Below are 49,683 nucleotides of genomic sequence, written 5' to 3' on the forward strand. Positions count from 1 at the left end.
GTTGGCGACGACATCGGCGGTCAGGATGTGCGCGCTGGCGCCGTCCGCCGTGGCGAGCGTGACGAACTGCCCTTTGACCAGGGGATGCGCGATAGGCAGGCGGAATATCCTCAGGGACGACCCGGCCTGCCCCTCGCCACGGACGACAGGCGAACCCGGCTCGCCGGTGTCCAGTCCGCGCTGGGGGATCGGCACGCGGATGCGCTCTCCGACGCCGCGCACGATGTCGGCCAACAGCCGTCGCCCGCAGGTGGTGGCCAGGGCGCCCGGCGCGATCTCAATGGCCCAGTGGTCGCCGGGGCGCCGCAGCGAGGTCAGCGACCCGCCGGTGCCCGCCCGCTGCGCTTCGGAGTTGCGAACCGGGCGGATCAGATAGTCGGTGTTGCGTGCGGCCGGCGGCAGGATGATCGTCATGTGCGGCCCCCAAGCCGGTAGCGCGCGCGCTTCTCACGGACTCCGTTGACCCGCTCGGCGAAGTTGGCGCGGTCCTCGTCCATCACCTGACGCAGACGCTCGATGGCGGCGAGGTCCGCCCCGCGCGCGTCGATGGTGGGGGAGTAGGAGAAGCTGGACGATGAGCCTGAGCGGGCGGAACCCAGCGACGCCGCTGCGGCATCAGCGCGACCGACGAGACCGCCGCTCGCCAGGCCGGGGACGCGCTGCCCGTTGTTCATCGCTTCCAACAAACTGCGGTTCTGGGCCGTCGCCTTGGCGTTCACTACGAACTCGCCGTTAGACAGGCGGCGCAGCACCTTGTCCTCGCGCGGGCCGCCGGGGCCGCGCACCAGGCCGCCGTCCGCCATGCCCGCAATCGTCGCGATATTCGCTGCGGTCGCCGCCGTGGTGATGGCCACAGCCGGGAGGTTGAGCGGGAAAGGCGCCGAGCCCCAAGCTTTCTGCACAGCAAGCACGCCGTCGATGGTGGCCTGAGCAAGAGCCGCCGCTTTTCCAAGCGCCGCCAGCTTCTTGTTCGAGCTGTTCTGCAAGGTGGCGAGCGCGCCGAACATCGCCTGGGTTCCGGCCAGCTTCGCATCCCTGAGGTCGGCATCGATCTGGGCTTTGGCGAGGGCCGCTTCTTGGTCGCTGATCAGGTCTTGCTGACGAAGGCGGTCGATCTCTTCATACGCTTCGCGCGCGCGCTCGACGGCGCTCTCCGGCGCGCGCAGATCGGCCACGATGCCCTTCACGTCGCGCGCGCCTTGCGTGGAACCATCTAGGGCGCGGCTCTCGTTCTTCTCCAGCGTCGGCAGATTCGCCAGTGCGCCGCGAGCGGCTGCGCGCTCTGCTTCGGTCGCTTCCTTGTCGGCCGCCGCCGCCTCCAGCGCAGCGCGGCGTTCCGCCTGCCGAATGGCGAGGATCTGGCGTCGTACATCGAGCGCATCGCGGTCAGTCAGGGCCAACTGCTCTTGCGTGTCCAGCATGTCGAGCATGAAGTCATTGGTCAGCCGGCCCGCGCGCGCTTCACCCTCGGCCAGTTTCGCCGCCTCTTCAGCCGCGCGGTTGGCCTCGCGAGCCGTCGCCAGCGCTTTAACGTGGGCCTCAGCCTTCGCCTTGGCGTTGGCGAAACCGGCCTTCTCGTACTGCTCAGTCAGGTTCAGTAGGTCGAGCTGATCCTGCTTGGCGTCGGCCGCAACGCGCTGCCCCTGTGCACGCAGCAGTTCGATTTCGGCCTGCAGGTCCAGCATCTGCCGCTGGGCCGCGAGTTCAGCTGGCGTCGGGCCGCTGGCCTTTTTGGGCTTCTTCGGATCACTGTCGGTCGTTGTCGCGGTCGCCCTTGGGCGGTTGGTCCACTTCGCGCCGTCGGCCAGACCCATCTCGATAGACGCCGCCATCAGACCAGCGTTCTGCTGCTCCAGCGCTTTGATCTGTTCTTCCCGAACATCCTTCGCGTAGCGCCCCTTGTGGGGACCGTCGGTGTATTTCATTCCCGCCGCTTCGCCGACGCGGGTCCACAGGCCGGGGGCTGACCGATCGGCGATCTCAACGCGGTTCTTGGCGATGCGATCGAGGATGGCGGTTCGCGCGGCTTCTGCTTGTGCATCAGCAAGCCGGAAGGTTTCGTCAGCCAGCTTCCCGGTGGCGTCGCAAAGGCCCATGACGCCCGCGACGGCCTGGGCGCTCTTATCCCCGATGCTCTTGGTCGATGCGGCTGCTTTGTCCGTGTGCTCCCTGGCTTCCGCCAGCACCCGGCTGGACTCGGCCATCGCCGCGTCGAAGGTCTCGACGTTGTCCTGAGCCTTGCGCGCCGCCGAGGCCAAGCCCATGATCCCAGCTGACACCGCCATGATGCCGACGAGAGCGGCGCCCACCGGATTAGCGACCAGCGCCGCCGTGAAACCGCGCATCGCCGCTGTCGACAACATCGCCGCGCGCGTGGTGCCGGTCATGCTCGCGGTCATGGCAGTCTGGAACATTATCAGGCGAGCGCTGGCGACGCTGTTGGCGATCATCGCCCCGCTGCTCGCCGTCATGGCCAGGACGAAGCGGACGCCCATGATGGCTGCGAGCGCGCCGGCCAGCTTAGTCACCAGGTCGAGGTTCTGACCAACGGCGGTGATGGCCGCCGCCAGCTTCTGCGAGGCGCCCAGCGATTGATCCGTCTGGCCAATGAACTTCACCAGTTCGGTGCGCAGGTTCTGAAACGCATCTGCCACCGACGCGGGCATCAGCTCGGCCTCAGCGCGCAGCTTCTCCAGGTTGCCCGACAGCGCGTCGTACATGACCCGGCCGGTGATCTTGCCGTCCTTGCCCAGCTTCGCCAGCTGCAGCGTCGTAACGCCCAGCTTCTCGGCGAGCAGTTCTGACACCCGGCCGCCGGACTCGATGACGGTGTTGAGGTTGTCGCCCTCCAGCTTGCCCTTCGCCATCGCCTTCGACACGGCGCTGATGACGCTTTCGGCGCGGGCGCCTTTAGCCCCGGACACGACAAGGGCGTTGTTCAGCGCCTCGATGTAATCCAGCGTCTGGTCGGTGCTGTAGCCCAGCTCCCGCATCATCCCGGCGTTGCGGAAGAAGCCTTCGGACGTGTTCTCCAGCGACGAGTAGGTGCGCACCGCCATGTCGGCGATCCGGCCCATGGCGTCCTCGACGTCGGTGCCGGCGTCGACAGCCAGCCGCATCCGGCCGGTCATGTCTGTCCACTCGTCAGCCATCTTCGTGACTTCAGCCGCGCTGAAGATCGCGGCCAGCGGCCCGGCCATGCCGGCCAGCTCGCGCCTGAAGCTGTCGCCGATCGGTTTGAACATCTGCGGGGCAGCCGACGCCGTGTCGCGTTTGATGCGGTCGAGGGTCTTCCGGGTTTCGGCGGAGGACCCATAGAGCGCCCGGTTCACCCGTTTCATCTGGCCTTCAAAGGCGACCGCGTTGGCTTCGACGCGGACGAGCAGCCGTTCAATTTCGTCGGACATGGCGGCTCCATAGAAAAAGGCCCGCCGAAGCGAGCCTTGTTCGAATTCTGTTCAGGGTGACGGCGTTCGGTAAGCCGGGCAGGCTCTCGCCCCTCATAAGAGGGAGGATCACATGGCCGACGAGTTCGAGGGGAAGCCGGTTTACAAGGCGACCGACGCTAGGTTCGTGTTCGCGGGCGGGGAAGCGGTCGCCGAGTTTCGGGGCGGGGATAGCGATTTCTACGTGTCGTTGTCAGAGGATGCCGCGCTCCAGATGATCTACGCCGGGCTGTTAGGTGGCGGACAGACCGTCGGCGCGAAGTTGGATGGCCTGTTTCTGAGCCGAGATAGCGACAGTCAGCATTTGGTCTTGGGGCTCAAGTTCGAGGGCGGCGGCTCCCTCAATGTGGTGCTGAACGAGAAGCAGGAGCACGACATTCTGAACCCCCCGGCTGTTCCGCCTCGGCGGCCGACGAACCCCCATTGAATCGGAGCGGCATTGATCCTGAAACCCACCGGGTCTTCGGGGCCGCTGCCAACGTCATCAGGGCGGGCGAAGGTCTACAGGGCGCGCTCGAAGTATTCATTCCACCACCCCATTGAAAAAGGGCGGCTCCGAAGAACCGCCCTGCCAGCTATTGCGATGTCGTTATGGCGACGCCGTCAGCCCTGACGCTTTAGCGTCTCGTTGATCAGGATGAGGCGGTGCTCGATGGCACCGAGCATCCACATAAAGACACTTATCCCGAACAGGCTGGAGAACAGAGCCAGCCAGAGCATTCCCTCGCCATCGGTCGCCGCCGTGGCAAGGAAGGCGAACACGCCGAAGAGGAAGAACGCGAACGAGCCCGCCATCCCACACGTTCGCATGAGCGAGGTCGGGGGTTTTGGACCCTCGCGATAAGCCGCTACGCCCTTGTTGCGGCGCCATACGCTCGTGAAGATTGCACGGTCGATCATCGACCCTTCTTCATAGGCGTCCTTCTCCTCAGGCGTGAGGTTCTCTATTTCATCGACCGTCAGCATGTAGCCCCCTTTTGGCGTAAAAAGCCCAGCTAACGGCGTTCAGCCCCGCCCTGCAACCGCCGCCAGGAACTCGGCGTCAGATGGCGCCGCGCCCTTGTCGTCCACACCGTTCGCTTTCCGCCACCCGCGATAAGCCGCCATCAGTTGCCAGATGGAGCATTGGCCCACTTCGCGGGGGGAATATCCGAGGGCGGCGCCGATTTCGTAGTAGGCTGAGAAGCGGAGTTTTCCTCGGGGGAGGGGCCTGAGGCCTCCCCCTTCGTCTCCCCCGGCGGAATGTCCTTGTCCTCCTCGGGGGAGCCGACAAGAGCGGAGCCCAGGATGTTCATGGCGAGGGGCTTGAGGTCGGCCAGATAACCCTCGGCCGCATAGCGTGCGACCAAGGCCAGAGCGCGCATCGGGTCGGTCCCGCCGCGCACCAGGCCGATGCGGATGGGCTCGCGGATGTCCCGTACGCGCCACCGGCCCTCGTTGATGCGATGATACATCTCCTCCGGGCCGGCGTCGCACTTCTCGTCCAGCTCTTCCAGCCCGGCGATGTCGAGCTGGAAGGTGTAGACGCCGTCGCCAAACGGCGCCGTAACCTTGGCGCTGCGGCTCATTACGAACCCGTGTCAGCCGTGATCGTCGGAGCGTCCGCCTGGCTCAGCGACACCGAGGCCGTGGCGAACTCGCGCGCCGTGCCGGTGATCGAGAACTCGGTCAGGATGTAAGCGCCGGCCACCTGCCATACGCCGGCCTGCCGAACCTTGATGTTCACCACCTTGCCGACGCGGTTCAGCCACGCCAGCGTCGAGGACGAGTGCAGCTTGCCGTCGCCGGAGATGGTGCTGTCGGTCGAGTCCACGCGCCGCAGGATCTTGTCGGGCTTCGACGGATCGGTGCAGTTCGGGACGCTCTGTTCACTGACGTTGGCCGTCAGGCTCAGGCCGCGCGAGGCGTTGATCAGACAGTCGTGGGCGAAGACCTCCGGGTCTGCGCCGTCGCCGATCTGAACAAGAATAAGCTCGCCCGAGACGGTCGAGACAAAGGTATCCGACATAGCGGAGCTCCTGTTTTTAGGGAGGCCCTGGTGGGGGCGAGGCACCGCTCAGAGGCGGGATTTCGTCAGGCTTGCGCCTGGATGTCGTAACGCGGGCGGATGATCGCCCGGCTCGTCAGGTTGTCGCGCTCGCGCGCGTAGGACACGCCCACGCGGTGGATGATGATGGCGCCGCCTGTCACGGGCAGCTTGGCGTTCAGGACCCGAACCGCCGCGGCGCCAATGCGCTTAACCTCGGGATAGCCGACCGCCTCGGACCAGCAATCGACCAGGCCCGAATATTCCGCCAGCGACTGGCAGGGGTTGCTGTCGTCCACGACCTGCATGTCGCCGACCGTGATGTAAGGAGCGACGGGGTTATCGGGCACGCGGTCATAGACCCGCCCGCCGATCAGGCCGATCAGTTCAGCGTCTTCCTTCAGCGCCTTCACGATGGCGGCCTGCAGGGGGAGCGACAGATCAATCACAGGCCCGCCTCCTTCCTGATCGCCTTGCGCATCGCGGCGGTGATACGGCGCTTCACCCGCTTCTGGCTGGTCCGCACGACCGGATAGAACGAAGGCTGGGCAGGGACATGGGTGCCGTCCGCCGCCTTGTGCCCCAGCTCGACGCGTGCGGCCTTCGGCCGGCCCTGGCCGTCCTTCGCGTCGCTGTAAACGACATAGGAGACGTCGCCCAGGCGGCCCTCTTCCACATGGATGTGATCGCGGACGTGCTGGCCATCGTCAGGGGTCGGATCGACCGGGGCGATGCGGCGCATCTGAGCCGCCATCTCTTCGGCCTGCATGAAGGCTTCCTGCCCGGCCGCCTTGCGGACTGCCGGCGTCATGCGGCTGATCTTCGCCATGAGGCGATCGACGCCTTCAAGCCCGCCCTTAGCCACTGACGCCCCCGCTTTCCACCTGCATCAGCAGCCACGTCCGGTCGCCGTCCATGTCGCCGATGAAGCGGATGTTGAAAACGCGGCCTGGATCGCGGGCGTCCACCACACGGTCGCCGGTCGTGATTTGACGCGACCCGCTGTCGTTCCGGACCCAGCAGTCCCAGGAGGCCTTGCCCGCGACGCGCCCAGCCTGGATCTCTTCGCCGCCGCGCGTCGGGGTTAAACTGGCGGCGCGCTCGATGCCGAGGTCGGTCCAGCCCTTGACGGGGTTGCCGTACCCGTCATCGCCCTCGGCGCGGCGCTGAAACTTCACCCGATGGCGAAGGTCGCCGGCGCCTTTAGGCTTCGGCACTGGTCTTCTTCGCCTTCGGCAGCGACCCGCCCTTGCGGCCGTCGCCGTCGTGGTCGAGCGGGTCCTGGGCGATCTCGACCGCCTTGCCCGCTTTCACAGCCGCCTCGCCGCATTCCCGGCGGACGGTATAGACGCCGTCCTGCTCGGCTCCGCCATTCGGAGAGAAAGCGATCAGTACGCGCGGCTCTTCGCTCGGCGTGTAGTCGTAGGGTTCGGTAAAGCGAACGCGCATGGCGGGTCTCCTCAGATCAGATGAATGCGATGGTTTTCCAGCAATCCATCGAGATTGACGCTGACCTTGATTTCGCTGCCCGCGGCTCCGACCTGGGCCGTCTCGCGATAGGCGTAGAGGTCGCCGAGGATCAGCTTGGCGGCCGCGACAAGTTCAAACGGCGCGCTGCCGGGCTCATAGCCGACCCGCGCCTCAAGCGTGATTAGCTGCCCGAGCTGAATGGCAGGCCATCCCGCGCGCCCCAGAGGCACAACTTCGGCCTCCAGCCCGTCGACGCGCGCTTCATAGGCTTCAGGAGCCAGCGTCCGTTGAACGCCAGCGCCGTCAATGTATCGGATGGCGACCACCTCAGCGATCGGGGCCACCGGCAGCGCCGCCATGGACGCCCATCCGCTGCAGCGGCACGTCACCGTTTGCATCGCGAGCCGCTGACCCGTCCGGGTCTCGACGTGGGCTAGCGCCGCCGCCAGCATCAGCTCGATCTGAGCGTTGTGGTCGTCGTGCTCAACGCCCAGGTGATCCTTCGCATCTTCGAGCGAAATCACCGGCGTCGTAGGGGCGGCCGTAACGACGGCAGGCCGCCACATCAGCCGCGCGTCTCCGGCGCCGGCTTCTTCACCGCCCGCTCAACTCGTTCCTCCGTCACCGGCACGGCATGGCCGGCCTTGATGAGGTCGAGGGCCTCCGACTTGCTGAACGCCTCGGTGACCTGTCCGGGCTGGACGGAAATCGTCGGGCCTTCAAAGCCCGTGAGCATCTTGATTTTCATGGCAGCAGACGGGGCGAGCCGAAGCCCGCCCCGCTCCCTTCTGAGTTAGGAGGCCTTCATGACCAGGTGCTTCACAGCACCCGGCTGGGCCAGTTCGCCGTCGAAGCGGATCAGGCCGGCGATGCCCAGGTCAGGCCAGAAGCGCTCGCGCAGGACGCCGATGACCGGGGCGCCAACCTTGCGCACCCAGTACTTCTTGAAGTCGCCGAACAGCACGGCTTTGGCGCCGGCGGCGATCTCGGCCATGTCCTGATTGACGTGGTAGGGGCGGCCATTCAGCGTGCCCGGCGCGCCGTTCTTCACGTCGCCCTGCTGCCAGATGTAACGGCCCTCCTGGTCCTTCAGCTTGCGGATCGCCTTGAAGGTCTGGTCGTTCAGCATGTAGCCGACGCCCGGAGCCTTGCGGTAAGCCGGATCGACGGAGTGCTCCAGGTCGATCAACTCGTCGAAGGTGATGGCCGCCGTGGCCACGGCAGTCACGCCCAGCGACGAAGCCGGAACGATGCCGTGTGGCGCCGAGGTGCCGGTGCCGATCGTCAGCTGCTTGTTGGCGATCCGCGCCAGGCGTTCGCCCAGCAGCTCGCCCAGCAGGGCCTCCATGTTGAAGATGCTGTCGGCGTCCAGTTCCCACGACCAGCGCACGAACTCGGTGTCGAAGGCGTAGGCGTCCAGCGACTTCTGGCCGAAGGTCACGTCCTTGCCGCCGTCGTCGGTCAGCGGCGCGTTCTCGGTGTGAGCTTCCGCAGTGCTGGCCGTGTCGTCCACAGTCGGCAGCTTCAGCGGATTGCCGCCCGAGGTGGTGATGACGCGGCAGATGTCGCTGTCGTACATCGGCCCCCAGGCCTTCATGGCCTTCTCGATCTCGGCCAGAAGCTCAGTCGGGACAGTGAAGCCGCCGGCCGTGGTGGTGCCGGCCGATTGGGCGCGGAACTCGGCGGCGCCCTTCTTCAGGACCTGGCGCTCTTCAGAGCTCAGCTCCGAGACTTCGGTGCCGCAGATCACCTTGGCGAACACCTGACGATATTCGACCTGGGCGCCGTCGCCGCGCTGCTCGTCGCCGTCCTTCGGGATCGGGCGGCGCTGCTCGCGAAGCTCGTTCGCGCGCTGCTCGACGCGCTCCATGCGCTCCTCGCGCTCGATCTGCTTGTCGATCCGGTCGTGTTCGGCCATTGCGGCGTCATGTTGCGACTCCAGCTCGGCGGCGCGGCTTTCGTCGGTATTGGCGTTGATCTCGTCGAGACGTTCGCGGGCTTGGGCCACCAGAGCGGCCTGCTTCTCCCGCAGTTCCGTGATGCGCGACATGGCGTTCTCCTATGTTGTCGCTGAGGGGTTCGGACGAGCGCGGGAGCGCTGCCTTACTCTCGGCCCTTGAGGTCGAGGGAAATCTTCATGCGGAGACGGCGCGCCGCATGGCTGAAGTTATGGGCGCGGCGCTCCTTGCGGGCGGCGTCGAGCGAGCGAAGAGCAATCGAGGTGTCGCCGTAGGCCGGGAAGGCCGTGGGCGAGATCTCGAACATCTCCGCTTCATGGATCGTGCGGGTCGGCGGCTCCGTGGTGTCGTCCCAGGTCTCGCGCACCGACCGGAAGCCGAATGACGTGCCGCGGATGTCGCCCCGCGCGACGGAGATCGCCATGTCGCGCCCGTCCGACGTATCCGGCAGGTCGATCTCGTAACGGACGCCGGCAGGCTCTTCTGTGAGGCGTAGCGTTCCAGCCACGGTGCGACCCAGAACGCGGTTGCGGTCGTGGCCAAATAGGGCGCGGACGTCGCCCGTGATCGCCTTGGCGAAGGCGCCGGCTTCGAACACTTCCCTGAAGCTGTCGCCGATCTCCGTGCCGCTGCCGTAAACGACCGCGAAACCGGCCGCGATCTTGCCGCCACCATCGGTCTCTCGAAGCTCAAGCGGCTGGGCCAGGGCCCGCGTTTCGTCAGTCTTCATTCTGGTCTCCCGTCACGGGCGGCGTGTGTTTGGGCGACGTCCCCAGCGGCACGGTGGCGCCCTGGATGTAGAGGACGTCCCCGCCTTCCTTCGGCCCACGATTGTCCAGGGCGCGGCCCTCGTTGGGTGAAATCAGTGCGGTCTGGACGCCCTTGGCCAGCGCCGTCATCCGGCTCAGGAGGTCGCCGCGCATCAGGCCGTCGAGGTTGTGCTCGGCGTAGCGTTTGTTCCGCCGCGCGCCGAACAGCTTCAGGTTCAACTCGTCTTCCAGCGCCTTGGCCCAGCGGCTGATCAGGTGCTTCACCAGGAAGAGGTCTTGCTGCTCGGTGTTGGTGTGGGTGCCGTGCGTCAGGTCCTGCAGGAAGACCGGCGGCAGGCCCCACACGCGCGCAAACTCTTCCACCTGGAACCGGAACGCATCGGTCATCTGGCCCTTATCGGGGTCGAAGCCGACAGGCTTGAGCTCGTAGCCGGCAGGGATCGGGAAGACTGCCTCGCTGTTCGTTTTTGCGGCGGCGATGGCCCGCTTGATGTCGGCCTGTGCGCGCTTCACCGCTTCGGCTCCGGCGGGCATCGGCCCGGTCAGCGCCAGCGGGGGGACGCCTCCACCGGCGAAGAAGCCGGCAGCGTAGCTGCGCATCGCCAACGCCTGCTGGATAGCCGGGGCCGCCATGGTGAAAGCGCTGTGGCTGCTGAGTTGGTCGGATTTCAGCAGGAACGGAACGTCCACCACCTCCGATGCCGCATAGGTCTTGCCGTCATAGCGATAGACCCGGCGCCCCTGTACTCGTTGGACAACAGTGGCGCTGGCGTCCATTGGCCAGAGCCCGTGAACCTTGGGGCCGGTGCGTTCGATCCAGAACAGTCCCCGGCCGGGCGAGCCGAAGACCTGAGACCAGAAATACCGCCGCGCCGCGAAGCTCGACCACTCGTCGTTCGCCGCCTCGTTTAAGACCTTCGACAGGTCTGACCGGTCCCGGTCGACGCCGTCGGCGCCCTTGTCCTTGAACAGGTGCAGGGGCAAGTTAGCAAGCGACCCCGAAAGGAAGGTCACCGCCCCAGCGACGGCGGGCACGGTCATCGCGCTGTCGGGCGTCACGCGCGGGAGGTCCACCGATCCCTGACCGACAAGCGTCAGCATGCCGCCGACGCTCAGGGGGACCGCCGGGTTCTCGATGCTGGCGCGGGTCTCGTCGCGACGGAAGCGGTCGAAGAAGCTCATGTCGTCTCCATCAGTGAGAAGCTCGGGTCGTCCCAAGGGGACGGAGGCGGCGCGTCGTCGCGCTGACTGTAGAGCGCGGCGCCCGTGGCCATCGCCAAGGTGACAAGGCCGTCGATCCGGCCCCGTGAGCGCTTCTTGTCGAAGGCCCGGTTGTTCTGCCCGTCGTGGTCCAGCGCCGCGTTCGCCGCGCACATGTAGGTCACAGGGGATGCGTCCACCATGATGGCCTTGGTCAGGATCGCGTCCTCAAGCCGCTCCACCGAGCGAGGCATGCAGAGTTGTCGATCCTCGAACACGACCCGTTTGCCCTGGCCGTGAGCGATCAGCTTCAGGCCCTCGCCCTCCGGCTCGTCCGGCCCCTTCCAGCGCCACACCGGAAAGCCGATGTCGTCGCAGGCGTCGATAAAGTCCGCGATGCCGGCCGGGTCGAAGGCCAGGAACTGGACGTCGTGCTCGGCGACTAGCTGGGCGACTTCGGCGGCCGCGAAGGTCTTGTCGATCACCGCGCCCGGCACGGCTGTCAGATGGCCAGCCTCAACCCACTCTTCGTAGGGCGCGCCGTCTTCCTTGGCCCGATCCGCCAGTCCGTCCCGCGTCGTCCAGTACCAGGTCTTGGCGTAGAGCTTCCCGTCCTTCAGCCAGATCGCCGTCAGGGCGGTCAGGTCGTTCTTCTTCGACAGGTCCAGCGATAGCCAGCAGGGGCAGCCCCTGAAGTCGTCCGGGTTCACCTCGCCCTGGACCGCCGCCCAGGCCGCCTCATCGATCCAGAAGTCGACGGCGCCGGTCGGGATGCCGAAGTAGAGGCGCCGCACCGACATGGCCGTCGAAAGCCGCACCTTCGCCGTGTTCACTTCGCCGCGGATGTTCTCGACAGGGAAGGTGATGCCGAGGGCGGGCAGGGACTTCACCCACGCCGCCTCGTTGTCGAAGATCGTCTCCCGATCCGCCTTGTCGACCCGAGCGATGAACGCGAACGCCTCGTCGTCCTTGACGTCGCCCTTGAGCACCTTCTGAAAGAACTCGCTGTAGGCCGTGCCCACAATCTGCGTTGTCGCCGGGGTGTTGGTCCCCAGCAGCATCATGGCGTCGCCCGGCATTTTCGCGATGGCGCGCTGCCAGGTCTCGATCGAAGCGCCCGACTTGAACTCGTGGATCTCGTCGGCCAGCACGGCCGTCGGCCTGGGGCCTGAGATCGCCTCGCCGTTCGCCAGCGACTGAAACTTTGATCCGGTCTCCGGGTGCTCGATCTTCCAGGCGTTGTCGCCTTCGCCTCGGATGATCGCCTCGCCCCGGCTGACGAGACTGTCGGTTTCATCCTCCGGCGTGTCCGGGATGTTGGCCCGGCACATGGCCACGCCGTCCTTGAACAGCACGTTGGCCGTCGCCCGATCCTGCCCGATCGCATAGACCTCGGACCGCTTCACTCCGTGCCAGCCCATCAGGTAGAGGCCGATGCCCGCCATGAGCGGCGACTTGGCCTGACCCTTTCCAGTTTCAAGCCAGGCTTGCCGAAACCGAAGCCGGCCGCTCTTCATCTTCCAACCGAACAGCGACCCGACCGTGAACTGGTGCCAAGGCAGCAGCGTGAAGGGCTTGCCCTCCATCGCGCCGGCCGTGATCGACAGCACCGCCGGGAAGAAGCCCAGGGCGCGCGCCGCCGCCGCCTCATCGAAGTAGATCCCCCGCTTCTCCCCGTCCTTCAGGTCGCGGAGGTGACGTTCGGCCGCTTGCTGAGCCAACTCCCCCGAAACGATCCGCCCGGCGACGACATCGGCGGCCCACCGGCTCGTCGGATCACTTGGCGACTGTGAGATACGCGTCGGAGGCACGGGCGGTCCTCGCCTTCTTCTCGACCTTCGCTGCAGCGGCTCGGCGGCGCGGCGATAACCCGAGCTCAGCCTCCAGGCGCTCGGCGTCCGATCCCGCCTCACGCATTGCGGTGTAGTGCGGACTGATCCGGGTGATGGCCCTGGGGTTGCCCCGCTTGGGTTTGGAAACGGCGCCGTGCTCGGCGACCTCCCGCGAACACCGATCGAAGATCACGTAGGCCAAGACCAGACGCTGGATCGCGTGGCCGTTGGCCGGCGAGAGAATGCCGCGCTCGCGCATCTCCGTGGCGATCCGGCGCCAGTGCTCGCCAGCCGCTTCAATCTCCAGGTCGTCCGTCAGGAGCATGCGCCAGTGCGGCTCCGGTACGATGTCGCCCGTCCCCGGCACTACGTTCATGCACACTCACCCCCTACGGGGGTGCTCCCAACTTTTTAGTTCAAAACTGCTTTCAGTGCGAACGCACCTGGGCCGCCGGTGTCCGAGCGACGGGCTCTGGACTTTCGACCTCCCCCCTCCCTCCTGCGAGCGGGTCGCATCAGGCGGGGTTGGGCCGGTTCCACGGGTGGTTCGGGTCGAGGGGTCGCCCATCCAACCCGACCGGGCTGACCTGGCGCTGGCCGAACTGCTCTCTGGTCCTGATGGTGTGGCAGTCCGCGCAGAGGCAGCGGATGTTATCGTCGGTGTCTGGGCCGTTCTGGCTCAGGGGGACGATGTGATCGGGCACCGTCGAGGCGGTGATGATCCCTTTGGCCATGCAGTCCCTGCACAGGGGCTCGGCGGCGAGGCGGCGCTTTCGTTGCTCTACGCCTCTACGGCCTCTTAGGCGCTGGGTGCCTTGGGAGGCGATGTGGTCAGGACGACGGGCCACTGTGATGCCGAACCGTAATCTTGATGTTGAGATCGGCGTCGCCCATGCCGCTCACACTCTGCTCAAGCGAAACGGCTTGACCGTTCTCGAGGGCATGGCGAACAACGTCCATCACGTTCCCGGAGGTAGGCCACAACGGCTTGCGGGCACCGCGTGGTCCGATGCCTCCATTCGCGCCACTCTCTCCTAAAGAGACACCCATGCCGGTCACGGTCAACGATTCAGCCATTGGTTTCGTATGCTCCGAACTACCGGACGGTTGGACCTGGACTCTGACAAGTCGGCTTGGCCACTTGCTGGCGATCGCTGAAGAGCGGTACGGCCCGCGTGACAAGTCGTATACGCCTCTCGGGGTCGAGTTCGGCGGCGATGGGCCCAGCCTCTGGTATCCGGGAAATAGGGGCAATGTGTCGATCCGTCTTGGCCGCTCAGCAGCTGACGACCCATCACAGGCCTTCTTCCAGTTAGCTCACGAGGTCATCCACCTGCTCGCTCCGTCAGGCGGTATGCATGCCCCAGTTTTTGAAGAGGGCCTCGCTACCGCATTCGCGGACGAGCAAGCCGAGGCGCAAGGGCTCAACTGGTTCAGCGGCTCACCCCACTACCTCGTCGCCAAAAAGCTCGCTGTCAGGCTGCTGGCGTTCCGGGCCGATGCGGTGATGAGCATCCGGGCGACGGAGCCAAGCTTCAGGCTGTGGACACCTGACCTGATCGAGCGCGCGGCTCCCGGCCTGTATTCGACAGCCGAACTCCGAATGCTGTGCGAGCCGTTCTCCTCGTTCGCTGCCCGGTTTTAGAAAGCAGACGGCAGGCCCGGCCGGGAACCCCCAACCCTAAGCCTGCCGTCCTCTCGCCCTTAAGGGAGGGGTGATTGGTACGCTGAAACCGTGCTGTGAAACACGGTGCATTGTTGAATGCGGGCGCTCGAGCATCATCGCCGCTCCTCAACGGAGATAGCGATGACCACCCTTATTGAACTGCCCCAGCTCACAGGCCGCACCGTCCTGATCAACCCGGATCATGTGATCCATATTCAAGAGACTAAGCACGGCTGCTGCATAGACATGACCGAAGGTCGCAGCATTGTTGTCGCCATGACCGCCACAGAAACCCGCAGGGCTATCGAGACAGTCCCGCTTTAACGGCCACGGCCTGAAAGCCGGATACAGAAAAGGCCCGGCGGTTTCCCGCTGGGCCTATCTTCAGACGCAAGAAGCGCCGATATCGATTTGTCGCTCAGTTTGGGCCCAAACGCAAGGGGCTATGCCGCCACCCGAACAATCTCATAGCTGACTGCCGCCATATCCAGCGCCACACCTAATTCTGCCTCCATCTGGGCGGCCCTCACCTTGTCACCACCGGCAAGAGCGCGAAGGGAATTTCCCCGTCCACACACGGCGTCCAACAGGTCCGAGAGCCGTTCTGACCCCGTCGTCTGCCGGATGCGGAAACGTGCCGCCATCAGCCGCTGCTGCGCCGCCGCCCTCTTCTCCTCCAGGCGCAAGGCCTCTGTGGCCTGACCACGCACATTGTCGTTCAGGCACGACCGAACCCCATCCGTCCGAACCAGACTGTAGTCGTCCGACCACCGCTGTCCTGCCACCTTCTGCATGGGCGTCAATCGTCCCTTGTGGATCAGCCACAACAAGCCGTGACGGGCGCCAGCGCCTGATGCTGTTCGCACCGTCTCCACGCCCTGGGCATGGAGCAGGTCGTCCTGCTCTTCCCCAGCGCGGCGCGCCTCGTCTCCCTCAGCCTTATGGCGCTGGGCCTCCAGGGCGTCGTCGATCTCATCCAGCATCTGGCGCGCCACCCCGAACTGCAGCAGGCGCATGCGGTTCTCAACCGCACAGACCTTGGGCATCAACCCGCATCCGGGCGACGCCTCGACCCTCCCGCGGATCAGAGCCGCCCGATCGGTAAGGCGACGGCGCTCCAGCGCGACCGCCTGTTCCGCCGTCGCTTTCATTCGGGTCATGCGGCCTCTCCTTGCACTCGTGCTTCACGCTGCGGGCTGGCCAGACCCAGTTTCGCGCGCATCTCAGCGCTCATGTGGCTGCCGGGCGGGAGCGGCGCGGCCGGCGTGCGCGGTAAGGCGGCCTTGCGGGCGGCCATCAACTTTGCCGTCGGCGTCTCCGACAACGCCGCCAGCGTCTCGGACACCATCGCCTTCACCTCCTCCGGCGAATGCTTAGGGCCGGGCAGAGGCTTGGGCGCCGCGGCCTGCTGATGCTGAACCACCGCCGCCTTGGCGCGATTGTAGGCGCGGGCGAAGCGACCCGTTGTCGGCGTCGTCCGGGCGAGGTGCGCCAGCTTGCCCGGCTTCGGCGCCCAGTCGCTGTCCGGCAGGGCGATGTACGCCTTCATGCCCGACTCGATGGCCGAGGCCGTCAGACCGGCCAGCGCTTCGAAGTAGTCCGCGAAGAACGTGGCCCACTCAGCCTCCGTACGGTTGATCCTCAGATCTCCGAACGTCTGCTCCCGGCTGCGGATGATCGCCACGATCTCGGCCTCAGTCGCCGGGCGAAGCGCCTCCTGCCTCAGAACCGGCAGCATCATCGCCGCCTGGCCGCGCAGCAGATCGCTCTTCGCGATCACCTCGACGGCCTTGGCGTCAGAAACTTCCTCGAGCAGCCATGACCTGAGAGGCCCATTCAGCACCGGCATCCGAACGGTCTCGGTTTGCGCTACGGGCAGATTGGCGGTCGGGAATGCGGACGTGGGCTGGGCTTGCATGGCGGGCCTCGGGGATGGTCAGGGCTTGGCGGTTGTCCGCGATGGACTGGGCGATGGCGGCGTCGAAAAACTTCCAGGACGTGATCGGCTGGCCTCGTCTTCGGGCCAGAGTTGTGACCACCGGCACCACGTCGTGCTCCCAGCTCGCCCCATCCCGGCGCCACGCTGCGAGGCGGGCGGCTGTCAGGGTCAGGCCGGGCTGGCGGGTCACGTCGAGCCGAACGGTCTCAGCCATTTCGGCCAGCAACTCGGCATGGCGCCGGACGTCGCCCTCTGGCCAGTCGTTCGCCGGGGCGGCCTCAGGGCTCTCAACCACCGTCTCGACCAGTTGGACCACCGGCTGGGAAACCGTCGCGGGCGCCTGCGCAGTAGCAGCAGCTTCCCCTAACGGTTCACCTAGCGGTTCAAACGTAGTGAGCCCCGACACAGAGTCGGGTTGGTTTGGACAGGGAGTCGGGTTGGTTCGGACAGGGAGTCGGGTTGGTTCACTACCCGACTCTGTGTCGGGTTGCGGTTTTCCGGCGCGATCCGGGGCGCTTGTGGCGACGAAATCGATCAGATCCGACGTGCGCGAGCCATCACGGCGGCGCCGGGCGCGGCGCTCGATCCAGCCCCGATCCTCAAAGGCCGCCAGCGCACGCTCAACGCTCTTCAGCGAACAGCACGCCTGCGATGCAATGGTGTCCTGTCCGGGGTAGCAGGTCCCGTCCGCACCGACGTAGTTCGCCAGCACCAGCAGGATCGCCTTCTCGGTCGCCGTGGCGCAGGCCTGTTCCAGCGCCCAGGTGATCGCCTGAACGCTCATGCCGCAACCTCGACCAACCGCTCTAGGATGACCGTGCGGCCCGGCTCAGGGATGGCGTAACCGCCCTTGTCTCGACCACCGGCCGTGACGATCAGACCACCAAGCCCGACATCAGCCAGCGATTCACGCAGCACGCAGACGCGCGTCTTGATGACGTTCCGTGCGTCGGTCAGGTCGCTATCCATCCACGGCCGCGCAGCGGCCAGACGCTCGACCGTCACCATCCGCCCGTCGGCATCCAACAGGGCGCATAGCGTCGCTGCCTGCATCCGGCTTCCCAGAAGCTGAAAGGCCGCAACCTCTAGGCCCAGGCGCTCCAGTGGCGTCACACCATCACCACCTGACGGCGCAGGGCCTTCAGCTTCTCCAACCGCTTCTCTGTCCGCAGGATCATGTGATCCAGACGCCGCGCGCCGACGGACAGCTTGCGGTTCAACTGCGCAACGTGATTGGCGATCACGTCGTCCTCGCCCAGCAGTTCCTCTATCCGCCGCACCCCGTGGATGATCGTCGTATGGTCCTTGCCGCCAAGCGCACGGGCGATCTCAGGGAACGACAATGGCGTGTGCTGGCGGCACAGGTACATGGCGATCTGGCGCGGTCGGGCGATCTCGCCTGTCCGACGACGCCCGGTCACCGCCGCTTCGGGCAGGTCGAAGTGCGCCGCGACCGTCGCGATGATGTCTGTCGCGCTGATGCGGTATGGAATGCGTACCTGGCCCACTCGACCGGCCCTCCAATCTTCTGCGGTGACGGGTCGCGCGAGCGGGACGTGCCGATACGGCTCACGCTTGGCTGGATAGGCGGCGCGCAGGACCTCAACCGGAACCCCCGTCGCCAGAAACACCGACTGGAAGGACCCCGGCGACTTGGCCAGCAACGCACCGGCCTGAAGCACAGCCGCGGCGTCATATCCCCGTGGCGCCGTCGCATGCAGGGCCGCCGAGCCGCTCTGTCCGCGGTTCGTCGCCATCGTCATGCGACCACCTCGCCGTCGCGCACGCGCACGTCGGTCCCTGGCTGAACAGGTTGAGCCGAAATCGCCGAGTACAGGCAGCCGCCGACCCGGTACGTGATCAAATGCTGGCCGTCACGGCGCGGCGTGCAGCTCTCGACATTGACGCGCTGGATCATGCGGCCCGCCTCCGTCCCGACAAGGCGCCCAAAGCCACCTCGGCACGCATCTGGGCGTTTCGGGCGGCCTTCAGGTTGGCGGCGGCCACGCTCATGCGGCGGCAGTCCTGCCGGGCCTCGGCCTCTGCCCACTCGTCCTTACAGCGCAGGAAGTCGGCATTGGCGCGGGACAGGCGCCAGCGGGCCCTCAGCGTGCGAAAGCCAACCATCACTGCACCACCCGATGCGTGGGCTTCAGCGCCATCGTGGCGTCAAACGCCCGCTTCGCCGCCTCAAGGTTCAGCCGCGCCTTGTCCTGCGCCGCGTCGATCTCATGGGCCTCCCACACCAGGTCGGCGGCGCCCTCGAAAACCGTGCTCAGCGTCGCCGCTGACGTCTGGCTCGCCTCAACCGCCGCCGCCATCGCCGTGACCTGTGCAGAATCGCTCTCGACCTGACGCGCCAGCGCCGCGAACACGACCGACTGCCCGCACACCTCCTCCAGCTTCTGAATCTGGATCAGCGTCGGCAGGTCGGTGTTCGACGTGTTGATCAACTGGCCGATGCGCTGGCGGCTGACGCCCAGGAATACGGCCGCCGCCTCCTGCGTGCCGATGGCCGAGACCAGCTGGTCGAAAAGGGCCTTGATATGGATCGTGCGTGGATCAGGCATTGCGAAGTTCCGGGCTGGGGCAAGGTGACGACCCGAAGGCCGGGCCGTAGGTTCAAGGGGTCAGGCCGCACTCGGCGGCGGCTCTTCAGGAGGGTCGGATTGATCGGAGGCGACGGCGCTCGACGCGGGCGGCAGGGCCGCCATCACCGTCTGGTGCAGACGCTCGGCTCCATCCGCCGTGGTCTGCGCCGTCAGGGCTGCGTCCAGCACTGCGCGGCGCGCGCGGGCGATGGAGAACTCGTCCGCACGCGAGGCCAGCAGGCTTTCCAGCGCCAGCGTCGTCTCGGCCTGCGATCGGATCGTGCTGATCAGGATCTGAACGACGGAGCGGCTCATTGCGCACCCCCGCCAATAGGCGCCGCAGCGGGCATGGACGGGGGGCTTCCACGCCCGCTGCGGTTCTCTACAGTGAAGCTGTCACACACCACTGGAGATTTCGAATGTCTGACCTTCCGGCTTTCCCTGAACTCACCGACCGCCAACGCGAGCGCGTTGCCGAGAAAATCGTCACGCGCGCACTTCTCGCGGCGATCCTGCGGACCCACCCTGAAGGGCAAGCGATCCTTGACGGCGTGCGTCAGGACGTCATCAACCCGATCGAAGGGGCGAACATTGATCCTGCGATGGTCGAGGCTCTTCGTGCCAGCTTGTGGAAGATCGAGGAGAAGGTTCAGCGCTAGTTCAGTCATCGCCGAGCGATCCCAGGACCGTTTCAAGCTGGCGCTCGGCGGCGTCTTCCACAGCGCTCCGCTCAGCTTCGACCTCGGCGATTTCTTCGCGAACGATCCTGCGGATAGCGGCCTCGTCCATGTCGAGGCCTGCGGTCTTCTGGTCGGTCATCGCCGCCCCCCTGTTGTGATGTTCGCCCCCCACCATGGTCAGTCCTGTCGCCGTGTCAGGAGTTCAGCGGCCCTCACTTCGCCGCGCGACAACTTCTCGATGAGGAAGGCGCGCTCCGGGCTGGGACGGCTTTCGCCGCGCCGAATCCGAGACGCTTGCGAGCGGCTGCACCCGAGGGCCTCAGCAAGCCACCGATCATCGCGTTTAGGCCCGAGCCATTCTTGGAGCTTTGTCATAGCCCGGAAAGTGCACGATATGCACCTTACCCGTCAAGCCGAATGTGCATATCGTGCGCTGGCATGATATGCACTCCAATGGCCTGTAGTGGCATGGCCAGAAAACCTAAGGCGGACTTCGAGTCGCCCTACAAGTTGAGCGCTTGGCGCGCCGCCCACGGCCTGACCTACGAGCAGGTCGGCGAGGCTCTGGGCATGACAGGGCAAAACTACGGGAAGATTGAACGCGGGAGCGTCGAACTCCGCGAATTTCACCTAGGCCCGCTGGCACAGCTCTACGGCGTTGAAGTGGGGGATCTAACCAAGCTTCCGGACCAAATCCTCGCCCCGATCGTCGGACATGTGGGTGCCGACCCCGAGGGACGGATCGTCAGGACGCTTGTGCAAGCGGCCAATGACCGCGTCCCGCTGCCCATCGGCGCTACGTCCAATTGTGTCGCCGTCCAGGTCGATGGTCACTCGATGCGTGGATTTGCCGATGACGGGTCGTTGATCTTCTATGAGAACCTGGAGACCCCGCCGAGCGACGACCTGATCGGTGAGAAAGTCGTGGTCCAGCTCGCAGGAGACGACGAGGCCGACGACCCCGACGTGCTGATCAAGATTCTGCGCCGCGGCAGCAAGCCGGGGCTCTACGACCTAGAGAGCATCAACGGTCCGACGATGAAGGACGTCCGGGTGCGCTGGGCGGCTGAGATCATCCAGATCACACCCCCGCGCCAGGCGCGCAGGCTGATCCGCCACGGTCTGGCATAAACATTCACTGGTGAATGTCGGATGCCACCTGCTGCTGACGGCGAACTGAGAGGTGAGCCGCACTGGACGACCGGAACCCTGAAAACCCGCTGGACGTTAAGTCGGAGTTCATGTATCTACATTGAAGATACGCGAACGCACCGCAGTACCGCGTATCTGAAGGGAAAAAATCATGCGCACAGCCACTGTGTCGAAGTGGGGCAATAGCCTGGCGCTTCGACTGCCTCAGCACCTCGCTGAAAGCGTCCGCTTGACCGAGGGCCAAACGGTTGAGCTTGCCGTTGAAGACGAAGCTTTGGTCATCCGACCCACCCGCAAGAAGCTCAAGCTGGCCGACCTTCTGGAAGGCTATGAGCGCCGCACCGGAGAGGTCGACTGGGGCCAACCCAAGGGGGACGAAGTTTGGTGACAGGGGGGCCTTATCAGCCGGAGCGGGGTGATTTCGTATGGCTCGATTTCACCCCTCACGCGGGGACGGAACAAGGCGGACGTCGCCCAGCTCTCGTTCTCTCCCCGCGAAACTACAACATCGCGACGGGCCATTGCTTCGTGGTCCCGATCACGACCGTTACGGGAAAGCTCTCGTCGTTTGAGGTTGAGGTTCCTCGCGGCGCAGGCGTATCCGGCGCCATCATTTCCAATCAGTTGCGCGACCTCGATTGGACCGCGCGCAATGCCGCATTTCACAGCAAGTGCGACGAAGACACCCTCATGCAGGTGCTCTGCCGTATCGAGGCGATCCTCGCCATCGACTGCGACGGCTGATAGATCAGCACGACCCAAAGGCCCCGGCCCCGCCCCACCAGGCGGGGTTTTTGTTAAGCGGCAAGCTCCCTGATAAAATCGACGATGTCGATCTTCACTAGCTCACCACCCCTATACCCCTTCCGGCCTAATACGATGACCTCGGCCCGGCGCTGGGCAGCGGCGGTGTATGCATTTTCTTGCTGCTCAAATCGAGGGTCGGAAACCTTCGCCATAAGGAAGCCGTCTCGTTCGGGATTTTCGATGCTCAGGCCGCTCGTGTGAAATCGGAAGCCGTCCGTCTTGAGTTGAATTTCCTCTAGATCGCTCCAGGTTAGCGCTCCCATTGCCCTGATAGCTTCGGCCTCCTTGGCATCGACCGACACGGCCGATGCGCTGCCTGCCCGAACGGTGGCCGACGAGACCGACCGCCCCACGGGCGCGACAAACTGCTCCAAGGGCTTTTGCTGGAACGCCAGCGTCTCCCGCACAATCTCAGCATAAACCATACGCTCTTTATGAGCGCGGGCCTCACTTGCGTCTCTGGCGGCCAAGTGATCGCGGTTCATCTCAAGCAAGGACTGCATGGCCTTCTCCGCTAAATCCGGTCGTCCGCTGTGATGGGCTTTCACAAGAGACCACCATTCGCTGAGGTGCGCAGCAATCACCTGTTGGGCGATGGGTAGCCCTAGATTGAGAAGCCACGCTCCGTCCTGAAGCATCCCCGGCAGGTCGTAGGATCCAGCAACTGGTTCGCGGACCTTGGCGATTAGCGGCGCCCTTTCCCCGCGCTTTGGCGAACGTCCGTGCGCTAGGATAATCAGGCCATCCGACGTGATCCGATCCGCGCCGAGGAGCGAGGCCCCCAGCAATCGCATGTCCATAGCATGCGCGTCCGCGTCGCCGCCCTCGTAGGTCAGCCGAAATAGCGGCTCCGACATTAACGCCCCCCTCAAATCGCGAGACGAGCCTATTGGTCTGGCCGCCGGAGAGTCCAGCGTAACGCGGTGATGTGTAGGTCATGGTGGGCACTCTATCACAGAACGTGCATTACGTGCACTTTTGCCGTTGACAGACAAAGTGCATATTGTGCACAGTCACCCCATCAACGAGGGGGGACACCGTGATCTTCCACGACACCTACATCGACAGCCCGCCCCATCCCTTGGGGCTCGTCTTCCACCCGGAATGGCAGGCTGTTCTCGATCGCCGCGCCGAGCGCGAATGCAACCTGATCCAGCGCCAGGCCGCGGCTGAGCGGGCCGAAGCGCGTCGCGCGACCGCCGCCGCCCGCCGTCTCGACTGGAGCGTCGCCGTCACCGCCCTGCAGGCCCTGGTCTGCGGCGGCTTCGTCGCCTGCTTCTGGTGGGTGCTGCTGTGACCCATCAGTTCTACGCCATCATCGAGCGGCCCACGCCCAGGCGAGACATCGACCTGTTCGGCGAGACCACCGTCCGCATCGACGGATCGCGCGAACCGGGCGGTCCCAGCGTGCCGCTGATCTACCTGTCCACCTATGTCGAGGATCACGACCGCTTCGCCCAGCGCCTGGCCGCCGCCCTGTCGCTGATGGAACAGGCCTGCCCACCACCGCCGCGCGCCAAGGCCGAGCTGGAGCCGGAAGTCGGCCCCTACAGCCTGCCGGAATACGTCGAGGACGTGGACTGGACCGAGCGTCTGTTCGTCCCCGAGGACGTCGCCGCCACCGACTGGAAGGGCTGGGCCGAGGCTTTCGAACGCCGCGTCGATCTCGCCACCTCCTCGACCCAACTCGCCCAGTTGGAAGAGACCAACATCGTGGCCCTGCGCCTCTGCCCCGGCCGCTTCCGGGCGCCGCTGGGGCGCAAGCTCCACGCCCGCTATATCGAGACCGCCGATCAGGTGGCCGCATGATCCGCGACCAGCCTCCCGTCTCGCTCACGGCCGAGGAAGCCGACCTGCTGCGTCAGGTCCGGCCGGACCAGCAACTCGGGCGGGCGGCCTTCGCCGGCCAGCCCTTCGTTCTGCACAACGCCCCCGTCGGCGCCCATCCCGGCGCGCCTCGGTTCGCCGAAGACCTCGTCCTGGGCATGATCGCCAAGGGCCTGCTTCTGTCTGGGCAGGAGGCGCCCGCCTGGCCTGAGCGAAACATCCCCGCCCGGCCCTTCACGGTTCTCATGACCAAGGAAGGCGAGCGCGTGCGCGTCGGCCTGCTCAAGCACAGCCGAACCGTCGCTATCGACCCGAGGGCCGCCGCATGAGCCGCTCCCTCTTCCAGATCGAAGCCGACATGAAGCGCCTGCGCGACGAGCGCCGGGCGGTGAAGCGCAAGCACTTCGCACCCGGCCACGTCCGCTCCCGATCTTTCCGTCCCGAAGGCCCCGGCCAGCGCCAGCCGCGCGAGCGCGACAACAAGCACCTCGCCTTCATCCGGCGCCTGCCCTGCGTCGGCTGCGGGACCACCGGCCCCTGTGACGCCGCGCACCTGCGCGCTGGCGACCTGCAGATCGGCAAGCGCCCCACCGGCAAGGCTGAGAAGCCCTCGGACCGCTGGACGACGCCCCTCTGCCGCGACTGCCACTCCCGCCAGCACACCGGCGCCGAACTCGCCTTCTGGCAAACCCTCAGCATCGACCCCTTCGACCTCTGCCAGGCCCTCTACGCCGTCTCCGGCGACACCACCGCCGCTGAGCAGATTATCCGCGACCACCGCCAAGAGGCCCAAGACCATGGCTGAAGTGAAGTATACTCCGGGGCCGCTAACGGTCCGCGTGAGCGAGCATTGGCCGTACAACATCGAAACGCTGAACGAAGCAGGCGAGGTCGTCTTCTCTGACCTTATGCCTGCGCATTCGACCTTGATGCGCTCGCACGATGACCTGTGGTCTGGAGTTGGCTTCCCGCCGAACGAGCGGGATGAGGTCATCGCGGGCAACCGTCGGGCCGTGGCTGACGCGACAATCCGAGCCGCCGCGCCCGACCTGTTCGAGGCTGCCGCAGAGTTTTGCCGTCGGGTTGATGCTGGAGAAATCCGCAGCAAGCGCAGTTACGCCGCGTTCAAAGCCGCCCTCTCCAAGGCTACCGCCCAACAGGAGGGTCGCTGAGATGGCTGCCTTTGAAGCTAACGACGCGGCCAATCGGTCCCGCGCCATATGGAAGCGGATCGGATTCCTTCTGGGCAAGGCCGCCCAGGAGAAGGCCAAACTCGGCTTGGCGGTTCAGGCCCTAAAGCTGGGTGCTGCCTCTGAGGCAGCTTACTGGCAAGCGACGCTGGAACTCGATTCCTTCGACGTGAAGGAATTCCTGCGCTCGCTGGATTCCGAGGTGCAGCCATGACCGCCCCCGAAGTGCTGGAGGCGCTGGCAAAATATGATGCCGAAGTAGCCCTCTGCCCCGTCCGCCAGAACGACGCGCGGTCAGCGGTGAAGTGCAGAAAATGCGGAGCAACGCAGGCCGAGCGCTGCGGACAAGACAATCCTTACCCGGTGATCGAAGCCCTCCGCCAAGCCGCCCGCCAATCCCGTGGGGGTGAGGGGTGATCGCCGCCCTCTACGTGGAAACCAACGGCGCCTATTACGGCCTGGAGGGTGTGGACCCCTGGGACGAGGCCCGCGACGCGCGCAAATATGCTGGGCCGCATCCGGTCGTCGCTCACCCGCCCTGTCAGCGCTGGGGGAAGCTGTGGGCTGGAAACCCCTCGGTCATCAAGGCGACTGGCGTGCGCAAGGTCAAAGGTGACGACGGTGGCTGCTTCAAGTCCGCGCTGGCCGATGTCCGCATGTATGGCGGCGTCCTGGAGCACCCCGAGCAAAGCCACGCGTGGGCTCACTTCAACCTGAACCGCCCGCCACGTGATGGGGGTTGGGTATCAGCCGACTTCTACGGCGGCTGGACCTGCTGCGTCGAGCAGGGGCGCTATGGCCACTACGCACGAAAACCCACGTGGCTGTACGCTGTCGGCATCACTCTGCCTGAACTGGACTGGGGCAGGACCAAGATCGAACTGGATCCAGAGACAGTGGCGCGCATCGGCCTGGAAAAGGCCAAGCGCCGCGGCGAAGTCGCATCCAACGGCGGGGGCGTCGACAGCACCCCCCGCATCCATACCCCCGCCCCCTTCCGCGACCTTCTGATCGGCATGGCCCGGTCGGTCCGTCGCGATGAACTTCCGCTTTTCAGGAGCGCAGCATGACTCCCCCTATCCGCATGGTGTCCGTGCCGGTTGATGAATACGGCCGCCTGATCGAAGTGTGTAACGGCCTGATCGGCGAGTTGAGCGACCCCGGCACCGAGGCATTGGCAGCCGTCTATTGCGCCGAGCGCATCCTGCACATCGCCCTCACCGCCGCCCCTGTGCGCGAGGAAGGCGGGGCGGTGGATGCAGATACGATCCTTGAGATGGCCGCTAAAGCCGTTGAGGACCACCAGAAGATCGGCCGCGAGTGGATCAAGGGCAGCTTGTGGGACGACCTGACCCGCGAGGCGTCAGCCCGCATCCGTGCGCTCAAGGCCGATGTCCGCGCCCAACCGCCAGCCCTGACAACAGCTTTCATGACTAGGGCCAAGCATCTTCTCGATCTCGCCGAGAAGGCCGAGGACGATGCGCTAGAGGGTGATGAGGGTTGCGTGTGGCCCGTTGAGGCCCTTCGCGTCGCCTATACTGATCTGTCCGCCCTCGCCACCCGCGAGGAAGCCCCGGCAGAGGCGGGGGAGGCGTTCCTGTCGTGGCTTGAGCGCGAGATAGACGAGGAGTCGTGCGACATCGGCGCGACCCATCAAGAGGGCGGATCGGCAACCGAGCGAGAACGGTCGCGCCTTGTTACCCTGTCTGACGTTCGCGCGAAATACCTCGCCCTCCGCGCCCAGCCGCCAGCCCGCGAGGACGCGCAGCCGGTGGCTCCGTGGGGCCACGCCGTCAAGTTCGGTGCTAATGGGTGGGGCTTTGCTGACGATGAAGACCCTGACGCCATCGACGCCCTGAAGGCCGACCCTGAATATCAGGTGTTGGCGCTCTACACCCACCCCGTCCCCGACGCGCTGCGGGTAGCGGTGGAGGCGTTGGCGGAGCTTTCCAATGTTGGAATGGTGGGGCGCGCTAGACATATCGCGAGTCAAGCGCTTTTGGACCTCGCCGCCCTGCAACAGGATGGGCAGTGATGGTCGGCAGCGTAATCATGCGCGGTGAAACCCAGATCATCGACGGCTTCATCCATCACGACGACCGCCCGTTAAGCTGGGCCGAGGGGGACGCGAGAGCGGGTCGACGCCTAGACCGTCGCAAGAGCTGGGCGTTCGTGGACGATCAGCTTTGCGAGACCGTCACGTGGTCGCATGCCTGTTCGGGCTGCTACGGCGGATACGACACCGTGTCAGGCCGGGGCATGGGCTGCACCGAGTGCGGCTATCAGGGACGGGTTCGCGACAGCTCATGGGTTCCAGCCCTCTCCGCAGCACCTGGGGAGGCGGGGGAATGAGCAAGCTGATTTGGCGTCTTCGATACACCTTCCTGCTGCTGCGTTCTCCATACGTCATCACGCCGCTTGAGGCTTGGTCGATGTCGGCTGGATCATGGGATGAGAATGACGACGCGCGCGGTTCAGACCCAATGCCGTCACCAGCGGACGCGCTCTACGAAGACCAATATTACTGGAGCGAGAACTGATGACCACCCCGAAGCCTGAGACCATGAGCCCGCGCGAGAAGGTGGCGCGAGCGATCCAGGCGCACGACAACGACCACGTGCCCGATGGATACGCGAACGGTCTGTCCGACGAGGTTTCTGACTGGTCCGCATATCTTGCAGATCGTGTCCTCACCGCCCTCGCATCCGGCTCCGGCGATCATGCGGAACTGGCGCTGAATGCGAAGGCTGCCCAGACATGGGCGCTCGGTATCTATGAAAATAGGGACCAAGCTGATCGCCGTTCTAAGTTCATCGACAGCGATCTTCCCGCCACCGTCCTAGCCCTCATCGCAGAGGTCGCGGTGCTGACCGAAGACCTGAACCGCAAGCACCAAGCCTGCCAGATCGCACAGGATCAGGCCCTTGAGAACGGTTCCCGAGCCACCGAAGCAGAGCGCAAGCTGGCTGAGGCGAGGGAGCTATTGGGCGCTGTTAGAGACCAAGCGCGCGTTGGGTACGGTGAAAAGCCGGTGCTGAAAAGCAAGCGTGTCAACATGCCCGCCTCTATTTGGCATCAAATCCGCACCTTCCTTTCAAGCACAGAGGCCGAACGTGGGTGATTTTGACGACTACATCATGCCGTGCTGCCCGATCTGCGACAACGCCGTGGAGGATTGGGAGGCTCACGCGGTGATTACCGGCAACGGCGCTAAGGGCCTCGCGCACCTCATGTGCGTCGAGATCGATGAGGACGAGGACGATACCAATGACTGACCCTATGGAACTGGTGGGGCTGGTTGAAGGTCGCATCGGGCAGGACTTCGACGGCGAATGCCACCTGACCGAAGAAGAGGCGCACCAGATAGCCGCCTGCATCCGCGAGATGGTGGAGTGGCGGCCTATAGAGACGGCTCCGAGGGATGGACGTTACATCCTCGCCATGATGACCGGCGCTGATGATCGCTGGGAGCATCTAAACGGCCGCGCGTTTGTCATCCGAAACCGCTCTCTTTCTGCCGATGACTATGACCTGGGATGGGACGTCTACCCCGGCTTTGGGGGCGTGTCCGACCGTTGGTTCTCTGGCTGGCTCCCCCTCCCTCCAGCACCAGGAGCAGAAGATGAATAGTCGGCTTGCAGGAATTAAGGACGCGCTGATCGTCGGATGCCTTTGTTTACTGTGCGCGTCGATTGGCATCACGGCCGTTACCAAAGCGGCCAATGCTGTGAGCATGGAGCGAACCGCGACGGCGTTGGAGAAGTTGGCAGAAGACAACCGCCTGCAACGCATCGCTCTGGAGCAACTCAAGGACACCACCCATGACCGCTGACCTGTCCGCCCTCATCGCTAGGCTGGAGGCTGGACACGCGACCGGCATCATCATGGAGAGCGAGGCTGTCGCGCTACAGTCTGCGCTCGGCCTTGAGGACGCCCACGACACCGACTGGAAACAGTGCTGCTGGAACGCGCTACGCGGGTCAGTGGACGCGGCATTTGGGATTGCTGAGCAGGCCTTGCCAGACCGCGAGATGGCCCTTTCTCAGCGTAAACCGCGCCACCTTGAGACGTGCGCTGAGTGGTGGCATGCGACCCTGTTCAAGGTCCGCACAGGTGTGGTCTTCGGGGTCGGTCCCAGCACCGTAACGGCGAAGGCCTCGGATCCCGCCCTCGCCCTAGTCATCGCCATCCTTCGCGCCAAACAGGGAGAGGGGGGATGACGGCAACATCGTTCGGCTGGGCTGTCCTCTACCCCGAGGATCGCGGGTTTGGCTGCCCTGGCGCACCGGCCATCGACAGCGTGTCATTCACCCGCGAGTCGGCCATGCACAACTTCGTCGCCTCATGGCGATACGATGCGCATGACGGAATGTCCGCCTCGAAGGTCTGGCAACGGGCCTATCGCCGCGGCTGGCGCCTGTCGCGCGTCGCCATCACCCCGGCATTCGGAGGGCCAGCATGACCCCCATCGTCCTGATCTGCGCCAGGAGGGCGGAATGAGCGGCGACCTGCGAGACTTCCCCACCTCACTGACCCGCGACAACCGCGCCAAGGGGTTGATGCGCGAGCTGATGGAAGTGATCGACAGCGAAGAAAGCAGCCTTGCCCTGTCACGTCTGGCCGCTGCCCTGCGCCTTGCAAGCCAGCAGGCTCGGGGAAAGTCGGCAGACATAGAACTGACCACCAAGGAGATTGAGCGCGCCATGAACGCCCGCCCCCGGCGTGATCCGATGATTGAGCGCCTGAAGCGCACCGTCGCAACGCCGAAACGAAGGTGGCTGGCATGAGCCGCGTTCCGCCAGTCCGACGCACGGACCTTGACCGCAGCCTTGCCGCTCTGAAAGCAGCGGGGCACGAGATCGCAGGCGTCACCATCAAGCCCGGCGGCGAGGTCATGATCTTGACGGGTCAGCCTTCGACAGCCCACCAATCCGCTTCTGTGTCCGCTCTGGACGCGTGGCGGGAGCAAAGGCGTGGCCAGGGTGCGGCTTAAGGGCCTGAACCAGATCACCAAGAAGCGCGCGGACGGCACCCGCGTGACCTACTGGTATGCGTGGAAGGGCGGCCCTCGACTGCCGGGGTCTCCGGGCTCGCCTGAGTTCATGGCCGCCTACAACGCGGCAGTGGCTGAGCGCCGGGCGCCCAAGACCGACACGCTGCGGTCCCTAGCCATCCTCTACAAGCAGTCGCCCGAGTTCGACGGGCTGGGCGCGACCACGAAGCGCGAATGGACGCGCTGGCTGGACGTCATCATGGACGACAGCAGCAGCCCCCTCGCCATCGGCGGCCTGCCGTTTGACGCGCTGGACGACCGCCGCGTGAAGGCCGAGATATTGGCTTGGCGCGATCAGTGGGCAGATCGGCCCCGCAAGGCCGACTACGCCATACAGGTGCTGTCGCGAGTGCTGTCGTGGGGCATGGATCGCGGCCTGCTGGCGCTCAACGCCGCGGCCGGGATCAAGCAGCTCTACACGAGCAATCGAGCCGATCAGATATGGACGGCTGAGGAGATCGAGCGATACGCCGCCGCTGCTAAATCGCCAGAGGTTGGCTTTATCGTCCGCCTGGCCTGCCTGACCGGCCTGCGCCGCGAAGACCTGGCCTCGCTATGCTGGTCGCACGTCGGAGACCTCGCCATCGTCAAGGCGACGAAAAAGAGCCGAGGGAAGAAAACGGCCGTCATCCCACTGCTGGACGACACGAAGGAGTTGCTCGAAGAGATCCGGTCCCAGCAGCGCCGCCGCCAATCAGAACTGGCCGAGGCTGCTGCGAAGAAGAAGCGACCCGCTCCGGTCGAATGCCTGACCGTCCTATCGAACACGCGTGGTAAGCCTTGGAGCCTAGACGGGCTGGAGCATCAGGTCGTGGATGCCAAGGCCGCCGCCGGGATCGACAAACACCTGCACGACGCGCGGGGCACCTTCGCCACTCGCCTGCGGAGGGCCGGCCTGACCGCCGCTGAAATCGCTGACATCCTCGGCTGGGAAGAGGATCGGGTGCAGCGCCTGCTGGCCGTTTACGTCGATCGGGACAGCATCGTCATGGAGATCGCGAACCGCATCAGGCGGAACGAAACGGCGACAGATTCTCCCAACTAACTCCCAACTGCGTCTTTCGCAGCGGGTCGAAGGGGGAGTAAGTCGTTGAAATGATTGGAGCGGGTAGCGAGAATCGAACTCGCGACATTCAGCTTGGGAAGCTGACGTTCTACCTCTGAACTATACCCGCATCGCCGAAGCGAGCGGCGAAGATATAGGGCGCGGAGCAAAAGAAAAGGCCCGGCGGACCGGGCCTTTCGATTTTTTCAGCCAGGAGGCCAAAGGTCAGTCGCGGACTTCCTCGACCGTGACGCCGCGCGCGGCCAGCATGGACTGAACGCTGTCGGCGCCCGCCAGATGGCCCGCCCCGACCGAGATGAAGGCCGTGCCAGAGCCTTCCAGCATCTTCATGATCTGGTCGGTCCAGTCGGCGTTGCGGCGGGTCAGCATGACTTCATACATTTCAGGCGACTGCGTCTTCATCTCCTGACCGATCAGGGCGTCCAGAACGTCGACCTCGCCCGTCGACCATGCGCCGACCATCTGGCCCAGCACGACCGGCGCCTGATCGAACTCCTTCAGGCCCGAACGCAGCATGGCCAGTTGGGCCTCTTCGGACATGTCGGCGATGAAGCCGATCTGTTGCGGCATGGTCTCAAAGCCCTTGATCGGCTTGCCCGTCGCGGCGGCGCGGGCGTGCAGCACCTGATCCCCGCCGTTCTGAGGCTGGTAGCCGGCCTTGGCGATGCTGGCCATCGCCAGTTGCAGGGCCGCAAACCACGGGCGCAGCGGGTCCAGTTGCGCCGCCGTGGCGCCGATGGAGCGGGCGGCGGCGTCGAGGTCAGCCTGTTCCTCGGTGGTCAGCAGGCTGGACAGGGGGCGGTCGGGCGACACCCCCTTGGACTGGATGATCGGCACGGCGCCCGCGGCGTCGTTAAGGTCGGCGATCTCGAACCAGTATTCATCGGCGCTGGCGAAAGCCTGATCCACCTTGGCGCGGCCCCAGGGGGTTTCCGGCTTCAGCACATGGACGGTGCCGAACAGATAGAGGGTCGAGTCTTCATCCTTCACCACCCACAGGCGCGGGCCGGACCCGGCGGGCGCGGCGACCACGGCGGCCGGATCGGCGGCGGCGGGCGCGGCCTGGGCGAAGGCGGGCGTAGTCGGCGCCAGCAGAACGGCGGCGAGGGCGGCGGCGGAGACGGCGGCGCGGCTCAAAAGGCGATGGATCATTTCAAGCTCCTGGAACGGTGCGAAATGACGGAGGGCCGTCAGCCCTCTTCGTCGATGAAGATGGATTCGATCGGCATCTGGAACAGGCGCGCGATCTTGAACGCCAGCGGCAGGGAGGGGTCGTAACGCCCGGTCTCCAGCGCGTTCACCGTCTGGCGCGAGACGCCCAGTTCCAGCGCCAGATGCGCCTGGCTCCAGTCGCGCTCGGCGCGCAATACCTTGAGGCGGTTTTTCATCGTTTCCTCCTCAACGACGGGCCAGCCACCACCAGGCCCAGGCCACGCCATATCCGATAAGCTGGAACAGCAGGATGGCCATCATGCCGCTCAACAACAGATCAGGCGGCGTCTCGCCGAGCCAGTGCGGCAACTGGATTTCGTCCCGGCGCATCGACAGGACCAGCAGAAGCGGCGCGCCGATCGCGATGCCGCCGATGCCGCCCCAGAACCACGACCATTTGTGGGCTTCGCGCGCGGCCTCATCGATATGGCGCCACCACCACACGCTGATCAGCAGCGCACCGCCCATGACCACGGCCAGAACCGCCGCCGTCATGACGAAACCGGCCAAGCCCGCCTGATCCGACAGAAGGGTCCCGGCGACGCCTCCGATCAGGCCCAGCAGCAACGAACCGGCAAACACCAGAACGGCGCCGCGAATTCCCAACGGCTTGAATGATTTGAGCGACATGGCGATCTCACAGGCAGACGGACAAGTTTGTTTGTCAGCCCAGACGCGCAGCGTCAAGCGTGTTTGTCACCAGCCGCAGCCTTCACACAGGTCTGCTTATTCTGGCCCGTTCAGCAGTTCCGGGCGGCTGAGGGCGCGGGGCGACTGTTCGACAGCGTTCAGCTCGGGCAGTTCCTTGCCTTCGTGGTCGACCTTCAGGTCCTCGAACCGGCGGGCCGAGACCATGACCTGGCTTTCCAGCGAGCCGACGAACTGGTTGTAGCGGGAAACCGCCGCATCCAGGGCCTTGCCGACCGAGGCGGCGTGACCCCCCATGACCGACAGCCGCTTGTAGAGCTCCTTGCCCAGCTTGGCGACGTCCTCGGCGTTGCGGGCCTGTTCCTCGGCGCGCCAGCCGTAGGCGACGGCCTTGCACAGGGCGAACAGGGTGGTGGGCGTGACGATGACCACGCGCGAGGCCATGGCCGTGGTCATCAGGTCCGGCTCATGATCCAGCGCGGCCGCCAGGAAGGCGTCGCCCGGTACGAACATGGCGACGAAGTCGGGGCTGGGCTTGAACTGGTCCTGATAGGCCTTGGACGACAACTGGCGGACGTGGGTCTTCATGCTGGCGGCGGTGCGCAGGGACATGGCGCGGGCCTGCGCCTCTTCGTCGCCGTCGGCCTCGTCGGCGAAGGCCAGCGACACCTTGGCGTCGATGACGAACATGCCGCCGCCCGGCAGTTTGACGATGAAGTCCGGGCGCTGCTGGCGGCCTTCGTCGGTGGCCGAGGAATTCTGTTCCTCGAAGTCGAAGCGGCCCGCCATGCCCGCGGCCTCCAGCACATTGCGGCAGGTCTGCTCGCCCCAGCGACCGCGACGGCCGGTGTTGCCCTTCAGCGCCTCGGTCAGGCGGCGCGCCTCGTCGCGGGTCGCGGTCGAGGCGGCCATCAGCAGATTGAGCTGTTCCTTCAGGCCGCCGGTTTCATCGGCCCGCTGCTTTTCCAGCGCCGTGACGTGCTGCTGAAACTTGGCGAGCGTCTCGGACACCGGCTTGAGCTGGGCCTCCATCCGCTCGCGCGCGACGCGGTCCTGGGCCTGAAAGGTCTCGGTGGCGCGGGCGACCAGCTTGGTCGCCACGGCCTCGGCCGATTGCGAGGCCTGCGCCTTGAGGAACTCCGCCATGGTGTCCCGGCTTTCCTCCATCAGTGCTAGCCGGGCGTCGGCGGCGTCCAGCGCGCCGCGCGTCTTCTGCCAGCCCATATAGGCCCACAGAAAGCCGCCCGCGGCGACGGCCACAATGGCCAACAGAATGAGTTCCAGCATGTTCATGCTCCGTTCCTAGCGGGAGTCGGAGGCAGGTTAAAGCCGGGCGGCGTCAGGGGCGGACGCGGGCACGTCAGGCGCGCCGGTCGGGGGCGCCACAACCAGCGCCTGATGTGTCTGGCCCAACGCTGGATCCTCGGGTCAAGCCCGAGGATGACGGCGGGACGGGTTAGCGTCTCAGCCCAGTTCGGCTTCCAGATCGGCCAGGCGGGCGGCCTGATCCTCGGCGATCAGGGCGTCCAGCATGGGGGCCAGATCGCCCTCCAGAATCTGCGGCAGGCTGTGCAGGGTCAGGCCGATGCGGTGGTCTGTCACGCGCCCCTGCGGGAAGTTATAGGTGCGGATGCGCTCTGACCGGTCGCCCGAGCCGACCTGCGACTTGCGGGCATCCGAGCGGGCCGCGTCCTTGGCCTGACGCTGCATGTCGTACAGGCGGATGCGCAGGTTCTTCATCGCCTTGTCGCGGTTCACGTGCTGCGACTTTTCCGACGAGGTGGCGACAATGCCGGTGGGCAGGTGGGTGATGCGCACCGCCGAGTCCGTCTTGTTAACGTGCTGGCCGCCCGCGCCGGACGAGCGATAGGTGTCGATGCGGATGTCCTTGTCGAGAATCTCGATCTCGACGTCCTCGACCTCGGGCAGGACGGCGACGGTGGCCGCCGAGGTGTGGATGCGGCCGCCCGCCTCGGTCGTCGGCACGCGCTGGACGCGGTGGACGCCGCTCTCGAACTTCAGGCGGCCGAAGACGCCCTCGCCGCTGACGGTAGCGATGATTTCCTTGAAGCCGCCCGCGTCACCCTCGGTCGCGCTGTCGATCTCGACCCGCCAGCCGCGCGTGGATGCGTAGCGCGAATACATGCGGAACAGGTCACCCGCGAACAGGGCCGCCTCGTCCCCGCCAGTGCCCGCGCGCACTTCCAGCACGGCCGAGGCGTTTTCATCGGCGTCGCGCGGGGCCAGCAGCAGGGCGACCTCGCGCTCAAGCTCCGGCAGGCGCTCGGTCAGGGCGTCCAGTTCATCGGCGGCCAGGGCGGCCATTTCCGGGTCGGCGGCCATGGCCTTCAGATCGTCGGCCTCGGCGCGGGCGCGGGCCAGCGCCTGAACCGCGTCGGCCACGGGCTTGAGCTCGGCGTGCTCTTTCGACAGGCGCACGATTTCGGCGCCGTCCGTGGCCGCGCCCATACGCGCCTCCACCTGATGGAAGCGGTCGAGCACCTGATCGAGCCGGGCCTGGGGCAGTCGCAACGGCGTGTCCTTGCAGAGAAAATCGAGGGCGGAGCCTTACCCGCGCCGCGCCGCCGTGTCGATAAAAACGCCTCTACACGCGCTTATGGAGCGATTGTGAACAGCCGTCACAAGCCCGTCAGCCCGGTTTCGTTACAGATGTAAAAACCCTAGCTCCCCCCGTGGATTTATTCGGGCTGAAACCAGATGGAGACAGGGCATGATTCAGGAAAAACCCCCGGAAGGCGCGAAAAACGGCCTGTCCGGCGGCATCGTCCCCGCCGCTGACGTGGTGCGCCTGTGCGCCCTTTATGACGGGTTGCTGGAGCCGGGCGGCGCCGCGCCGGGTCCGGACGCCGAAAATGAGCTGAAGGCCCTCGCCAAGATTTTCGACCTCGACGCCGAGCGCCCGGTCGCAGAGTTGTGGCCCGCCGTGCGCGCCGTTCTGGTGCGTCAGGCGCCGCCGCCCGAAGAGGCCCAGTCTCAGGATCAGGTCGAACCGATGACGGTGCTGCTGGTCGAGGACGACGCCGAAGCCGCCGCCGATCTGACCGAGGCGCTGGACGCCGCCGGGCACCGGGTCGTCGGCCCCTTCCACAGCGCAGAGGCGGCCGAGGCGGCCACGGCCCTGCACGCCATCGATCTTGCCCTGCTGGACATCAACCTGTCGGGCGAGGCGACGGGCGTCGATCTGGCCCGCAGCCTGAAAGCGCGGTGGGGCGTGCCGGTGATCTTCCTGTCCGGCGATGTGACGGCCGCGGCGCAGAACGCCGAACTGGCCGCCGCCATGGTCATCAAACCCTATCGCGGGCGCGACGTGCTGGACGCCATTGCCCGGCTGGAAACCGTCTGAGGGCGGCGCCGGGCCATTGCCACGCGGCCCCGGACCTGCGCCTGATGGCGACAGAAAGATGCACAGACGGCTGAGGAACTGAATGGACACCTTCTTCCTGTTCCTGCTGGTCGGCATATTGGCGCAGTCGGTCGATGGCGCCCTGGGCATGGCCTATGGGGTGATCTCATCTTCGGTGCTGCTGGCGCTGGGGGTGCCGCCCGCCACGGCCTCGGCCAGCGTCCACGCCGCCGAGGTCTTCACCACCGCCGCCTCGGCCGGCAGCCATATCTGGCACAGGAATGTGGAGTGGCGGCTGCTGCTGCCGCTGGCCATCGCGGGCGTGATCGGCGGGATGCTGGGCGCCTATGTGCTGACCGGGCTGGAGGCGTCGACGATCAAGCCGTTCGTCGTCGCCTATCTGGCGCTGGTCGGGGTCTGGATCCTGTGGCGGGCGGGGCATGACATCCGGCCGCGCCGCCTGCCCGCATGGGTGACCGGGCCGCTGGGTCTGGTCGGCGGATTTCTGGACGCCATCGGCGGCGGCGGCTGGGGCCCCACCGTCACCTCTTCCATGGTCGGCGCAGGCCAGGAGCCGCGCCGGGCCATCGGCACGGTCAACACGGCCGAGTTCTTTCTGACGGTCGCCATCTCGGCCACCTTCGTCTGGGCGCTGGTCTCGGGCCACTGGAAAGAGGCGGGGGCCCTGCAGAACCACGCCGCAGCCGTGGCCGGTCTGGTGGTCGGCGGCCTGATCGCCGCCCCCTTCGCGGGGCTGATCGTCAAGAAGGCGCCGCGCAAGGTGCTGACCTACGCCGTCGGCGGCCTTCTGATCGTGCTGGCCCTGTTTCAGGGCGCCCAACTGCTGTTCTAGGCGCCCGCTGACCTGCTGCGCCTAGACGGGATAGGTGTCGATGAAGCTGGGGCGCTGCTCCAGCTTCATCTGCAGGGCGACAAGGTTCGGGCGGCCCGTCTTCCAGTCGTAATCCGGGTGGCGGAAGCCGATCCAGGTGACGGCGATCCCGGCCGTCAGCACGCCCATGTCCAGCCGGTCCGCATCCGGGGCCGCAGCTTCCAGCGCATCAAGGGCGCGGCCCATGTTGAGCGTCCAGCGCTCGATCCATGACGGAGAGCGTTCCTGTTCCGGGCGGCGCTTTTCCAGCACCAGTTTGACGCCCATCTCCAGCGCCGCATTGGCCAGCGTCTCCAGCCGCTTGACCCGCAGACGCTCAGCCCCGTCCGCCGGAAGCAGGCGCGCGCCCGAGCCCAGCGCATCCAGATATTCGGCGATCACCGGACTGTCGGTCAGCGGCAGGCCGTCCTGCGCGATCAGGGTCGGCACCTGCACCACTGGATTGGTCGACAGCAATTCCGGCGCGTTGCCGTAGGGATCGACGGCGATCTCTTCGAGCGCCAGCCCCTTTTCGCGAGCGACGATACGGGCCTTGCGCGCGAAGGGCGAAGGGGTGGTGATGTAGAGTTTCATGGTTCAGCCGTCTTCATTCAGCGGGGATCATGCCGCCGTGGGAGCCACGCATCGCTTGTCGCGGAACAGGGCCCATTCCTCGCACTGACGCCCGTCTTCAAAGACGCAGACGCCGTATTCATCGCCGCTGGCGCTGCGGCGGATTTCCGATTTTCCGCCCTCGTTCTGACAATGGACGGACGCCGGATTGGCCATGCCCACGGCCGCGGCCGGTTCCGTCGGCGGCGCCTCAGCCTCTCGCGAGGGCGCGCAGGCGGCCACGGCCAGCAACAGGGCGGCCAGCAGGGTCTGTTTCATCATGGCGTCCCCCTCCGACGTCTGACTATTCGGCGGCCGCGCGGGCGGCGTCCAGTTCGGCGGCCTTTTCCTCGACCTGAGCGACGATCTCGTCGATCATGCCGTCATTGGCCTGTTTATGCGCGATCTTGCCGTTCAGATAGACCATGCCCGCGCCCTTGCCGCCGCCGGTGAAGCCGACGTCGGTGTAAAGCGCCTCGCCCGGCCCGTTGACCACGCAGCCGATGATCGACAGCGACATGGCCGTCGAGATATGGGCCAGCCGCTCTTCCAGAATCCCCACCGTCTCGATGACGTTGAAGCCCTGACGCGCGCAGGACGGGCAGGCGATGATGTTCACCCCCCGGTGACGCAGGCCCAGCGATTTCAGGATGTCGAAGCCGACCTTGATTTCCTCGACCGGGTCGGCGGCCAGCGAAACGCGGATGGTGTCGCCGATGCCCGACCACAGCATATTGCCCATGCCGATGGCCGACTTGATGGTGCCGGTGCGCAGGGGGCCCGCCTCGGTCACGCCCAGATGCAGGGGGCAGTCGATGGCCTCGGCCAGTTGCTGATAGGCGGCGACCGTCAGGAAGGGGTCGGACGCCTTCACCGAAATCTTGAACTCGTGAAAATCCAGATCCTGAAGGATGCGGGCGTGGTTCAGCGCGCTTTCAACCATCGCATCGGGGCAGGGCTCGCCGTATTTTTCCAGCAGGTCCTTCTCCAGCGACCCGGCGTTGACGCCGATCCGCATCGAACAGCCGTGGTCGCGGGCCGCCTGAACGACCTCCTTCACCCGGTCGATCGAGCCGATGTTGCCCGGGTTGATGCGCAGGCAGGCGGCGCCCGCCTCGGCCGCCTCGATCCCCCGGCGATAATGGAAGTGGATGTCGGCCACCAGGGGCACGCGGGCCTCGCGCGCAATGGTGCGGAAGGCCGCCGTCGAGTCTTCATCAGGGCAGGAGACGCGGACGATGTCGGCCCCGGCCTCCTCCAGCTGACGGATCTGCTCCAGCGTCGCCGCCGCGTCGGACGTCGGCGTATTGGTCATCGACTGGACGCTGATCGGGGCGCCGCCGCCGACAGCGACCTTGCCCACCATGATCTGGCGGCTGGGGCGGCGCTCGATATGGCGCCAGGGACGGATGTGGCCGAGGGCAGAACTATCGCTCATGACAGGTCGAACATAGGCCAAGAAGAGCGGCAAAACCACGACAGGCGGCAAAAGATCGCGCCCTGACAGCGGAAATCAGGCCGCAGGCGCCGCCGGAGTCGCGGCAGGGGCGGGCTGATAGGGCTGCGGGCCGGGCGCAGCCGCAGGCGGGGCGGCGGCCGCAGCGGCCTGCGCCGCGCTCTGGGCGGCCCTGACGCGGGCGGCCTGTGCGGCGGCGGCGCGGGCTTCGGACTCACGCTCGGCGGCGCGGGCGCGGTTGTTCAGCGTTCCCAGCGGCGACTGGGGCGCGGACAGGACGCCGCCATGTTCGCCGTTCAGATAGATATCGAAGGCCGCCGGATCCGGCGTGTCGATGGTGGCCGACAGGTCCGGCGGCGCGCGCCAGGCCTCGCCCGCCGCCAGCTGGCGCGCGAAGACGATGCGGCCGTCGCCCTGACGGATCACCAGAATGGCAGGCTTGCGCGCCTGCAGGACGACCTGCGACGCCGTGGCCGAGGCCCCGTAGATCGCCCCCCGCGGGTTGAAGGCGGCCTGAACCGGCGGCGCGGCCTGCACCGGCGCATTGGGGTCATCCGGATCAATGCCGGTCAGTTCGGCCTCCAGCCCCGGCGTGATGTACATGGCGGGCGTCGTCTGATCCGGCGGCGCGGCCATGGGCGCCCCCAGATAGATGGCCTGCTCGCGCTGGCGGTCCGCCTGCCCGGCCCAGTCTTCCGGCAGGGCGACGAGGTCCGAGGGATGGGGCTGCTCGATACGGTTCAGGTGCTGGAAGACGTTCCAGCCGACCACCACGGCCAGAAAGACGCCGATGACGCCCAGAATCTTGGGCGAGTTCTGGCGCACCTGTTGCAGGGAGACGCCCGTCGGCGGCTGCAGCGGCACGGCGGCGTCGGGGTATTCCTGCTTGAACCGTTCGACCGCGCTCAGTTCGTCCAGACCCAGGGCGGCGGCATAGGCGCGCACATAGCCGATCGAAAAGATGCGCGACGGCAGGACCGCGTAGTCGCCCTGCTCCAGCGCGGTCAGAAAGCGCGGATGCACCCGGGTCTTGGTCGACAGTTCGGCCATGGACAGGCCCGACGCCAGCCGCGCCGCGCGCAGTTCGCCGCCCAGAGAGCCGTCCGCGGGCTCTTCCAGTTGCGCCGGGGCGGGCGTCTGCAGCGTCTGATCCGGCGTCGCCTCGGCGTCGAAGTCGAAGGCGGCTTGCCGATCCTTGTCCATAAGGCCGGGATTCCGTCACGCAAAAGGGCGTCGATGCGCCCGTCACCCCCGCTTAAACGAGGCGCGCAGCCCGGGCAACGCGCGAAAGCGGTCCCGCTCGCTCAGACGACGACGTTCAGCTTGCGCGCCAGCGACTCGATCTCGCCCCGCACCGACCCGGCGGAGGAACCCAGCAGGACGTTCATGCCGCGCCGCGCCGCGTTCAGGTCGGCCGACAGCACCATCCGCTTGACCGGCCCCACCCCGCCCGCCGGCACCGACAGGCGATTATAGCCCAGCGTGATCAGGGCGAAGGCCTCCAGAGGACGCCCAGCCAGTTCGCCGCACACCGACACCGGCGTGGCGCTGTCGGCGCATTTCTGCTGGATCTCGGCCAGGGCGCGCAGGAAGGGCGGCGACAGGGCGTCATAGCGTTCGGACACCCGCGGATTGGTCCGGTCGGCGGCGAACATATACTGCATCAGGTCATTGGTGCCGATCGAAACGAAGTCGGTCAGCGGCAGCAGCGCATCCAGATGCCACAGCAGGCTGGGGCATTCGATCATGGCGCCGACCCGCAGCAGGGACGGCAGCGGACGACCCCGACGCCGCGCCCAGTCGCATTCGACATCGACCAGTTCACGCGCGGCGCGGAACTCGTCCACCGTAGCGATCATCGGGAACATGACGCGCAGCTCTCGCCCGGCGGCGGCGGTCAGCAGGGCGCGGATCTGCATCCGCAGCAGGGCCGGACGATCCAGCCCCATGCGGATGGCGCGGCGGCCCAGCGCCGGGTTCTCTTCACGCTCATTGTCCAGATAGGGCAGCACCTTGTCGCCGCCGATATCCAGGGTGCGGAAGGTGACGGGCCGGTCGGCCGCCGCATCCAGCACCAGCTTGTAGAGCGCCGTCTGTGAATCCAGTCGCGGCAGTTCGTCCGAGACCATGAACTGGAACTCGGTGCGGAACAGGCCGATGCCCTCGGCGCCGGTCGCGCTCATGTTTTCCAGATCCACCGCCAGCCCAGCATTGGTCAGCAGCATGATCCGCTTGCCGTCTTTCGTGACGGCGGGAATGTCGCGCAACTGGTCGAATTCGGCCCGGCGCTGTTCGCGCACGGCCATGCGGCTCTCGACCGCCGCCAGCATATCGGCGCGGGGCCGCAGATAGGCCTCGCCCGTCTCGCCGTCGACGATGACCTGATCGCCCTCGGTCAGGCGATCGCGCAGGCCCTGCAGGCGGCCGACGCACGGAATCTGCAGGGCGCGGGCGACGATGGCCGCGTGGGCGGCGGCCGAGCCTTCTTCCAGCAGCAGGCCGCGCAGCTTGTCGCGCGGATATTCCAGCAGGTCCGCCGGACCCAGATTCTTGGCCACCAGTATGGCGTCGTCAGGCAGGTCGCGTTGACCGGGCTGATCGCCCGCCATCAGCCGCAGCAGGCGGTTGGCCAGATCCTCGAAGTCGTGCAGCCGCTCGCGGATATAGGGGTCGCGGGCGTTGGCGAAACGGGCGCGATGCTCGCTGCGGACGCGATCCACGGCGGCTTCGGCGGTCAGGCCCGAACGCACCGCCTCTTCCAGCGACCGGTTCCAGCCCCGGTCGTCGGCGAACATCCGATAGGTTTCAAGCACCTCATAGGGGGTGCCGCCCAGCTTGCCCTGACTGCCTTCCAGCAGGGCGTCGATGCTGGTGCGCAGCCGCTCCAGCGCCTCCTTTAGCCGGACCTCTTCCGCCGCCGGATCGTCGGCCAGCAGGTGTTCGGGCGCGATCGGCGCCTCGTGCAGCACAGCCCGACCGAACGACAACCCCTCGGCGAACTTCTGCCCCTTCAGCCGCTCGGGCCGGTGGGGCGCCACCTCGACGTCGCGCAGTTCCTCCAGCGCCAGCAGCTCGCCCGAGGCCACCGTCTCGGCCAGAACCATGGCGATGGTCTGGATGTCCTCGATCTCTTCCTCGTCATAGCGACGGGCGGCGCGATTCTGGACGACCAGAACGCCGATGGCCCGGCCGCCGCGCAGCAGGGGCGCGCCGAGGAAGGCGTGATAGGGGTCTTCGCCCGTTTCCGGCCGATAGGAGAAGCTGGGGTGCGACTGGGCGTCCGACAGGCTGATCGGCTCGGCCGTGCGGGCCACCTCGCCGACCAGACCCTCGCCGGGGCGCAGGCGGGTGTTGTGGACGGCCTCGGGATTCAGACCCTCGGTGGCGAACAGTTCAAGCTCGCCCGAAGCCCGCCGCAGATAGATGGAGCAGACCTCGGCCACCATGGAGCGGGCGATGATCCGCACCACCATGTTCAGCCGGTCCTGAGCGGGAACGGCGCCGTCGGCCCCGGCCAGAGCCTCGCGGATCTGGCGCAGCAGAAGGCGGGGCCCCCTCGCCGTCACTGCCACGCCCTTGACCATGCCTGCTCCCGCCTTGCCGCCCTCTGGCTTTCGTTTCCAGATAGGGCGGCGCTTCCGATATCCTAGTCTTCCGCGTCCAGACCGTAGGCCGCGTGCAGCGCCCGAACCGCCAGTTCGGCGTAGTCCGAATCGATCAGCACGCTGATCTTGATTTCCGAGGTCGAGATGGCCTGGAACTTCACGCCCTTGTCGGCCAGGGCGCGGAACATGGTCTGGGCCACGCCCGCGTGGCTTCTCATGCCCACGCCGATCACCGAGACCTTGGCCACATCGTCGTCGACGCGGATTTCCTCAAAGCCGATATCGGCCTTGGCCGCGCTCATCAGATCGGCGGCGCGGCGCGCGTCGCGGCGGCCGGTCGTGAAGGTCAGGTTGACCGCGCCTTCAGTGCGGGCCTGGCTCTGCACGATCATGTCGACATTGACCTCGGCCTCGGCCAGGCGGGTGAAGACGTCGGCCGGAGCATCCGTCCGGTCCGACAGGCCAAGCAGCGTGATCCGGGCTTCGTCCCGGCTCATGGTCACGCCGGAAACGATGCGCTTTTCCACGATCTCATCCTCGTCGCAAATCAGGGTGCCGGCGTGTTGCGGCAGAATTCCGTTTTCATCCGGCTCGATAAAGCTGGACAGGACGCGCACCGGCACGCGCTTGTGCATGGCCAGTTCGACCGAGCGGGTCTGCAGCACCTTGGCGCCCAGCGACGCCATCTCCAGCATTTCTTCGTAGGACACCTTTTCCAGACGCCGGGCGCGGCTCTGGATGCGCGGGTCGGTCGTATAGACGCCGTCCACGTCGGTGTAGATGTCGCACGGCGCGCCCAGCGCCGCCGCCACCGCCACGGCCGAGGTGTCCGAGCCGCCCCGGCCCAGGGTGGTGATCCGCCCGCCGCGCGTCACGCCCTGAAAACCCGGCACGATGGCGATCTCGCCAGCGTCCAGTGCAGCGCCCAGAGCCTCGCCTTCGACGCTTTCGATGCGGGCGCGGCCGTGGGCGTCGTCGGTCAGGATCGGGATCTGCCAGCCCATCCAGCTGCGCGCCTTGAAGCCCATGTTGCGCAGGGTCAGGGCCAGAAGGCCCGACGTGACCTGTTCGCCCGAGGCGACCACCACGTCATATTCGTCGTCCGTCAGGGGGCCGTCGCCGTACAGGCCCGGCGCCGGGGCGCCCGCGCCGTCGGTCCAGGCCACTAGTTCATTGGTCTTGCCCGCCATGGCCGAAACGACCACGGCCACGCCCTTGCCTCTGGAAGCCTCGGCGGCGACGATGCGCGCCGCACGACGGATGCGTTCCAGGTCGGCCATGGACGTGCCGCCGAACTTCATCACCAACCGGTTCGTATCGGCCCGCGTCATCCCTGCGCCTGATCCCCCTGCTTGCATGGCGGGCGAAGGCGGTCCATGCCTCTGCCCATGCCCGCTTCTAACGACAGCCTTGATCCGCGCAAACCCCAAAGCGAAGAGGGTTTTTCACCCTTTGCTACCGATCGTGCCGAAGGGCCCAGCATCGACCCGGCCGATGTGGCGCGCTTTTCGGCCCAGGCGGCTGAATGGTGGGATCCGAAAGGCCCCTTCGCCCCCCTGCACCGCTTCAATCCCGCGCGGCTGAAATTCGTGCGCGACCGGGCGGCGGAACACTTCGACCGCGATGTGCGCGCGCGTGCGCCCTTCAGCGGCCTTAGCCTGATCGACATCGGCTGCGGCGGCGGCCTGATCGCCGAGCCAATGCGGCGCATGGGCTTTGACGTCACCGCCATCGACGCCTCGTCCGAGAACATCGGCACCGCCCGCGCCCACGCCGATCAGGTCGGGCTGGACATCGCCTATCGCGCCGCCACGGTGGAGCAGATGGTCGAAGCGGGCGCCGGGCCGTTCGATGTCGTGCTGACGATGGAGGTCATCGAACACGTCGCCGATCCGGAGGCCTTCATCCGCGCCTGCTCGAAGCTGATCAAGCCGGGCGGCCTGATGATCGTCGCCACCCTGAACCGCACGCTGAAGGGGCTGCTGCTGGGCAAGGTCGCGGCGGAATATGTGCTGCGCTGGGTGCCGGCCGGCACCCACGACTGGCGCCAGTTCCTCAAGCCCGACGAACTGCGCGCCATGCTGGACGGCGAGCCTCTGACCGTCACCGGCCCCTATGGTCTGGCCTATGACCCGCTGAACGACCGCTGGAGCGAGGGCGACGACGTGGGCATCAACTATATGATGATGGCGACCCGCGACGCATGATCGGCCCGCGCCGCATCGTCCTGACCGGCGGTCCCGGATCGGGCAAGACGACGCTGCTGGAGGCGCTGTCGGCGGCAGGCCATGCGACCTCGCCCGAGGCCGGGCGCGCCATCATCCGCCGCCAGCAGGCGATCGACGGCGAAGCCCTGCCGTGGAAGGACCGGGCCCTGTTCGCCGAACTGATGCTGGACCGCGAACTTGAGGCCCACGCCCGCGCCGAAAGCGCCGCCGGGCCGGTCTTCTTCGATCGCGGCGTGCCGGACGTGGTCGGATACCTGACGCTGTGCGGCCTGCCGGTCCCGGCCCATATGGAGCGGGCGGCGCAGGATGTCCGCTATGACCGGCGCGTCTTCATCGCCCCGGTCTGGCCCGAGATCTTCGGCCAGGACGCCGAGCGCAAACAGGATCTGGACGAGGCCCGCCGCACCTTCGACGCCATGGCCGCCGTCTATCCGCGCTTCGGCTATGAGCTGATCGAACTGCCCAAAGCGCCCGTGTCCGAGCGCCTCGACTTCGTGCTGAAGACGCTTACAGCGGCCTGACCATATAGCGGGCGTCGTCGCCATAGCTGGCCAGCTTCTCGGCCATGCCCGGCGGGTTCTGAATCTCGAAACCGTTGCGCGCCCAGAAGCTTGATGCGTCGTTGACCGCCACCAGCGCCACGGCCGGCCAGCCTGCGTCCTTCGCCTCCTGCGCCACGCGCTCGACCACCGGCCGGGTGAAGCCGCCGCCGCGCGTGTCGGGGTGCAGGGCTAGGTCGTGCAGATAGACCACCTCGGCCTCAGCCGGGATGGCGTCGATCAGCACATTCAGCGCCGGGGCCGCATTCAGCTTCCAGGGATAGGCGACCAGATAGCCCATGATCGTTCCGTCCTGCGCCGCCAGGACGAAACATCCCTGCGGATAGAGGTCCAGACGGTTGGCGAAACAGGCGCGCTCTTCGGGATGATCGGGAAAGGACACATGGGCCACCGCCACCACGCCATCGAGGTCGCCCGGCGTCATGGCCCGCCAGCTCAGTTCGGACAGCGGGCGTTCAGCTCCGCCCTGTTGAATCGCCATTGCACGCTCCGGTTCTCGTCATCGTCCGCCCCTTCGATCCGGGCGGTCAGTATTTCCCCCGTGCGCTCATAGATGATGCGGTGCGGAAAGTCGTTGCCCGGATTGGCGAAAACCGCCCGCTGCGGGCCGCTGTCGATCAGGCGGAAGGGTGTTGCGGGCGCGCCATCGGGCTGGGCGAAATAGGCCAGACCGCCATCTTTCCGAGGGGCGATGCGCGCGCTCTCGAAGCCGCTGCGGCCATTGCGCACAGTCACCGAGTGGCCGACGATCAGTCCCGCGCGCGGGTCGCTCCAGGTCTCGGACGCCTCGCGCCCGCCGGAACAGTCCAGCCAGTAGCCCGCCAACCATGACAGGTCGGCCGCAGGCGACACGGGCGCGGCGGTCTGCAACAGGGCGGCGGCCAGCAGGCTGGAAACGGACATGGGTTCTTCCCTCCTCAAGGACGGAAGGAAGGTTACGCCGCACTCACGGCGCGGGCTTGTAGGAATGCGACGCCAGCTGTCGCGCCAGTTCCGCCTGTTCGCGCGCCCAGGCGGTGGCGGTGCAGCCCAGGAAACGGCGGAAATCGCGCGCCATCTGCGGCTGGTCGAAATAACCTGCGGCCAGACCCGCCTCCAGCCAGGACGCGGCGTCGGCGTCCTGGCCCATCGCGTGATCGAAGATGCGGCGGAAGCGGAAGACCGAGCGCAGGGTGCGCGACGCCACGCCGACGCGGTCGCGGAACCGGCGCTGCAGGGCGCGGCGTTCGGCCGAGTTCAGGAGCGGCCCCTCAAGATCGCCCTCGGCGGCGGCGACCTGGGCGCGGACGGCGGGGTCGATGCGCCAGTCGCCCGCCCGGCGCTGATCCTGCAGCCAAGCGCCCAGGGCGGCGGCCTGCCCCGCCGGATCGCCGGGCGGCGCCGTGAAGCCGTCCAGCCGGGCCACGAGGTCCAGCCGCCGATCCGTCGCCTCGATCAGCGGGCGGCCGAGAAATTCCCGCGCGCCGTCCGGCTCGAACTTGGCGGCGACGATCTCGACCGGACCGACCGGGCGGATGGCCATCGGCCGAGTCATCTGACCAGCGAAGATCACCGGCGGCTGAAGACGGAAAACACCGTCGACGTCCTGTTCTTCATAGGGGGCGGCCAGATCGACCACCAGCTCGGGACAGCCGTCCGGCGCGATGCGCTGCACCCCGCCGCTGGGGCGCGGCGCGGCGTAGGTCCACAGCAGACGCACGAAGGGCCGCAAGGCGTCAGGCGGGGCGAATTCCTTGTAACGCTCCCCCTGCCCCATCTGCGGTCAGTTCGCCTTCTTGGGATCGGGCGGCAGGCTGGGCAGGGGGGCGCAGGGCACGCCGTCGTCCTTCAGCTTCTTCACCTCGGCGGCCGTGGCCTCGCCGTAGATTTCGCGCTTTTCGCTGCGGCCTTCGTGGATGTCGCGGGCCTCGCGGGCGAAGGCGTCGCCGACATAGTCGAAGTTCTGCTCGACGTGATCGCGCACCTGCTGCGCCGCCTGCATCATCATCGACTGCACCTGCTTCATGGCGTCGGGCAAGGGCGTGGCCTTCTTCGTGCCCGAGACGGCCGGGGCCATCACCTGTTTCCTGACCGTCTTCGAGCCGCAGAATGGGCATTCGACCAGACCGCGCGCCGCCTGATCGTCATAGTCGGAGGATGAGCCGAACCACGCCTCAAAGCCGTGGTCCAGATCGCAGGACAGGGCGTAGCGGATCATTGCGGCGGGTCGAACGGCCGCCCGTTCCGCAGCGACGGGACCGAGGCGCGCGCCTTGTCGACCGCGCTCAGGTCCAGACTGGCGTGCAGGACGCAGGGCTCGTCATGATCGGCCTTGGCGATGATCTCGCCCCACGGCCCGATGACCAGAGAGCGGCCCCAGGTCTGGCGGCCATCCTCATGGGTTCCACCCTGTGCGGGCGCCAGGACGAAGGCCCCCGTTTCGATGGCGCGGGCGCGCAGCAGCGTCTCCCAGTGCGCCTCGCCCGTCGGGCGGGTGAAGGCGGCGGGACCGGCGATCATCACCGCCCCGGCCTGCGCCAGAGCGCGGTGCAGATGGGGGAAGCGCACGTCATAGCAGATGGTCAGGCCCAACCCGCCCCATGGCGTATCGGCGACCACCGCTCCGTCGCCCGGCCGCACCGAGGCGCTCTCGCGATAGGTCTCGCCGTTCGGCAGGTCGACGTCGAAGACATGCAGCTTGTCATAGCGGGCCGTGATCGCCCCGGTCGGGTCGATGAGCAGGGCGCGGTTGGCGGCGCGGCCGTCCGCATCCTGATCCGCGCGCACAATGGCCGAACCGATCAGCAGCCAGACGCCCAGTTCTGCGGCCAGCGCCCGCAGGCCCACGACCGCCGGATCGGCGCCCTCATCCCACAGCGCCTCGTCCCGAAGGCCGCGCCGCTGTTCCAGAAAATTGGTCCCTTCCGGGGTCAGGATGAAACGCGCCCCCTCGGCTGCCGCCTGACGGATCAGGGGCTCGGCATGGGCCAGCCCTGCGGCCGCCGTCGCCGGCGTCCGCGTCTGGATCAGGGCGATGGGAAGGGCGTCCGACACTCAGGCCGCCAGCAGGGCGTCAAGCTCGCCCCTGCGATCCAGAGCATGGATGTCGTCCGAACCGCCGACGTGCTTTCCGTCGATGAAGATCTGCGGGAAGGTGGCCGCGCCGCCCGAGCGCTCGACCATCTCGGCCTTCTTCACCGGGTCGTTGGAGGCGACGATATCCGTATAGGTCGCGCCCTTGCGGTCCAGCAGGGCCAGGGCGCGAATGCAGTAGGGGCAGCCGGGCTTGGTGTAGATGACGACTTCGGCCAAGGGAGACTCCTGAAGGCGAATGGGAAGGTTCCGCTTCATTTAAGCGGTTCGCGCGCATTTTTCACCCTCGCGATGACGGCCAGGTCCACGGCGCGCGCTCCGGCCTCCATCAGGACGCGCGCGCAGGCCTCGGCGGTGGCGCCCGTGGTCAGCACATCGTCGATCAGCAGCAGGCGCCGCCCCTTGATCCGCCGCCGCCCCGCCTCGGTCACGGCGAAGGCCGTTTTGACGTTCAGCCGTCGCCCGCGCGCGGATTTTCCGCCCTGACTGGCGGTCGGCAGGGGCCGGATCAGGGCGTCGGGCAGATAGTCGAGACGCGCCGCGCGGGCCAACGGCCGGGCGATCTCGGCGGCCTGATTGAAACGGCGCGACAACAGGCGGCCGCGGTGCAGGGGCACGGGGACCACGGCGTCAGCCCCTTCGATCAGGGCCGCGGCCGAACGGCTGATCCACCGGGCGAACAGGGGGGCGAACTGCTGCTGGTCGCCGTGCTTGAATTTCAGGATGATCCCGCGCGACGCCTCGTCATAGACGCAGGCCGCCCGCGCCCGCTCGAAGGCGTAAGGGCTGGCCGTGCAGGCCGCGCACCGGTCCGCCGCGAAGTCGCCGCCGTCATATTCGAACGCCGCGCCGCAGCCGTCGCAGACCGGCGCCTCCAGAAAGGCCACCCGGCTCCAGGCGTCGGGCGACAGGCCCGCCGAGGCCGACGCCTCGCGGCTGTCGTGAGCGACGGGCGGCAACAGAATATCCAGCAGGCCCCGGCCCGCATCGCGCGCGCCGGATGCTAAAGGCGAAGTCACGCCTTTTATTCGACCTCGCCAGCCCCCATCCTGAACCGACATGAGCGCCCCCTCTTCCTCCTCCGGTCCCCCGATCATCTTCGACGCCGCCCGCCGCGCCGCGCGCCTGAACCGCGCCGAGCGACGTTTCCCTGACGCCGACTTCCTGCACCTGCGCGCCGCAGACAATGCAGTGAACAGTCTAGAGGTGATCCTGCGCGAGTTTCAGACGCCCGTCGACCTGTCGCCGCACCCCGGCGTCTTCGCCCGCGCCCTGGCCGACAGCCCGGCGCGCGAACGGGTGGCCCAGGTCCGCGCCGTCGGCTCGGCGGCCGAGCGCGCCGCGCCTGGCGCCGGACCGCTGGGGCTGGAGGACGGATCGGC

The 49,683-nt window shown here is 66.6% G+C and carries 76 protein-coding genes and 1 tRNA gene (2 of these 77 cut by a window edge); 29 read left to right on the forward strand and 48 right to left on the reverse strand.

Features of this window, described 5'->3' with window-relative positions; all coding sequences use genetic code 11:
* Together ABE454_RS13380 and ABE454_RS13385 are read right to left on the reverse strand one after the other, a co-directional pair.
* Positions 1-414, reverse strand: the 5' portion of a protein-coding gene (locus ABE454_RS13380; protein WP_346532396.1) for a hypothetical protein. The gene continues 177 nt to the left of window position 1, outside the view; the window shows 414 of its 591 coding nt (coding positions 1-414); the start codon lies at positions 412-414; the stop codon falls past the left edge of the window.
* Entirely contained in the window at positions 411-3,407 is a 2,997-nt protein-coding gene (locus ABE454_RS13385; RefSeq protein ID WP_346532397.1) for a tape measure protein, read from the reverse strand. The genes ABE454_RS13380 and ABE454_RS13385 overlap by 4 nt, the downstream gene beginning before the upstream one ends.
* 112 nt (positions 3,408-3,519) lie before the next feature.
* Here ABE454_RS13385 and ABE454_RS13390 point away from each other — a divergent pair, with 112 nt between their 5' ends.
* Positions 3,520-3,873 carry a hypothetical protein gene (locus tag ABE454_RS13390; RefSeq protein WP_346532399.1) on the forward strand — a complete coding sequence of 118 codons (354 nt, stop codon included), beginning with the start codon at positions 3,520-3,522 and terminating at the stop codon, positions 3,871-3,873.
* 176 nt (positions 3,874-4,049) lie between these two features.
* On the opposite strand, the gene ABE454_RS13395 is transcribed toward ABE454_RS13390, so the two are convergent.
* The 15 genes from ABE454_RS13395 to ABE454_RS13465 form a co-directional block, all read right to left on the reverse strand.
* Complete coding sequence (locus ABE454_RS13395) at positions 4,050-4,412, reverse strand: hypothetical protein (protein WP_346532401.1); 363 nt, start codon at positions 4,410-4,412, stop codon at positions 4,050-4,052.
* Between the two features lie 140 nt (positions 4,413-4,552).
* Complete coding sequence (locus ABE454_RS13400) at positions 4,553-5,014, reverse strand: gene transfer agent family protein (protein WP_346532403.1); 462 nt, start codon at positions 5,012-5,014, stop codon at positions 4,553-4,555.
* On the reverse strand, positions 5,014-5,454 hold the full coding sequence (locus ABE454_RS13405) for a phage tail tube protein (RefSeq protein WP_346532405.1): 441 nt from the start codon (positions 5,452-5,454) through the stop codon (positions 5,014-5,016). The genes ABE454_RS13400 and ABE454_RS13405 overlap by 1 nt, the downstream gene beginning before the upstream one ends.
* A 65-nt stretch (positions 5,455-5,519) precedes the next feature.
* On the reverse strand, positions 5,520-5,921 hold the full coding sequence (locus tag ABE454_RS13410; RefSeq protein WP_346532406.1) for a DUF3168 domain-containing protein: 402 nt from the start codon (positions 5,919-5,921) through the stop codon (positions 5,520-5,522).
* Complete coding sequence (locus ABE454_RS13415) at positions 5,918-6,301, reverse strand: hypothetical protein (protein WP_346532407.1); 384 nt, start codon at positions 6,299-6,301, stop codon at positions 5,918-5,920. Before ABE454_RS13415 ends, ABE454_RS13410 begins: the two co-directional genes overlap by 4 nt.
* 28 nt (positions 6,302-6,329) lie before the next feature.
* Positions 6,330-6,689: a phage head closure protein gene (locus ABE454_RS13420; protein ID WP_346532409.1), complete on the reverse strand. Its 360-nt coding sequence runs from the start codon at positions 6,687-6,689 to the stop codon at positions 6,330-6,332.
* On the reverse strand, positions 6,676-6,921 hold the full coding sequence (locus ABE454_RS13425) for a hypothetical protein (protein WP_346532411.1): 246 nt from the start codon (positions 6,919-6,921) through the stop codon (positions 6,676-6,678). Before ABE454_RS13425 ends, ABE454_RS13420 begins: the two co-directional genes overlap by 14 nt.
* 11 nt (positions 6,922-6,932) lie before the next feature.
* Complete coding sequence (locus ABE454_RS13430) at positions 6,933-7,508, reverse strand: head-tail connector protein (RefSeq protein ID WP_346532412.1); 576 nt, start codon at positions 7,506-7,508, stop codon at positions 6,933-6,935.
* Complete coding sequence (locus ABE454_RS13435) at positions 7,508-7,690, reverse strand: hypothetical protein (protein ID WP_346532413.1); 183 nt, start codon at positions 7,688-7,690, stop codon at positions 7,508-7,510. The genes ABE454_RS13430 and ABE454_RS13435 overlap by 1 nt, the downstream gene beginning before the upstream one ends.
* A 45-nt stretch (positions 7,691-7,735) precedes the next feature.
* On the reverse strand, positions 7,736-8,992 hold the full coding sequence (locus tag ABE454_RS13440; RefSeq protein WP_346532415.1) for a phage major capsid protein: 1,257 nt from the start codon (positions 8,990-8,992) through the stop codon (positions 7,736-7,738).
* Between the two features lie 53 nt (positions 8,993-9,045).
* The gene (locus ABE454_RS13445) at positions 9,046-9,630 is read right to left on the reverse strand and encodes an HK97 family phage prohead protease (RefSeq protein WP_346532416.1); all 585 of its coding nucleotides are present in this window, start codon (positions 9,628-9,630) and stop codon (positions 9,046-9,048) included.
* Positions 9,620-10,852, reverse strand: a complete 1,233-nt coding sequence (locus ABE454_RS13450; RefSeq protein WP_346532418.1) for a phage portal protein — start codon at positions 10,850-10,852, stop codon at positions 9,620-9,622. The genes ABE454_RS13445 and ABE454_RS13450 overlap by 11 nt, the downstream gene beginning before the upstream one ends.
* Complete coding sequence (locus ABE454_RS13455; RefSeq protein WP_346532549.1) at positions 10,849-12,456, reverse strand: terminase large subunit; 1,608 nt, start codon at positions 12,454-12,456, stop codon at positions 10,849-10,851. The genes ABE454_RS13450 and ABE454_RS13455 overlap by 4 nt, the downstream gene beginning before the upstream one ends.
* A 190-nt stretch (positions 12,457-12,646) precedes the next feature.
* Positions 12,647-13,078 (reverse strand): P27 family phage terminase small subunit, encoded by a 432-nt coding sequence (locus ABE454_RS13460; RefSeq protein ID WP_346532420.1) that lies wholly within the window; start codon positions 13,076-13,078, stop codon positions 12,647-12,649.
* Between the two features lie 139 nt (positions 13,079-13,217).
* Positions 13,218-13,436 (reverse strand): HNH endonuclease, encoded by a 219-nt coding sequence (locus ABE454_RS13465; RefSeq protein WP_346532421.1) that lies wholly within the window; start codon positions 13,434-13,436, stop codon positions 13,218-13,220.
* A gap of 314 nt (positions 13,437-13,750) precedes the next feature.
* Between ABE454_RS13465 and ABE454_RS13470 the strand changes: the two genes are divergently transcribed.
* Both ABE454_RS13470 and ABE454_RS13475 read left to right on the forward strand, forming a co-directional pair.
* Entirely contained in the window at positions 13,751-14,347 is a 597-nt protein-coding gene (locus tag ABE454_RS13470; protein ID WP_346532423.1) for a hypothetical protein, read from the forward strand.
* Positions 14,348-14,509: 162 nt separating this feature from the next.
* On the forward strand, positions 14,510-14,692 hold the full coding sequence (locus ABE454_RS13475; RefSeq protein ID WP_346532425.1) for a hypothetical protein: 183 nt from the start codon (positions 14,510-14,512) through the stop codon (positions 14,690-14,692).
* Positions 14,693-14,811: 119 nt separating this feature from the next.
* Here ABE454_RS13475 and ABE454_RS13480 read toward each other — a convergent pair whose 3' ends face one another.
* Genes ABE454_RS13480 through ABE454_RS13520 form a run of 9 tightly spaced genes read right to left on the reverse strand, consistent with a single transcriptional unit; the run spans position 14,812 to position 19,213 of the window.
* Positions 14,812-15,528, reverse strand: coding sequence for a hypothetical protein (locus tag ABE454_RS13480; RefSeq protein WP_346532426.1), 717 nt, complete (start codon positions 15,526-15,528; stop codon positions 14,812-14,814).
* Positions 15,525-16,217 (reverse strand): hypothetical protein, encoded by a 693-nt coding sequence (locus ABE454_RS13485; RefSeq protein WP_346532428.1) that lies wholly within the window; start codon positions 16,215-16,217, stop codon positions 15,525-15,527. Before ABE454_RS13485 ends, ABE454_RS13480 begins: the two co-directional genes overlap by 4 nt.
* On the reverse strand, positions 16,165-17,091 hold the full coding sequence (locus ABE454_RS13490) for a helix-turn-helix domain-containing protein (protein ID WP_346532429.1): 927 nt from the start codon (positions 17,089-17,091) through the stop codon (positions 16,165-16,167). Before ABE454_RS13490 ends, ABE454_RS13485 begins: the two co-directional genes overlap by 53 nt.
* Positions 17,088-17,360: a hypothetical protein gene (locus ABE454_RS13495; RefSeq protein ID WP_346532430.1), complete on the reverse strand. Its 273-nt coding sequence runs from the start codon at positions 17,358-17,360 to the stop codon at positions 17,088-17,090. Before ABE454_RS13495 ends, ABE454_RS13490 begins: the two co-directional genes overlap by 4 nt.
* Positions 17,361-17,416: 56 nt before the next feature.
* A complete protein-coding gene (locus ABE454_RS13500; RefSeq protein ID WP_346532432.1) occupies positions 17,417-18,070 on the reverse strand; it encodes a helix-turn-helix domain-containing protein in 654 nt (217 codons plus the stop codon).
* Entirely contained in the window at positions 18,067-18,225 is a 159-nt protein-coding gene (locus ABE454_RS13505; protein WP_346532433.1) for a hypothetical protein, read from the reverse strand. Before ABE454_RS13505 ends, ABE454_RS13500 begins: the two co-directional genes overlap by 4 nt.
* The gene (locus ABE454_RS13510) at positions 18,222-18,434 is read right to left on the reverse strand and encodes a hypothetical protein (RefSeq protein WP_346532435.1); all 213 of its coding nucleotides are present in this window, start codon (positions 18,432-18,434) and stop codon (positions 18,222-18,224) included. Before ABE454_RS13510 ends, ABE454_RS13505 begins: the two co-directional genes overlap by 4 nt.
* On the reverse strand, positions 18,434-18,877 hold the full coding sequence (locus ABE454_RS13515) for a helix-turn-helix domain-containing protein (RefSeq protein ID WP_346532437.1): 444 nt from the start codon (positions 18,875-18,877) through the stop codon (positions 18,434-18,436). Before ABE454_RS13515 ends, ABE454_RS13510 begins: the two co-directional genes overlap by 1 nt.
* Before the next feature lie 60 nt (positions 18,878-18,937).
* Positions 18,938-19,213: a hypothetical protein gene (locus ABE454_RS13520; RefSeq protein ID WP_346532439.1), complete on the reverse strand. Its 276-nt coding sequence runs from the start codon at positions 19,211-19,213 to the stop codon at positions 18,938-18,940.
* 104 nt (positions 19,214-19,317) lie between these two features.
* On the opposite strand from ABE454_RS13520, the gene ABE454_RS13525 reads away from it, so the two are divergent.
* On the forward strand, positions 19,318-19,557 hold the full coding sequence (locus tag ABE454_RS13525) for a hypothetical protein (RefSeq protein ID WP_346532441.1): 240 nt from the start codon (positions 19,318-19,320) through the stop codon (positions 19,555-19,557).
* Between the two features lies 1 nt (position 19,558).
* On the opposite strand, the gene ABE454_RS13530 is transcribed toward ABE454_RS13525, so the two are convergent.
* Together ABE454_RS13530 and ABE454_RS16175 are read right to left on the reverse strand one after the other, a co-directional pair.
* Positions 19,559-19,717, reverse strand: a complete 159-nt coding sequence (locus tag ABE454_RS13530; protein WP_346532443.1) for a hypothetical protein — start codon at positions 19,715-19,717, stop codon at positions 19,559-19,561.
* 38 nt (positions 19,718-19,755) lie between these two features.
* Entirely contained in the window at positions 19,756-19,953 is a 198-nt protein-coding gene (locus ABE454_RS16175; RefSeq protein WP_430826371.1) for a helix-turn-helix domain-containing protein, read from the reverse strand.
* A gap of 93 nt (positions 19,954-20,046) precedes the next feature.
* On the opposite strand from ABE454_RS16175, the gene ABE454_RS13535 reads away from it, so the two are divergent.
* From ABE454_RS13535 to ABE454_RS13545, 3 genes are all read left to right on the forward strand, one after another.
* The gene (locus ABE454_RS13535; RefSeq protein WP_346532445.1) at positions 20,047-20,709 is read left to right on the forward strand and encodes a helix-turn-helix domain-containing protein; all 663 of its coding nucleotides are present in this window, start codon (positions 20,047-20,049) and stop codon (positions 20,707-20,709) included.
* A 172-nt stretch (positions 20,710-20,881) separates the two neighbouring features.
* A complete protein-coding gene (locus ABE454_RS13540) occupies positions 20,882-21,118 on the forward strand; it encodes an AbrB/MazE/SpoVT family DNA-binding domain-containing protein (RefSeq protein WP_346532447.1) in 237 nt (78 codons plus the stop codon).
* Complete coding sequence (locus ABE454_RS13545; RefSeq protein ID WP_346532551.1) at positions 21,115-21,474, forward strand: type II toxin-antitoxin system PemK/MazF family toxin; 360 nt, start codon at positions 21,115-21,117, stop codon at positions 21,472-21,474. The genes ABE454_RS13540 and ABE454_RS13545 overlap by 4 nt, the downstream gene beginning before the upstream one ends.
* A gap of 53 nt (positions 21,475-21,527) precedes the next feature.
* Here ABE454_RS13545 and ABE454_RS13550 read toward each other — a convergent pair whose 3' ends face one another.
* Complete coding sequence (locus ABE454_RS13550; RefSeq protein ID WP_346532449.1) at positions 21,528-22,394, reverse strand: hypothetical protein; 867 nt, start codon at positions 22,392-22,394, stop codon at positions 21,528-21,530.
* A gap of 182 nt (positions 22,395-22,576) precedes the next feature.
* Between ABE454_RS13550 and ABE454_RS13555 the strand changes: the two genes are divergently transcribed.
* From ABE454_RS13555 to ABE454_RS13635, 17 genes are all read left to right on the forward strand, one after another.
* Positions 22,577-22,834 carry a hypothetical protein gene (locus tag ABE454_RS13555; RefSeq protein ID WP_346532451.1) on the forward strand — a complete coding sequence of 86 codons (258 nt, stop codon included), beginning with the start codon at positions 22,577-22,579 and terminating at the stop codon, positions 22,832-22,834.
* Positions 22,831-23,346, forward strand: coding sequence for a hypothetical protein (locus ABE454_RS13560; RefSeq protein ID WP_346532453.1), 516 nt, complete (start codon positions 22,831-22,833; stop codon positions 23,344-23,346). The genes ABE454_RS13555 and ABE454_RS13560 overlap by 4 nt, the downstream gene beginning before the upstream one ends.
* Positions 23,343-23,693, forward strand: a complete 351-nt coding sequence (locus ABE454_RS13565) for a hypothetical protein (RefSeq protein ID WP_346532455.1) — start codon at positions 23,343-23,345, stop codon at positions 23,691-23,693. Before ABE454_RS13560 ends, ABE454_RS13565 begins: the two co-directional genes overlap by 4 nt.
* Complete coding sequence (locus tag ABE454_RS13570) at positions 23,690-24,169, forward strand: hypothetical protein (protein ID WP_346532457.1); 480 nt, start codon at positions 23,690-23,692, stop codon at positions 24,167-24,169. The genes ABE454_RS13565 and ABE454_RS13570 overlap by 4 nt, the downstream gene beginning before the upstream one ends.
* Positions 24,162-24,536, forward strand: a complete 375-nt coding sequence (locus tag ABE454_RS13575; protein WP_346532458.1) for a hypothetical protein — start codon at positions 24,162-24,164, stop codon at positions 24,534-24,536. The genes ABE454_RS13570 and ABE454_RS13575 overlap by 8 nt, the downstream gene beginning before the upstream one ends.
* Before the next feature lies 1 nt (position 24,537).
* A complete protein-coding gene (locus ABE454_RS13580) occupies positions 24,538-24,768 on the forward strand; it encodes a hypothetical protein (RefSeq protein ID WP_346532460.1) in 231 nt (76 codons plus the stop codon).
* Positions 24,769-24,967: 199 nt separating this feature from the next.
* A complete protein-coding gene (locus tag ABE454_RS13585) occupies positions 24,968-25,624 on the forward strand; it encodes a hypothetical protein (RefSeq protein ID WP_346532462.1) in 657 nt (218 codons plus the stop codon).
* A complete protein-coding gene (locus ABE454_RS13590; protein WP_346532464.1) occupies positions 25,621-26,589 on the forward strand; it encodes a hypothetical protein in 969 nt (322 codons plus the stop codon). The genes ABE454_RS13585 and ABE454_RS13590 overlap by 4 nt, the downstream gene beginning before the upstream one ends.
* Before the next feature lie 313 nt (positions 26,590-26,902).
* Positions 26,903-27,094, forward strand: coding sequence for a hypothetical protein (locus ABE454_RS13595; protein ID WP_346532466.1), 192 nt, complete (start codon positions 26,903-26,905; stop codon positions 27,092-27,094).
* Positions 27,094-27,675, forward strand: a complete 582-nt coding sequence (locus ABE454_RS13600; protein ID WP_346532468.1) for a hypothetical protein — start codon at positions 27,094-27,096, stop codon at positions 27,673-27,675. Before ABE454_RS13595 ends, ABE454_RS13600 begins: the two co-directional genes overlap by 1 nt.
* A complete protein-coding gene (locus ABE454_RS13605) occupies positions 27,668-27,829 on the forward strand; it encodes a hypothetical protein (protein WP_346532469.1) in 162 nt (53 codons plus the stop codon). The genes ABE454_RS13600 and ABE454_RS13605 overlap by 8 nt, the downstream gene beginning before the upstream one ends.
* Before the next feature lie 4 nt (positions 27,830-27,833).
* Positions 27,834-28,184 carry a hypothetical protein gene (locus ABE454_RS13610; RefSeq protein ID WP_346532471.1) on the forward strand — a complete coding sequence of 117 codons (351 nt, stop codon included), beginning with the start codon at positions 27,834-27,836 and terminating at the stop codon, positions 28,182-28,184.
* Positions 28,177-28,386 carry a hypothetical protein gene (locus ABE454_RS13615; RefSeq protein ID WP_346532472.1) on the forward strand — a complete coding sequence of 70 codons (210 nt, stop codon included), beginning with the start codon at positions 28,177-28,179 and terminating at the stop codon, positions 28,384-28,386. Before ABE454_RS13610 ends, ABE454_RS13615 begins: the two co-directional genes overlap by 8 nt.
* Positions 28,376-28,774: a hypothetical protein gene (locus tag ABE454_RS13620; protein WP_346532474.1), complete on the forward strand. Its 399-nt coding sequence runs from the start codon at positions 28,376-28,378 to the stop codon at positions 28,772-28,774. Before ABE454_RS13615 ends, ABE454_RS13620 begins: the two co-directional genes overlap by 11 nt.
* Positions 28,771-29,016, forward strand: a complete 246-nt coding sequence (locus ABE454_RS13625) for a hypothetical protein (RefSeq protein ID WP_346532475.1) — start codon at positions 28,771-28,773, stop codon at positions 29,014-29,016. Before ABE454_RS13620 ends, ABE454_RS13625 begins: the two co-directional genes overlap by 4 nt.
* Before the next feature lie 34 nt (positions 29,017-29,050).
* On the forward strand, positions 29,051-29,341 hold the full coding sequence (locus tag ABE454_RS13630) for a hypothetical protein (RefSeq protein WP_128719339.1): 291 nt from the start codon (positions 29,051-29,053) through the stop codon (positions 29,339-29,341).
* Between the two features lie 315 nt (positions 29,342-29,656).
* A complete protein-coding gene (locus ABE454_RS13635) occupies positions 29,657-30,652 on the forward strand; it encodes a tyrosine-type recombinase/integrase (protein WP_346532478.1) in 996 nt (331 codons plus the stop codon).
* 55 nt (positions 30,653-30,707) lie between these two features.
* Here ABE454_RS13635 and ABE454_RS13640 read toward each other — a convergent pair.
* The 6 genes from ABE454_RS13640 to prfA all read right to left on the reverse strand — a co-directional run bounded on the left by ABE454_RS13640 (position 30,708) and on the right by prfA (position 35,065).
* A tRNA-Gly gene (locus ABE454_RS13640) sits at positions 30,708-30,782 on the reverse strand.
* A 95-nt stretch (positions 30,783-30,877) separates the two neighbouring features.
* On the reverse strand, positions 30,878-31,825 hold the full coding sequence (locus tag ABE454_RS13645; RefSeq protein WP_346532480.1) for a TraB/GumN family protein: 948 nt from the start codon (positions 31,823-31,825) through the stop codon (positions 30,878-30,880).
* Positions 31,826-31,863: 38 nt separating this feature from the next.
* Positions 31,864-32,061, reverse strand: a complete 198-nt coding sequence (locus ABE454_RS13650; protein ID WP_346532482.1) for a helix-turn-helix transcriptional regulator — start codon at positions 32,059-32,061, stop codon at positions 31,864-31,866.
* Between the two features lie 10 nt (positions 32,062-32,071).
* Entirely contained in the window at positions 32,072-32,515 is a 444-nt protein-coding gene (locus ABE454_RS13655; RefSeq protein ID WP_346532483.1) for a hypothetical protein, read from the reverse strand.
* A gap of 96 nt (positions 32,516-32,611) precedes the next feature.
* Positions 32,612-33,826, reverse strand: coding sequence for a DNA recombination protein RmuC (locus tag ABE454_RS13660; RefSeq protein WP_346532484.1), 1,215 nt, complete (start codon positions 33,824-33,826; stop codon positions 32,612-32,614).
* A gap of 171 nt (positions 33,827-33,997) precedes the next feature.
* On the reverse strand, positions 33,998-35,065 hold the full coding sequence (gene prfA, locus ABE454_RS13665) for a peptide chain release factor 1 (protein WP_346532486.1): 1,068 nt from the start codon (positions 35,063-35,065) through the stop codon (positions 33,998-34,000).
* Between the two features lie 199 nt (positions 35,066-35,264).
* Here prfA and ABE454_RS13670 point away from each other — a divergent pair, with 199 nt between their 5' ends.
* Positions 35,265-35,897 carry a response regulator gene (locus ABE454_RS13670; protein ID WP_346532487.1) on the forward strand — a complete coding sequence of 211 codons (633 nt, stop codon included), beginning with the start codon at positions 35,265-35,267 and terminating at the stop codon, positions 35,895-35,897.
* 82 nt (positions 35,898-35,979) lie between these two features.
* Positions 35,980-36,750: a sulfite exporter TauE/SafE family protein gene (locus ABE454_RS13675; protein ID WP_346532489.1), complete on the forward strand. Its 771-nt coding sequence runs from the start codon at positions 35,980-35,982 to the stop codon at positions 36,748-36,750.
* Between the two features lie 21 nt (positions 36,751-36,771).
* Here ABE454_RS13675 and ABE454_RS13680 read toward each other — a convergent pair whose 3' ends face one another.
* The 6 genes from ABE454_RS13680 to ABE454_RS13705 form a co-directional block, all read right to left on the reverse strand.
* Positions 36,772-37,362, reverse strand: coding sequence for a glutathione S-transferase N-terminal domain-containing protein (locus ABE454_RS13680; RefSeq protein WP_346532490.1), 591 nt, complete (start codon positions 37,360-37,362; stop codon positions 36,772-36,774).
* Between the two features lie 27 nt (positions 37,363-37,389).
* Positions 37,390-37,662: a putative hemolysin gene (locus tag ABE454_RS13685; RefSeq protein WP_346532492.1), complete on the reverse strand. Its 273-nt coding sequence runs from the start codon at positions 37,660-37,662 to the stop codon at positions 37,390-37,392.
* Between the two features lie 22 nt (positions 37,663-37,684).
* On the reverse strand, positions 37,685-38,818 hold the full coding sequence (ispG, locus tag ABE454_RS13690) for a flavodoxin-dependent (E)-4-hydroxy-3-methylbut-2-enyl-diphosphate synthase (RefSeq protein WP_346532494.1): 1,134 nt from the start codon (positions 38,816-38,818) through the stop codon (positions 37,685-37,687).
* A 75-nt stretch (positions 38,819-38,893) separates the two neighbouring features.
* Positions 38,894-40,039, reverse strand: a complete 1,146-nt coding sequence (locus ABE454_RS13695; protein ID WP_346532496.1) for a helix-turn-helix domain-containing protein — start codon at positions 40,037-40,039, stop codon at positions 38,894-38,896.
* Positions 40,040-40,140: 101 nt separating this feature from the next.
* Complete coding sequence (ptsP, locus tag ABE454_RS13700; protein ID WP_346532497.1) at positions 40,141-42,420, reverse strand: phosphoenolpyruvate--protein phosphotransferase; 2,280 nt, start codon at positions 42,418-42,420, stop codon at positions 40,141-40,143.
* A 62-nt stretch (positions 42,421-42,482) separates the two neighbouring features.
* Positions 42,483-43,772 carry an aspartate kinase gene (locus ABE454_RS13705; RefSeq protein WP_346532498.1) on the reverse strand — a complete coding sequence of 430 codons (1,290 nt, stop codon included), beginning with the start codon at positions 43,770-43,772 and terminating at the stop codon, positions 42,483-42,485.
* A gap of 57 nt (positions 43,773-43,829) precedes the next feature.
* Between ABE454_RS13705 and ubiG the strand changes: the two genes are divergently transcribed.
* Entirely contained in the window at positions 43,830-44,648 is an 819-nt protein-coding gene (gene ubiG, locus ABE454_RS13710; protein WP_346532500.1) for a bifunctional 2-polyprenyl-6-hydroxyphenol methylase/3-demethylubiquinol 3-O-methyltransferase UbiG, read from the forward strand.
* On the forward strand, positions 44,645-45,190 hold the full coding sequence (locus ABE454_RS13715) for an AAA family ATPase (RefSeq protein WP_346532502.1): 546 nt from the start codon (positions 44,645-44,647) through the stop codon (positions 45,188-45,190). Before ubiG ends, ABE454_RS13715 begins: the two co-directional genes overlap by 4 nt.
* Here ABE454_RS13715 and ABE454_RS13720 read toward each other — a convergent pair.
* From ABE454_RS13720 to ABE454_RS13750, 7 genes are read right to left on the reverse strand one after another with little or no spacing between them, the layout of a single operon-like run.
* Complete coding sequence (locus ABE454_RS13720) at positions 45,177-45,710, reverse strand: GNAT family N-acetyltransferase (RefSeq protein WP_346532504.1); 534 nt, start codon at positions 45,708-45,710, stop codon at positions 45,177-45,179. The two genes, ABE454_RS13715 and ABE454_RS13720, sit on opposite strands and share 14 nt — an antisense overlap.
* Complete coding sequence (locus ABE454_RS13725; protein ID WP_346532506.1) at positions 45,665-46,132, reverse strand: DUF6265 family protein; 468 nt, start codon at positions 46,130-46,132, stop codon at positions 45,665-45,667. The genes ABE454_RS13720 and ABE454_RS13725 overlap by 46 nt, the downstream gene beginning before the upstream one ends.
* A 43-nt stretch (positions 46,133-46,175) precedes the next feature.
* The gene (locus ABE454_RS13730) at positions 46,176-46,985 is read right to left on the reverse strand and encodes an AraC family transcriptional regulator (protein WP_346532508.1); all 810 of its coding nucleotides are present in this window, start codon (positions 46,983-46,985) and stop codon (positions 46,176-46,178) included.
* 6 nt (positions 46,986-46,991) lie between these two features.
* Entirely contained in the window at positions 46,992-47,426 is a 435-nt protein-coding gene (locus ABE454_RS13735; protein WP_346532510.1) for a DUF1178 family protein, read from the reverse strand.
* A complete protein-coding gene (locus ABE454_RS13740) occupies positions 47,423-48,262 on the reverse strand; it encodes a carbon-nitrogen hydrolase family protein (protein WP_346532512.1) in 840 nt (279 codons plus the stop codon). Before ABE454_RS13740 ends, ABE454_RS13735 begins: the two co-directional genes overlap by 4 nt.
* Positions 48,263-48,520 carry a glutaredoxin 3 gene (gene grxC / locus ABE454_RS13745; protein ID WP_346532514.1) on the reverse strand — a complete coding sequence of 86 codons (258 nt, stop codon included), beginning with the start codon at positions 48,518-48,520 and terminating at the stop codon, positions 48,263-48,265.
* 35 nt (positions 48,521-48,555) lie between these two features.
* Positions 48,556-49,362: a ComF family protein gene (locus tag ABE454_RS13750; protein ID WP_346532516.1), complete on the reverse strand. Its 807-nt coding sequence runs from the start codon at positions 49,360-49,362 to the stop codon at positions 48,556-48,558.
* On the opposite strand from ABE454_RS13750, the gene ABE454_RS13755 reads away from it, so the two are divergent.
* Positions 49,361-49,683 carry the 5' portion of a methyltransferase domain-containing protein gene (locus ABE454_RS13755; protein ID WP_346532517.1) on the forward strand. Its footprint extends 574 nt past the window's final position, so 323 of the gene's 897 nt are visible here — the first part of the coding sequence; the start codon lies at positions 49,361-49,363; its stop codon lies off the right edge, out of view. The genes ABE454_RS13750 and ABE454_RS13755 overlap by 2 nt on opposite strands.

Origin of the sequence: Brevundimonas diminuta, from assembly GCF_039673845.1 — a bacterium.
GTDB lineage: Bacteria > Pseudomonadota > Alphaproteobacteria > Caulobacterales > Caulobacteraceae > Brevundimonas > Brevundimonas diminuta_E.

Excerpts from the sequence above, each read along its gene's own strand:
- ABE454_RS13460 (WP_346532420.1), bottom strand. The coding sequence starts at position 13,078 with ATGAACGTAGTGCCGGGGACGGGCGACATCGTACCGGAGCCGCACTGG.
- ABE454_RS13475 (WP_346532425.1), top strand. The coding sequence starts at position 14,510 with ATGACCACCCTTATTGAACTGCCCCAGCTCACAGGCCGCACCGTCCTG.
- ABE454_RS13515 (WP_346532437.1), bottom strand. The coding sequence starts at position 18,877 with ATGCCTGATCCACGCACGATCCATATCAAGGCCCTTTTCGACCAGCTG.
- ABE454_RS13725 (WP_346532506.1), bottom strand. The coding sequence starts at position 46,132 with ATGTCCGTTTCCAGCCTGCTGGCCGCCGCCCTGTTGCAGACCGCCGCG.
- ABE454_RS13720 (WP_346532504.1), bottom strand. The coding sequence starts at position 45,710 with ATGGCGATTCAACAGGGCGGAGCTGAACGCCCGCTGTCCGAACTGAGC.
- ABE454_RS13550 (WP_346532449.1), bottom strand. The coding sequence starts at position 22,394 with ATGTCGGAGCCGCTATTTCGGCTGACCTACGAGGGCGGCGACGCGGAC.
- ABE454_RS13435 (WP_346532413.1), bottom strand. The coding sequence starts at position 7,690 with ATGAAAATCAAGATGCTCACGGGCTTTGAAGGCCCGACGATTTCCGTC.
- ABE454_RS13600 (WP_346532468.1), top strand. The coding sequence starts at position 27,094 with ATGACCACCCCGAAGCCTGAGACCATGAGCCCGCGCGAGAAGGTGGCG.
- ABE454_RS13425 (WP_346532411.1), bottom strand. The coding sequence starts at position 6,921 with ATGCGCGTTCGCTTTACCGAACCCTACGACTACACGCCGAGCGAAGAG.
- ABE454_RS13455 (WP_346532549.1), bottom strand. The coding sequence starts at position 12,456 with ATGGAGGGCAAGCCCTTCACGCTGCTGCCTTGGCACCAGTTCACGGTC.
- ABE454_RS13415 (WP_346532407.1), bottom strand. The coding sequence starts at position 6,301 with ATGGCGAAGATCAGCCGCATGACGCCGGCAGTCCGCAAGGCGGCCGGG.
- ABE454_RS13630 (WP_128719339.1), top strand. The coding sequence starts at position 29,051 with ATGAGCGGCGACCTGCGAGACTTCCCCACCTCACTGACCCGCGACAAC.
- ABE454_RS13525 (WP_346532441.1), top strand. The coding sequence starts at position 19,318 with ATGTCTGACCTTCCGGCTTTCCCTGAACTCACCGACCGCCAACGCGAG.
- ispG (WP_346532494.1), bottom strand. The coding sequence starts at position 38,818 with ATGAGCGATAGTTCTGCCCTCGGCCACATCCGTCCCTGGCGCCATATC.
- ABE454_RS13500 (WP_346532432.1), bottom strand. The coding sequence starts at position 18,070 with ATGACGATGGCGACGAACCGCGGACAGAGCGGCTCGGCGGCCCTGCAT.
- ABE454_RS13390 (WP_346532399.1), top strand. The coding sequence starts at position 3,520 with ATGGCCGACGAGTTCGAGGGGAAGCCGGTTTACAAGGCGACCGACGCT.
- ABE454_RS13530 (WP_346532443.1), bottom strand. The coding sequence starts at position 19,717 with ATGACCGACCAGAAGACCGCAGGCCTCGACATGGACGAGGCCGCTATC.
- ABE454_RS13705 (WP_346532498.1), bottom strand. The coding sequence starts at position 43,772 with ATGACGCGGGCCGATACGAACCGGTTGGTGATGAAGTTCGGCGGCACG.
- ABE454_RS13715 (WP_346532502.1), top strand. The coding sequence starts at position 44,645 with ATGATCGGCCCGCGCCGCATCGTCCTGACCGGCGGTCCCGGATCGGGC.
- ABE454_RS13580 (WP_346532460.1), top strand. The coding sequence starts at position 24,538 with ATGGCTGCCTTTGAAGCTAACGACGCGGCCAATCGGTCCCGCGCCATA.
- ABE454_RS13570 (WP_346532457.1), top strand. The coding sequence starts at position 23,690 with ATGAGCCGCTCCCTCTTCCAGATCGAAGCCGACATGAAGCGCCTGCGC.
- ABE454_RS13660 (WP_346532484.1), bottom strand. The coding sequence starts at position 33,826 with ATGAACATGCTGGAACTCATTCTGTTGGCCATTGTGGCCGTCGCCGCG.
- ABE454_RS13645 (WP_346532480.1), bottom strand. The coding sequence starts at position 31,825 with ATGATCCATCGCCTTTTGAGCCGCGCCGCCGTCTCCGCCGCCGCCCTC.
- ABE454_RS13505 (WP_346532433.1), bottom strand. The coding sequence starts at position 18,225 with ATGATCCAGCGCGTCAATGTCGAGAGCTGCACGCCGCGCCGTGACGGC.
- ABE454_RS13495 (WP_346532430.1), bottom strand. The coding sequence starts at position 17,360 with ATGCAGGCAGCGACGCTATGCGCCCTGTTGGATGCCGACGGGCGGATG.
- ABE454_RS13675 (WP_346532489.1), top strand. The coding sequence starts at position 35,980 with ATGGACACCTTCTTCCTGTTCCTGCTGGTCGGCATATTGGCGCAGTCG.
- ABE454_RS13655 (WP_346532483.1), bottom strand. The coding sequence starts at position 32,515 with ATGTCGCTCAAATCATTCAAGCCGTTGGGAATTCGCGGCGCCGTTCTG.
- ABE454_RS13590 (WP_346532464.1), top strand. The coding sequence starts at position 25,621 with ATGACTCCCCCTATCCGCATGGTGTCCGTGCCGGTTGATGAATACGGC.
- ABE454_RS13620 (WP_346532474.1), top strand. The coding sequence starts at position 28,376 with ATGACCGCTGACCTGTCCGCCCTCATCGCTAGGCTGGAGGCTGGACAC.
- ABE454_RS13565 (WP_346532455.1), top strand. The coding sequence starts at position 23,343 with ATGATCCGCGACCAGCCTCCCGTCTCGCTCACGGCCGAGGAAGCCGAC.
- ABE454_RS13650 (WP_346532482.1), bottom strand. The coding sequence starts at position 32,061 with ATGAAAAACCGCCTCAAGGTATTGCGCGCCGAGCGCGACTGGAGCCAG.
- ABE454_RS13670 (WP_346532487.1), top strand. The coding sequence starts at position 35,265 with ATGATTCAGGAAAAACCCCCGGAAGGCGCGAAAAACGGCCTGTCCGGC.
- ABE454_RS13385 (WP_346532397.1), bottom strand. The coding sequence starts at position 3,407 with ATGTCCGACGAAATTGAACGGCTGCTCGTCCGCGTCGAAGCCAACGCG.
- ptsP (WP_346532497.1), bottom strand. The coding sequence starts at position 42,420 with ATGGTCAAGGGCGTGGCAGTGACGGCGAGGGGGCCCCGCCTTCTGCTG.
- ABE454_RS13405 (WP_346532405.1), bottom strand. The coding sequence starts at position 5,454 with ATGTCGGATACCTTTGTCTCGACCGTCTCGGGCGAGCTTATTCTTGTT.
- ABE454_RS13750 (WP_346532516.1), bottom strand. The coding sequence starts at position 49,362 with ATGTCGGTTCAGGATGGGGGCTGGCGAGGTCGAATAAAAGGCGTGACT.
- ABE454_RS13510 (WP_346532435.1), bottom strand. The coding sequence starts at position 18,434 with ATGGTTGGCTTTCGCACGCTGAGGGCCCGCTGGCGCCTGTCCCGCGCC.
- ABE454_RS13610 (WP_346532471.1), top strand. The coding sequence starts at position 27,834 with ATGGAACTGGTGGGGCTGGTTGAAGGTCGCATCGGGCAGGACTTCGAC.
- ABE454_RS13430 (WP_346532412.1), bottom strand. The coding sequence starts at position 7,508 with ATGTGGCGGCCTGCCGTCGTTACGGCCGCCCCTACGACGCCGGTGATT.
- ABE454_RS13730 (WP_346532508.1), bottom strand. The coding sequence starts at position 46,985 with ATGGGGCAGGGGGAGCGTTACAAGGAATTCGCCCCGCCTGACGCCTTG.
- ubiG (WP_346532500.1), top strand. The coding sequence starts at position 43,830 with ATGCCCGCTTCTAACGACAGCCTTGATCCGCGCAAACCCCAAAGCGAA.
- ABE454_RS13485 (WP_346532428.1), bottom strand. The coding sequence starts at position 16,217 with ATGCCGGTGCTGAATGGGCCTCTCAGGTCATGGCTGCTCGAGGAAGTT.
- ABE454_RS13685 (WP_346532492.1), bottom strand. The coding sequence starts at position 37,662 with ATGATGAAACAGACCCTGCTGGCCGCCCTGTTGCTGGCCGTGGCCGCC.
- ABE454_RS13635 (WP_346532478.1), top strand. The coding sequence starts at position 29,657 with ATGGCCGCCTACAACGCGGCAGTGGCTGAGCGCCGGGCGCCCAAGACC.
- ABE454_RS13595 (WP_346532466.1), top strand. The coding sequence starts at position 26,903 with ATGAGCAAGCTGATTTGGCGTCTTCGATACACCTTCCTGCTGCTGCGT.
- ABE454_RS13735 (WP_346532510.1), bottom strand. The coding sequence starts at position 47,426 with ATGATCCGCTACGCCCTGTCCTGCGATCTGGACCACGGCTTTGAGGCG.
- ABE454_RS13575 (WP_346532458.1), top strand. The coding sequence starts at position 24,162 with ATGGCTGAAGTGAAGTATACTCCGGGGCCGCTAACGGTCCGCGTGAGC.
- ABE454_RS13615 (WP_346532472.1), top strand. The coding sequence starts at position 28,177 with ATGAATAGTCGGCTTGCAGGAATTAAGGACGCGCTGATCGTCGGATGC.
- ABE454_RS13450 (WP_346532418.1), bottom strand. The coding sequence starts at position 10,852 with ATGAGCTTCTTCGACCGCTTCCGTCGCGACGAGACCCGCGCCAGCATC.
- ABE454_RS13625 (WP_346532475.1), top strand. The coding sequence starts at position 28,771 with ATGACGGCAACATCGTTCGGCTGGGCTGTCCTCTACCCCGAGGATCGC.
- ABE454_RS13540 (WP_346532447.1), top strand. The coding sequence starts at position 20,882 with ATGCGCACAGCCACTGTGTCGAAGTGGGGCAATAGCCTGGCGCTTCGA.
- ABE454_RS13470 (WP_346532423.1), top strand. The coding sequence starts at position 13,751 with ATGCCGGTCACGGTCAACGATTCAGCCATTGGTTTCGTATGCTCCGAA.
- ABE454_RS13520 (WP_346532439.1), bottom strand. The coding sequence starts at position 19,213 with ATGAGCCGCTCCGTCGTTCAGATCCTGATCAGCACGATCCGATCGCAG.
- ABE454_RS13400 (WP_346532403.1), bottom strand. The coding sequence starts at position 5,014 with ATGAGCCGCAGCGCCAAGGTTACGGCGCCGTTTGGCGACGGCGTCTAC.
- ABE454_RS16175 (WP_430826371.1), bottom strand. The coding sequence starts at position 19,953 with ATGACAAAGCTCCAAGAATGGCTCGGGCCTAAACGCGATGATCGGTGG.
- ABE454_RS13695 (WP_346532496.1), bottom strand. The coding sequence starts at position 40,039 with ATGGACAAGGATCGGCAAGCCGCCTTCGACTTCGACGCCGAGGCGACG.
- ABE454_RS13440 (WP_346532415.1), bottom strand. The coding sequence starts at position 8,992 with ATGTCGCGCATCACGGAACTGCGGGAGAAGCAGGCCGCTCTGGTGGCC.
- ABE454_RS13680 (WP_346532490.1), bottom strand. The coding sequence starts at position 37,362 with ATGAAACTCTACATCACCACCCCTTCGCCCTTCGCGCGCAAGGCCCGT.
- ABE454_RS13480 (WP_346532426.1), bottom strand. The coding sequence starts at position 15,528 with ATGACCCGAATGAAAGCGACGGCGGAACAGGCGGTCGCGCTGGAGCGC.
- ABE454_RS13465 (WP_346532421.1), bottom strand. The coding sequence starts at position 13,436 with ATGGCCAAAGGGATCATCACCGCCTCGACGGTGCCCGATCACATCGTC.
- ABE454_RS13535 (WP_346532445.1), top strand. The coding sequence starts at position 20,047 with ATGGCCAGAAAACCTAAGGCGGACTTCGAGTCGCCCTACAAGTTGAGC.
- ABE454_RS13490 (WP_346532429.1), bottom strand. The coding sequence starts at position 17,091 with ATGAGCGTTCAGGCGATCACCTGGGCGCTGGAACAGGCCTGCGCCACG.
- ABE454_RS13445 (WP_346532416.1), bottom strand. The coding sequence starts at position 9,630 with ATGAAGACTGACGAAACGCGGGCCCTGGCCCAGCCGCTTGAGCTTCGA.
- ABE454_RS13395 (WP_346532401.1), bottom strand. The coding sequence starts at position 4,412 with ATGCTGACGGTCGATGAAATAGAGAACCTCACGCCTGAGGAGAAGGAC.